Source organism: Bacillus sp. FSL W8-0102, assembly GCF_038007225.1.
Classification (GTDB): Bacteria; Bacillota; Bacilli; order Bacillales; family DSM-4216; genus Bacillus_O; species Bacillus_O smithii.
In genome coordinates, this window is record NZ_JBBOWT010000001.1 from 3452672 (window position 1) to 3510342 (window position 57671).

Here is a 57671-nt window from a genome sequence, read left to right on the forward strand (position 1 = left end):
GGGTTGAAGTTGTAAAACCAGAAGATGAACCATTTGTCAGCATCGAAAAATCAGATAAAAAATGGAGTCTGATTGACCAATACAAAATTGTTCCTCATCCGTTTTTTATTAAAGTAACGGTTAACCGAAATCATTCTCTTTTATACATTGACAACAAAAAAATGGGTTACATCGAAAAAGATAAAGAACGAACTTTCGGCCCCTTCCTGCCTTCGGAACATACGGTCAAAGCTTTTTATGAGGGAAAATACGCCAATGTTTCCGACAAAAAAGAGCTCGATCCGAAAACGGATGCAACCGATCATAATTTATACGCTGATCTGGATCTGACAGGGAATCACGTCACGATATATTCTGACTATGATGATGCTGTTGTTTATGTGAATGGAAAAAGCACCGGCAAGCGAGTGGGAGATATAGATGAGTTCGGCCCCGTGGAAACGGATGGTTCAACGAAAATTTCCGCAAAATTAAAATTGCCTGCCGGAACGTTCAAAAGCAATGAAGTGGCCATTCATGAACCTGATCAAGAAGTAGATCTCCATTTCGACAATCTTCCTCTCGCCGAAGATGGAGACGATATGGATAGCTTTACGGATAGTACAAATACTGCTAATGAGCTGGAAGACGTTTTAACGTCTTTCCGAAAGAAGTCTCCCATCCTCTAGGAATGTGAAGGTGCGAATAGCACCAATGAGTAGGTGGGAGATGAATTTCGGTTGGCTTTAGCCAAAGTTATTTTTCCAATCCCTTTCTCAACAATTCTAAGATTGCGGCTGTTCTAGTTGGAATCCCATTTTCTTTTTGATATTGCTCCAATTTTTCTAATATCGTCTTAGGCATACGAATTTCTACACGTTCTTTCTCTTCTCTCATGATTATCACCTCATATTGATTGTACGGATTTTTTACGGTATAATCAATATATACGAAATTTTTCCGCACAAAGTGAGGTGAATTGATATGGCCAAGCAAAACAAAGCTTTCAAGTTTCGTTTGTTACCAAACAAAGAACAATCCGCATTATTAGCTAAGACATTTGGTTGTGTTCGCTTTGTCTACAATAAGATGTTAGCTGAACGCAAAGAAACGTATGAAAAGTTCAAGGATGATAAAGAATTGCTTAAAAAGCAAAAGTTTCCGACCCCTGCAAAATATAAAAGTGAATTTCCATTCCTAAAAGAAGTGGATTCTTTAGCTTTGGCAAATGCACAAATGAACTTACAGACTGCTTATAAGAATTTCTTTGAAGGAAATGCGGATTTTCCAAAGTTCAAAAATCGTAAAGCAAAACAATCCTATACAACTAATATGGTCAACGGCAATATTAAGCTAGAAAATGGTCATATCAAACTACCAAAAATCAAAAAGCCAATGAAAATGAACCGACATAGAGAAATACCTGCTGATTATAAAATCAAATCTTGTACTATTTCTAAAACAAAGACAGGTAAATATTATATTTCGATTTTGACAGAATACGAGAAAGATATTCAGTCAGTAAAGATTCAAAAAGTAGTTGGCTTAGATTTTGCTATGGACGGTCTATATGTCGAGAGTGAACAGGGTGAGAAAGCCAATTACCCACGGTACTATCGACAAGCATTAGACAAACTGGCAAAAGCACAACGAATTCTTTCTCGCAGAAAAAAAGGTTCTGCACGTTGGGAAAAACAACGTTTGAAAGTAGCAAAGTTACAAGAGAAAATTGCCAATCAACGCAAGAATTTTCTTCACCATAAATCAAAAGAATTAGCATCAACCTATGACGCAGTTATCATTGAGGACTTAGACATGAAAGGAATGTCTCAAGCCCTCAATTTTGGAAAAAGTGTTCATGATAATGGCTGGGGTATGTTCACTACTTTCTTAGAATACAAGCTAAAAGAACAAGGGAAACAACTTGTAAAAATCGATAAGTGGTTCCCTTCTACTAAGAAATGTTCTTGTTGTGGCAAGGAAAAAGAAATGCCATTATCTAAACGTGTATATGAATGTTCTTGCGGTTTTGTATTAGATCGTGATCACAATTCAGCAATCAATATCAAAAATGAAGGATTACGCATATTAGCATAAAGAATAATAACTTTCGGAACGAGAGGGTTAGCTCGGTCAATTTTCTGTCATTAGACGGGATTACCCGAGAAGCCCCCACTTCAATCAAACCGTAAGGTTGATAAGTGGAGGGTAGTTCACTTGCTGCGGGTTTTGGAATTTAAGTTGATCGGCCTGAAAACTCTTAATCAGGTTATCGATCTTGATGTTGCAAGCGGTCCCCACGTTGACAGGGACCGCTTTGTTATTTTCCATATCATCCAATTCTAAAGGGCTTTTAAATACACCGATTCATATTTTTTCGCTGCGGAGATATGGGAGTATTCCGATTCGATTTTTTGACGGGCTTTGGCTGCGAATTCCTCTCCTTTTTCAGGATGTTGGAATAAGTAAACAATAGACTCGACTAGTTCTTTGATGTTTTTCTCCTCCACGAGCAAGCCGTCTTCTTGGTGGTTGACAATTTCTTTTAAACCGCCCACCGCGCTGGCGATAAGAGGAGAGCCGGATCCCATCGCCTCTAAAGCAGAAATGGAAGTAGCCTCTTCTACCCCTGCAGAGTGGACGCTAGGGACTAATACGACATCAGAAAGGGCATAAAACTCCTTAATTTGCTCGTGCGGAATGGCTCCCAAAAAGACAACATGATCGTTGAGACGGTTTTCTTCCACAATCTCTTTCAATTCATCCAACGCTTCTCCGCTGCCGGCATAAATCAGCTTGGTTTGAGGAAATTCTTTCAATACTTCTGGAAGCGCCAGAGCCGGGTAGATCACTCCATTTTTTCTGGTCAACCGGCGAGGCACAAATAAAACACGGTCATCCGCCGACAAACCATATTTCTTTCTATATTCTTGTTTTTTCTCTTTATTCGGCTTAAATTGATGGATATCGATGAAATTCCGCACCGCCGTGGCATCGATCCCGGAAACTTCTTTCACATACTCCTTCAAGCGCTGATCAACCGTGATGACTTTTCTCGCACCTCGATAGGCTTGTACTTCAATATCTTTCATGTATTCTTCTTCCGCGCTGTTTTCCAGCAACGATCCTTTACTGATGGACTCAAACGTCATATAACCGTGAACAGTAGCCACTGTCGGGATTCCGGTCGCCAATGCGGCTAATACAGTGAAAGGATCTTGGGCATTGATGAGGTCATATCCTTTCTGTTTGTTGGCTTCGATCAGCCCATAAAGAAACTTTCTCCTCATCTTGTGAGACCATACAATGCCTTTTCCTTTTTTAAACTTATTTAATATGAAGCTTGGTCCTTGTGCCAGCGCTTTCCGCTTCCATGCAGGCACGTCCGAAAAAGAAAGGATATCCACTTGATGGCCGAGCTCCTCAAGTCCCGCTTTCAATGTCGTCACATGAGTGGACAACCCTCCCGCATGAGGATAATCATAAGCCGTGGCGAGTAAAATTTTCATGATTTGCCTCCTCTTATTTATCAATAAAATGAATCTTTCATTCCATCGTTTCTCAGCTATCGCACGGGTGACCCTTTATGACTGTGCTTTCATGCTTTTTCCTTCTTCTTGCTTGCACAACAAAGAAAGATCATTCATCCGTGTCTACGTGATACATCATTAGGGCAGCACTTTCTTTATCCACGTTTCCCCTATATCACCTTTCTCTCTTGTAGGCGGATATAAACAAACGAGTGCACGTCTGAAAGAAAAACCGAATACGCAAAAAGCGCCGGCCATTCGCTTATCCACCTTACATATAAGAGTTTAGCAGAAAATAGTATCGCAAGCGATACAGAAAAAGAGAAAAGTTGTCCCTCTGCACCGGAAGAAAACGAAAGAACAGATCGAATTCCGCCAAAACCAAGAACGGATATAAACAAAAAAGGAGAGCAGGCCGCCAGCCATATACTCTCCTTTTTTTACAAAAATTGTTGCTGATGCGTTTCTCATCTAAATCTTAAGGGACGCCCAAACGTTTCTGCCGCCATAGAAGCCACTCCTCCAAGGATCATATAGAAATAGGCGGTGAACGTTTTGTCTTCCCAAATATTATAAAGCAGTCCGCAAACATAAACGGCAATTAATATCGAAATAAGCGCATCGGCGTACGGGGAAGCCGTATGTCTGTTTTTCCAGAGAAAAGCCAGCATTCCCAGCAGGAAAACGGCAAAGCCAACAACGCCAAGCACCCCTGTTTCGGCAATTACTTGAATATATTGATTATCCGAATAAATATTCAAGTTGATCCCATAATGTTTATAAATCGGCGATGAATACGATTTTGACGCTGAATCGCCAAATGTCGAAAATCCGGAACCAATAACAGGATGGTCTTTAAATATTTGCAGACCCTTTCTGACAATGAACAAGCGGCCGGTATTTTTACTTTGCTCGATCGTACTGCCTTCAAACGTCTCTTTCAGCCGTTTTTCCGCGTGTGATTCATCTCCTTGCTGATCAGGCGCCGCAATCGGCTTTTCTTTCAACACGTTCATATTCTGGACGAATTCCGTCGCTTTTGTCACCGGAATACTGATCACTATTACACTCAGCACGATGATCAGCAAAGCTTTCACAACGATTTTCCAATTTCTCGACAAAGCCAAATAGGTGATCAAGCCGACGGCAAGGCCAATAGCCGTTCCTCTTGAATACGTCAAAATCCAAACACCCATCATCACAACTGAACCAATAAGGAGAAACAGCTTCGTTCTTTTGGAAACAAGGGTTGATAAATATAGCGTGCAAATAAAGGCGAGCGTTAAGTAAACAGCCAAAACATTTGGATTGTTAATCAACCCGTAAATGCGCTGCCGGTTTGTCGGTGAAATATAACGCTCCACCCATGTTTCCGGCATCAACAAAGTCCGCAATGATACTTTTTCGACAATTCCTTGAACGGAGAGAATCATAGACATAGTAAAAGTAATCCATAAAAAGCGGTGAATATCTTCTTTTTCAATCGACAGCCGCTTCACTGTATAGAAAATCAAGTATGTAATCACAAAAGCCCGAACTTGAAAAATAATAGCCCCTACGGAAACCCCCGTGATAAGCGCGGACACACAACCTATAAGAATGAACAAAAAGAATCCCCATTCAAACAGCGAAAATTGGAACATCTTTTTCCAATCGTTTCGTTGATCCCAAACCGCTCTTAAAAAGGCAGCAATGGCGATTAAATCACCGGCTATTTTCAAAGAGGGATTTATCTCTATTAAAAACGCCCTTGTTGGAAAGTAGATGAGCAAAAACAACAGACCGTCTTTCGGCCGAATAAACGCCAGCGCAGCTACTATGAGCGAAACGGCCAAACCGATCATACTGTTTGGAAAAAAGAGTGCCACTAAAACAAATAAAACCATAACAAGGATGTATTGATACTTCTCTCGAAAACCAGCCATCTATTTGAACCTTCCTTTTACTCTATTTTTTCGACACGCAATGTTTGTCGAAATATTAAGGAAAAACGCAATTTTTCGCAAACACTACTTTTCCGATTATAAATGATTCCTAAGATGGTCGTCAACGGCACAAGCGACTGGAATGAATGATGATTTACGCTCCGTTTAAGGAAACGAGAACCCCTTTTACGATCATTCTTTCCTGCTAAACTTTTGAATCTAAAAGGAGCGCTTCTTCAATTGGAAAGGGCCGGATCCACCATGCTAAAACAGGATAACAACATCATTTATCCCCTGATCGATTCACAAAGCATGGAGGGATCAGACCCTCACACCATATGCCCTATCAGCATGCAACTTTCGACTGTTAAGACAGCAAACGTTCATATGTATTTCGAATCATTTCATACAAATTCGTCAAGGAAAAATGTCGAGAGGCATGTTGGTAAAGGTCATCCCCCATCTTCGCCAACTCCCCTCTTTGCTTGCGGAAAATCGCTTCCTCCATTGCTTGCCTGTAAAGATCGGCATCACCCGTCGGCACAATCCATCCGGTTTTTTCGTTCGTGATTAATTCATTTACTCCTCCCACATCGGTGGTGATGACGGGCAAATGTTGATTGGCCGCTTCCAGCAGTGCCAAAGGAAAACTTTCGCTATAGGACGCCAACAGAGCCACATCCGACGCCGCATAAATTTCTTCAACATCTTTTCGAAAGCCGAGAAAGTGAACTTGACCGGAGAGGCCGCGTCGGTCGACGGCTTGTTCCAACTCGCTTCGAATCGGACCGTCGCCGACAAAGAGCACTTTTACCTGTGAATTCCCCAACTTTTGAAGAGCTTCCAATACGATTTCATGGCCTTTAATCGGATGCAGACGCGCCACCATGACAAACAAGACGTCATCCTTGTCCGCCCCAAGTTCGGCTCTGGGCACCGGAACTGCTTTTTCTTCTGTAAAATGAATGCCATTGTAAATAGTGGTAATGTTATCTCCACGAATGCCGGCGGCCATTAAATTTTTCTTAAACCGCTCAGACACCGCAAAATAGTGATCCATCTTTTTCACGGCATAAAGATGCAGCGCCGTGAAAATTTTTCCTTTCACTCCTGCTTTCATAAAATCGAGGGATGGATCGCTGTGAATCGTCGTCACCCAGCAAATATTGGTTTTTTTCTTTAAATAAAGACCGAATAGATTGGCGCGAGGGCCGTGAGTGTGCAGCAAATCAAACCGTTCTTGCCGAATATATCGGGCCAGTTTTTTTAAAACAGAAAGGTCATAGCGGGAAGTTTGCTGAAACACTTCGACATGAATGCCGTTTTCCCGAGCTTCTTTCGACAAAGCTCCTTCTTGAAAGACGGCCAAGACGACTTCATTCTTTGCAAATTGTTTTAAAAGGGTAATCACATGCTTGCGCGATCCCCCGGTTTCTCCTCCGCTGATAACATGGAGTACTTTCATCCGAACTTCCCCTCCAAGTGGCGCTTTCTGCTTTTTAAAAGGCCAGCCATTTTCCTCTTTAACGACTGGCCAATACTTTCAGGACAAATTTCGGCAACGCCATTTGACGCTTAATTCGCTTTGGTTCTTTTATTAACCGATACAGCCATTCCAAGCCTGCTTTTCGGAAAAAGGCAGGGGCCCGTTTGACCATCCCGGAATAGACATCAAAGCTGCCGCCCACTCCTTGAAACACTTTCACATGCTTCAGCTCATTCATATGTTCTCTTATCCACAATTCCTGTTTCGGGCTTCCTAAAGCGACGAACAAAAGGACAGCTTTGGAATCGTTGATTTTTTGAATAAGAGCTGATTGGTCTTGAACATAGCCGTTTTCATAGCCGGAAATGATCAGACCGGGAATTTGCCGTTCCAAATTTTCTTTTGCTTTTGAGACGACTTCTTCTTTGGCACCGTACAAAAATACACCGTGCCCTTCCTCTGCGGCAAAACGAAGAAGCCGCCCCATCATATCGACACCTGTCACCCGTTCGCGAATTTTTCCGCCTTTTAACTTGGAAGCAATAATCATGCCAACTCCGTCGGGTATTTGGTAAGTGGATTCATTGATTAATTCTTTTACAAGCGGGTCGCGGTTCGCCGCCATCACTTTTTCCGGATTGACAGCAATGACGGTCGATTTTTTTCCCGCGGCAATCCGCTTTTTAATGTCGGCAATGATTTCCTCATAAGTCAATGGTGAAACGGAGACGCCTAAATATTGTTCCTTTTCCATTTTTGACATCCCTTGCTTTATTCCTGAATTGCTTTTAATTTGGTCAAATCGCCGATTCGATGAAGGGTGATTCCCTCAGCGTCTTTTAAATTCGTGCAATTTTTCGTATCAAACACTACCGGCGTTTTCATACGTTGTTTCAATACGGCAGGATCCAGCTGTTTGAATTCATTGTGATCCGCTAAAATCACAACAAGATGAGCATCTTGAATCGCTTCTTCAAACGGAAGCAGCGTAAATGGCACTTGATCCGGTTGAACGTGCGGATCGTGAATCCGGATTTCATAGCGCGGATTTTGCATCAGTTTTTCTACTACTTCAAGAGCCGGACTTTCGCGGATATCGTCAATGTTGCCTTTGTAAGTCAGTCCACAAAGAGCAATCGTCGGTTTCGCCAATTCCGCCGTCAATTTCTCTACTTGCTCTACAACAAAATCAGGCATGGAGTTATTGATATCTCGAGACAACTTGATTAAGTTCGCTTCTTCCGGAGCCTTTTCGACGATAAAATAAGGGTCTACTGCCAAGCAATGGCCGCCTACGCCCGGACCGGGATGATGCAAGTTGACACGCGGATGCTTATTGGCCAGTTCAATTACTTTATGAGCATCCACTCCAAGTCGGTTGGAGATTTTGGCCAACTCATTGGCAAGGGCGATATTGACATCACGGAATGTATTTTCCATCAGTTTCGACATTTCCGCCGTCAATGCTTCGGTTTCAATGACTTCGCCTTTTGTCACGACTTTCCGATATACATCCGCCGCTTTTTTCGCTGCTTCCGGCGTCAGCCCTCCGACAATACGAGTATTTTCCACCAACTCGATTAAAATTCGGCCAGGAAGCACCCGTTCCGGACAGTGGGCAACATACACGTCTTTTCTTGGATCCAATCCTGCCTGTTCGATCAAAGGAGCGACAATATCATCCATCGTTCTAGGCGGAATGGTCGATTCCACAATGACGATATTGCCTTTGCGCAAATAAGGGAGGATCATCTTCGTCGCACTGATCACATAACTTACATCCGCGGTTTCATCTTGATGAATAGGAGTCGGGACGGAAATGATAAACACATCCGCTTCTTCCGGTTGTGTAGATGCGCGCAATTTCCCTTTTTTCACCACTTCTTTGACGACATCTTCCAAACCGTTTTCTTCTATATGGATCCCGCCGCTATTTAACGTTTCCACCACTTTTTCGTTTACGTCTACACCTACGACATCAAAGCCTGCCTGCGCAAAAACTGCAGAAGTAGGAAGTCCGATGTATCCTAATCCCATTACGCATATTTTTTGCATGTGAAAGACCTCTCTTTATGATGATATTGAAAAACAAAAAATTTGTTTTTAATCGCAAAATTAATAAGCATAGTACTCAACTCAAATAGTATAGCAAATTCACTGATACTTTGCACTATTTACATTGAATGTTCATAAGGCCAATGGTAAAATATAAACCATCTTGAGTGGATTCCAAATTATCCATTATTTGACTCTATCATTATAAATCATTTATAGAATTTAAAATTTGTATACCTTGTGAAATTGTTGGGGTTCCATCCACCTTGCAGGAAAATTTTCCTCGTCATAAAGGATGAAGACTGTTCTCCATCATAACCAAAATCAACCGTTCCCCGCCGCGTTGCAAAAACACGAGATCGTGTTTACTGCGAGGCGGCTTTTCTAGGTGGATTGATTGGATCGAAAAGAGGGCAGGACCGACGTTCCATCATTTATTGGACATCGATTGCGCTGTTCCCATTATATGACACATGAACATATGAACTCTTCCAACAGTCGTTACTTATAGAACGGCTGCCGTTTCGGAAGGCTGTTGCATTTTATTTTGAAGAGGTGTCTCGTTATGTCCTTGAAAAAAACAGCCATTTGGCTGACTATTTTAGCTTTCATTGTTAAACTGTCGGGATTCCTGAGAGAAAGCATTATTGCACGGGAATTTGGAGTCAGTCATCTGACGGACGGTTATATTCTTGCTTTCTCTTTTATCAGCCTGGCAATGGACATGATTTCCGGCGGTTTTAACAATGTTTTTTTGCCGCTGTACGTCAGCCATTCCAAAATGAACGCTAAACAAACGGAACGAAATGCGAATGGCGTCATGAATTTTACGGTTCTGCTTTTCCTCGTGATTACAGTGATCGGCTATTTCTTTGTTCCTGACATCGTGCCGTTCATTTATGGCCACATGGCACCACAGACAGAAAAAGTCGCTGTGGCTATCACTCAATTTTTCTTTTTATTTATGAGCTTAGTGGCATTAAGTGGTATTTTAGATTCCTATTTACAGGCGCATCGGGTGTTCGTCCCTTCACAATTCGCCAAGCTTGTCCAGCCGTTGACCAGTGCGCTTTTCGCTCTGGTGTTTTCCAGCTATTGGGGAATTAACAGCTTAGCTTACGGTTTTATCATCGGAACTTTCATCGGCGTGGTCATCCAATTCAGCTATCTGTATCGAACGGGATTCCGTTGGCAGCCTACTCTTCATGTAGATGCGACATTTCGGAAAACGTTTCTGGTGCTTTTGATCCCTTCGCTGTTAAACTCGGTTGTCAGCCAAACCAATCTGTTTGTCGATAAGGCGTTTGCTTCCAGCATTCCGGGGGCGGCTACTTATTTAAATTACGCATCGCTTATGACATCCGTCCCGCATAATATTTACGCCACTTCGATTGCGGCGATTATCTTTACGCTTTTATCCGAACAATTGGATGATCCGGAAAAGTTTCAAGATATTTTTTATACAGGAATGCAAATTTCTCTGGTTACCCTATTGCCCATTACGGCAGGAATTTATTTAGTCGGACAAGAAGCAATCGCTTTTTTATTCCAAAGAGGAAAGTTTACAGCGGTGGACACGCACTACACTTATATGGCGCTTGTTTGCTTTCTGCCCATTATTGTCACGCAAGGCATGCAATATATCGTTTCTAAAGCCATGTACGCCTTGGGGAAAACAAAAATCATTTTCAGAGTGACCGTTACGACGATCCTGCTGAACGCACTGTTGGACTGGATTTTAATCAAACCATTAGGATATAAAGGGCTTGCTTTATCCAGTTCCATCGTTTCCTTCTATTACTTGATCGTCACGGCCATTGTGATTTATAAGGATTTTCATCCGTCCCAAAAAGTGCGGCTATTTCGATTGATCGTAAAAGCTTTACCGCCGACTATTGTGATGTCGGTCGTACTGATCGCCATAAAGGAAACGCTGCCGCTTTATCATCTTTATCCTTTATGGCAGATCCTGATTTTGGTGCCGCTCGGAGTCGTCTTTTACGTCGCAGGGCTGTATCTGTTTTATCGGGAAGGTTTCTACCAAATGCTGAATTTCTTAAAAAGAAAAAAACGTGCCGTTTAAACGGAAACGGGACAAGCATAAGCGGTGTGATCCGTTGCTTTTCAGAACTCTATTAAGATTCATCCAAAAGACAAAAAGACGAAGGAGCTGCTCCCTCGTCTTTTTCTTTAGACATATAAATGGTTATCTTCCGCTATGAACGCTAATCATGGCTACGCCTGCCACAATGAGCAGCACGCCTGCTATTTTCCAACTTGTCAACGTTTCTCCGAAGAAGAAATCATTTGCTTGTCTGCAAGAATAAAGCCAAACTTCCATCCATATAGTGATCGATTAAGTCGATTGAGAAATTTCCCTCATTTTGAGAAAACGAACAATGAAAGTGATTACGAACAGTTTTCTGTCCCAATATTGTGAAAGAAAAAAAGCATGTGTTATAAAAATAAAGAAAGCGCTTTCGATTGTTATAAGATGCATCTTCGAATGGTGGCCATCCTTGTTTTTGCTCTTTTTAGATTATGAAAATAGGAAAAAGGAGTGAATGGGTATGATGCAAAAAATCCAGCGTTTTGGCGGGGCTATGTTTGTTCCGGTGCTGCTTTTTCCATTTGCCGGAATACTTGTAGGGTTGGCGACATTGTTTAAAAATCCCGACATCATGGGATCCATCGCCGATCCGCATAGCATGTGGTCTAAAATCTGGACTGTCGTGGAAGAAGGAGGTTGGACCGTTTTTCGGCAAATGCCGTTATTATTTGTCATAGGAATCCCAATTGGCTTGGCCAAAAAAGCCCATGCAAGAGCATGTATGGAAGCTCTTGTTACCTATTTAACCTTTAACTATTTTATTAGCGCAATCTTAACTATTTGGGGAGATCAGTTTGGGGTGGATTTTCACCAAGAAATCAATGGCTTCAACGGTTTGACAATGATTGCCGGGATTAAAACCCTAGATACAAACATCATTGGGGCTATCGCTATCTCTTCAATCGTGGTTTTCCTGCATAATCGTTTTTTTGATACGAAATTGCCTGACTTTCTCGGGATTTTCCAAGGATCCTCTTTTGTTGTCATTGTTGCCTTTTTTCTCATGCTTCCCGTTTCTTTAATTACTTGCTATGCTTGGCCCATGGTTCAACATGGCGTTGCCTCTTTACAAGGATTTTTATCAAGTTCCGGAGTATTTGGGGTGTGGTTATATACCTTCTTAGAGCGCATTCTGATCCCAACCGGTTTGCATCATTTTATTTATGGTCCTTTTATTTTTGGCCCTGCCGTGACGGAAGGAGGAATCGCCAAACATTGGATCGAGCATCTGCAAGATTACGCAACATCTGCCCACTCGCTGAAAGAGATGTTCCCACAAGGAGGATTCTCTCTACATGGCATGTCTAAAATCTTTGGCATCCCTGGTATCGCAGCCGCTATGTATGTGACTGCAAAACCCGAAAAAAGAAAACAAGTTTTTGGACTTTTACTACCTGCCACTTTAACTGCTGTCGTTGCAGGCGTTACTGAGCCCATCGAGTTTACATTTTTATTTATTGCTCCTTGGTTATTTGCCGTACATGCTGTGCTCGCGGCTACTATGTCCGCCACTATGTATGCATTTGGTGTTGTCGGAAATATGGGGGGAGGACTGCTTGAGATAGCTAGTTCAAACTGGATTCCATTATTTAAATATCATAGTACAACGTATTTAACACAATGGGGAATTGGTTTAGCTTTTACAGCTATTTATTTCTTTGTTTTCCGATATTTAATTCTGAAATTTAATATTCCGACTCCAGGACGCGAAAAAGATAATGTAACAGAAACTAGATTGTATACAAAAGCTGATTACAAGGCGAAAAAGCAAAGCGGTGATCTAGTAGCCAACGAATATGCGGCTCAAGCAGCCCAATATTTAGAAGCACTAGGCGGCCCGGAAAACATTGTGGAGGTCACAAATTGTGCCACACGTCTTCGCGTAAATGTGAAAGACGAATCAAAAATCACAACAGATAGTGTATTCAAATCCGCTGGAGCACATGGTATCGTTCGTAACGGAAAAGCCATTCAAGTCATTGTGGGTTTATCCGTTCCTCAAGTACGAGAACAATTTGAAAAAATATTAGCTGAAGAAAGCAGCAAAACTGGATGATCTTCATTACGAAAACGATCGTTTCTTAAAGGGGCGTAGCCTTTCCAGCTCAACAAAAATTCAAAAATAAAAAATATTAAAAATTATCTGTTTGAGAAAATGTTTACCTCATGTGAAAAAGAACAAAAAGTGTGATAAGGGACAGAATGATCGATTGGTATTGTTTGGCAATTTTTTATTTGATATAAGAAGAATGTAAGCGTTCACTACGAGAAGGAGGAAGAAAAATGAAAAAATTTTCTATTGTTATTGCTGGTGGAGGAAGCACTTTTACAGCCGGGATTGTATTAATGCTATTAGATCATTTAGACCAATTTCCGATCCGTAAATTAAAATTTTACGACAATGATAAAGAACGCCAAGATATCATAGCCGGAGCCTGTGAAGTTATTTTAAGAGAAAAGGCCCCAGATATTCAATTTATTGCTACTACAGATCCAGAAGAAGCATTTACAGATGTCGATTTTGTCATGGCTCATATTCGAGTAGGAAAATATGCCATGAGGGAATTAGATGAAAAAATTCCATTGAAATATGGAGTGGTGGGGCAAGAAACATGCGGACCAGGTGGAATTGCATATGGCATGCGTTCAATCGGCGGAGTGTTAGAGTTAATTGATTATATGGAAAAATACTCTCCCAATGCATGGATGCTCAATTACTCCAACCCGGCAGCCATTGTAGCAGAAGCCACTCGACGTTTACGTCCCAACTCAAAAGTGTTAAATATATGCGATATGCCTGTAGGTATCGAAAATCGAATGGCACAAATTTTGGGGTTATCTTCTCGTAAGGAAATGACCGTTCGATATTATGGTTTAAACCATTTTGGATGGTGGACGGATATTCGCGATAAAGATGGATATGATTTAATGCCTAAGTTAAAAGAACATGTCGCAAAATACGGATATGTTGTAAAAAATGATGATGCGGAGACCAGCTGGAATGATACGTTCTTAAAAGCGCGTGATGTTTTCGCTGTGGATCCGGACACTTTGCCAAACACATACTTAAAATATTATCTATACCCAGATTACGTAGTAGAACATTCTAATCCGAATTATACAAGAGCCAATGAAGTGATGGATGGCCGTGAAAAATTCGTATTTTCAGAGTGCCAAAAAGTCATTGAAAATCAATCAACTGAAGGATGCGCCCTTCATGTGGATGAACATGCCTCCTATATTGTGGATTTAGCCCGTGCCATTGCTTATAACACACATGAAAGAATGTTATTAATTGTTGAAAACAAAGGAGCTATTTCCAATTTCGATCCAACCGCCATGGTTGAAATTCCTTGTATCGTAGGCAGCAACGGTCCTGAACCTTTGTCCATCGGCGAAATACCACAATTTCAAAAAGGATTAATGGAACAACAAGTCTCTGTTGAAAAATTAGTAGTGGAAGCGTGGATCACAAAATCTTATCAAAAATTATGGCAGGCCTTAACTTTATCCAAAACTGTTCCTAGCGCTAAGGTGGCGAAGGAAATATTGGATGAATTAATGGAAGCGAATAAAGAGTATTGGCCTGAACTGCATAAAGAAGAAGTCACGGTGTAACATTAGATCAAATAAACGAAACAAAAAGTACAGACATCCATTTGTACTTTTTGTTTCACCCCTCTTTTTGAAATTTTTGGTAAACTATTTCAAGAGGAGGGATTAAAAAATGAAAATTGAAGAGTTAATCAATAAGCATTATAACCAACTCCATGATAATGACCTTCATATTTTAAAATATATTTTAAACAACAAAAGCTCCTGCTATGAATTAGGAATCAATAGTTTAGCAGAGAAATGTAATGTTTCTCGCTCATCCATTTTACGATTAGCACAAAAACTAGGCTTTAGCGGGTATAGCGAGTTTCGAGTATTTTTGAAATGGCAAGACCAAAAAGATCCGAATATCCATAAAAGTGGAGTGGAAATTTTAAGGAACGATATTCTTGAAACATTAAAATATGTGAAGAATACAGATTTTTCCGAAATATGCCGTTTGATCTATCATACTGAAAAAATATTTGTTTACGGAACAGGAACCGCTCAATTAAATTGTGCTTTCGATTTACAACGAATGTTTCTTCCCGTGCGGAAATATTTCCATGTGATCCAAGCGCAAACTGAGTTTGAAATGATCATCAAAGATTTAACATTGAACGATTTGATCATCATCATTTCGTTTTCTGGTGACACTCCATCCATTTTTCCAGCCGTTCAATCTTTAGTCGCAAAAGGAATCCCGTTTATTTCCGTCACGAATTTAAAAAACAATCGATTGGCAAGAATGACTCCATACAATTTATATGCCTATAGTTCATGCAACGAACTAAAGGATGGAACAAAACTGAATACGTTTTCTTCTTTCTTTATTGTTGGTGAAATGCTTTTTCACCATTATGTAGATTTTATGAAACAAAAAGAAAGTGATCAAAACGATGAACAAGGATCCATTCATTGAAAAGCACTCAAACTCAAAGGCATTCTTCTAAGACTTTTTGGAATACGGTAATCTCTCCTTTTCAAGTTATGTTATTCTATCATACTCAAACTATTCACGAAAGATGGGATGAGACATGTTAAAAAATGTATTTCGTAAAAGAGCCAAAAAAGTGATTGAAGAATTATATTCTCCACTAAGCGGAGAAGTGATACCATTAGAGCACGTCCCTGATCCTGTGTTTGCTCAAAAAATGATGGGTGACGGTTTAGCCATTATCCCAAGTAGCGGAAAAGTGGTTTCTCCAACCAATGGGAAAATCGTGAAAATCTTCCCTACAAAACACGCCATAGGTCTCCTCTCAGATAAAGGATTGGAAATCCTTATACATATTGGCTTAGATACAGTAGAATTAAATGGAGAAGGATTTGAAGTATTCGTTCAAAATGGACAAATCGTAAAAACCGGAGAGCCTTTATTAAAGGTGGATTTGGAGTATTTAGAAAGAAAGAATAAAGAAATAGTAACTCCTGTGATCATTACAAATATACTTGAAAAAGTGGAAAGTTTGGAATACGCCGCTCATCACGTCGTAACAAAAGGAGAAATTTTGCTGACATGTCATGTGAAAATGTGGGAAAAAGAATCTCTTTAATACGATACAATATGGCGACTTACCCATACGGCTATCACAACGAAAACCAAATAAACGCATGGCAGAATGGACCAATGGCGAATATCAAAATGTTTAGTACAACAAAGAAAAGCCCGGCGGAGAAATCTCTGCTGGGCTTCGATATGTTTCTTGACCGGTCTTAATCGTCCCTTCCCCAATACCGAGGATTTGAAGAATATTGATAAATAAGTTAATGAAATCCAAAGACAGTGATAATGTTAATAACGGAACCATTTCTTCCGTAATGTGACGGTGTTTCATTTGGTTGAAATCAAAAAGTATATAAAGAGAGAAAACGATGGACCCGATGACCGACTTGCGAGCATTCCACCGGAAGTTAACGGGCTAAAAATATTAAAAAATGCTAATGAACACAAACGCTAATAAGGCGACAAATAAAATGATGCCCAAAAACTCACTTACTTTTCACCCGAGTTCGACAGTTTTGAGGCCATTTTAGGCAAATGAAAATGGCCAAAATGCTGTTATATCAAAGATTTCGCGATGCGGATCCTAGAAAAAAACACTGAATTTCATAGGCACACGACTTGTTTATTTTAACTTTTAAAACAGCTGAATATCGGTTATAATATAGGCATGTACATACGGCGAGTAACACGCAAAAACAAAGATGGAACGACCGTGGCGTATCTCCAGCTTGCTCACAACGAATGGGATCCGAAGGCCAAATATGCGAAAGCGAAGGTGATTTATTCGTTTGGGCGCGAAGACGAGGTGGATCGCGCTGTCTTGGAGCGTCTGGCCAAAAGCATTTCGCGATTCCTTTCTCCTGAGCAGGCTTGGGAAATCGAGACGTTGACAGGAGAAGTGTCGGATGACTTTCAGTTTCAATCAAGCAAACGCCTTGGTGGCGCTTGGCTTTTGGATCAGCTCTGGAGACAACTGGGATTGGGAGAGATTCTCCACTCCTTGTTTGCCTCCCGACATCATCAGATTCCGTTGGAACGGCTGATTTTTGCCATGGTGGCGAATCGTGCCCTTCATCCGTCAAGCAAGTTGGCGATGGAGGAGTGGGTGGAGAAAGACGTGCATATCCCTCATCTTCCCCAAGTCGCCGGCCACCAGTTGTACCGGGCGATGGATGAGCTGCTGGCTGTGCAGCCGGAATTGGAACGCCAAGTGTTCCATGCCGTGGCCGATTTATTGAACCTGGAAGTCGATTTGATTTACTTTGATACGACTTCGTCGTACTTCGAAGTGGATCCATCCGAAACACCAGAAGGAGAATCGCTTCGAAAGCAGGGGTTTTCCAAAGATAAGCGTCCCGATTTGGTCCAAATCGTCATTGGACTGGCCGTTACCCGGGAAGGAGTCCCCATTCGCGCTTGGGTATGGCCTGGCAATACGATGGATATGACGGTCATCAAACAGGTGAAACAAGACTTGATTGGCTGGAAGCTTGGGCGTGTGATCAGCGTGATGGACCGCGGATTTTCGTCTGAAGAGAATTTGCGAATCTTGCAACAGGCCGGGGGACACTACATTGTCGGCGAAAAAATGCGGTCCGGCAAGGCCGCCGTCGAAGAGGCCCTAAACCGTCGCGGGCGCTACCAACAAGTTCGCGAGAACTTGCATATTAAAGAAATCATCGTGGGCGACGGAGAAGCGCGTCAGCGCTATGTTCTCGTGTACAATCCCAGCGAAGCCGAACGCCAACGCAAGGAACGGGAAAAGCTGCTCGAATCGCTGAAAGAGGAGTTGGAGGGGCTTCGCCAACTCCCCAATGAAGCTCATCATAAGGCCACCTGCCGGCTGCGTTCCCATCCGTCCTACGGAAAATACTTGCGTCAATTGAAGGATGGAACGCTTCGCATCGACAAGCAAGCGGTTCGTGAAGCGGAAAAGTACGATGGCAAATATCTCATCCGAACCTCCGATGACACCTTGTCTGCCGAGGATGTCGCGCTTGGGTATAAGCAACTGGTGGATATCGAGCAGGCCTTTCGGACGTTGAAATCAACACTCGAGCTGCGCCCCATGTATCATCGCTTGGAAGACCGTATCCGGGCGCATGTGCTGCTCAGTTGGCTGGCTCTCTTGCTGGTTCGGATCGTGGAGATCCGAACTCATGAATCGTGGCCGAAAGTAAGAGACGAATGCGAGCGTCTCATGCTTGGACATTTTTCTTGAAAAAACGGCGACCTTTATCAACGAACCGAACTGACGGCCAAACAAGCGCTATTCCTTGCGGCTCTAGGGCTGGAACCTCCTCCAAAGATTCTAGGCATCCACCCTCGCACCTAGATACACGCCCGAAGTGTGCCCAAATGCCTCCGATCCCTTTTGTATCAAGGGGCGAGAGGCATTTTGTTTGCCTAGTGACTGTCGAACTCGGGTTTCAGAACTCTATTAAGATTCATCCAAAAGACAAAAGACGAGGAGCTGCTCCCTCGTCTTTTTCTTTAGACATATAAATGGTTATCTTCCGCTATGAACGCTAATCATGGCTACGCCTGCCACAATGAGCAGCACGCCTGCTATTTTCCAACTCGTCAACGTTTCTCCGAATAAGAAATAGGCCCCAAACAATGCAAACACGTAGGCAAGCGATTGGATCGGGTACGCCACGCTTAACGAAACTTTCGATAAAATAAACAGCCACAACACCGTAGCAGCCCCGTACAAAATCAAACCGGTCAATATATACGGCGATAGCAGCAGCTTCAAAATCCCCAAAAGAGAGGAAAAACTTTGGCCGCTTTTCATCATCCCGTATTTCCATAAAAATTGTCCGCTCACCAATATGAGAGTGTTGACCAATATCAGCACAAAATTAATCGGCGTCATGGCGTTCCTCCTTTTCCGCTCTGAGCGAATGTTTCAGATCTTCCAGTTCTTTTTCTACATAGGCCAGTTCTTGAATGACTTTGGTCAACTTTGCCTGCTGTTTGGATAAAACAATCGTATGATACATCAGCAAAGTCAGCACGACGAAAAAAGCCGCCACAAAAATAAAAGACGGCATATACGAAATGCCAACGGCCCGTGCCAATCGATTTAAAACCGGAAGCAAACATGCAATCAAGATCGCCGCAACAGACAAAACCAGCCAAAGGAACGCCTGCTGATCCTGCAGTTTATTTTTGGAAGTCAGCCACACGACTTGCACGAAAAACAACACGGCCATGACAATCGAAATGATTTGCACAAACCCCATATACATAACGCTCCTTTAAAAAACCGATCGAATTAAAGAAAAAAACGTGACTTTTAACATATAGTAAATGGATCGAAACGGTGTAATGGAAGATTGTCCGCCTTGCCGTTCATTCATTTCCACTTTAATCTCTTTTATTTTGAAATGCTGGTGCGCCAATTTCACCAATACTTCCACTTCCGGATAGTCAACCGGATAGTGGCGGACAAACTCTTTCATTACTTTGCGGTTGACAATGCGGTAGCCCGATGTCGGATCGGTTACTTTAATGTGAGCAATCCATTTTAACATATAATAAAAATAATAAATGCCCAATCTCCTGATCCAACTGCCTTTATACCCGGTTTTTTCCACAAATCGAGACCCGATGACCATATCGTAATCGGAGCCGGTGATGGCCTGCACTAATTTTTCCAAGTCTTTCGGATCATGTTGGCCGTCGGCATCCAATTGGATCGCATAATCGTATCCGTTCCTGTACGCATAAATATAGCCGGTTTGCATCGCTCCGCCGATTCCAAGATTCGCCGCCAGACTGATATGGGGAATTTGATGTTCGTTTAAAATTTCTTCCGTCCGATCGGTGGACCCATCATTCACGACAATAAAATCATAGCTGCAGGAGTTTCGAAGCCGGTTTACAGTATGGTGTATCGTGTCCTCTTCGTTGTAGGCAGGGATGATGATCAAGATTTTTTCCATAAGACAAAATCCTCCGGCTCTGTAAATTCAAAGCAGAATTTTCATGATATAATGCAAATGAAAAATGACAATAGAAAGGATCTCCATATGCCAACGATTCATAAACGAAACATAATCGGTTATGTATTCTTGTTTCTTCTTATGGAAGCAATACTACTTTTTTATTTATATCAAACCGGAAAACAATTCTTTCGCATTACTCCGGATGGTCAGCTTTATTTTAATATAGCCGAAAATTTCGTCAAGGGAAACGGGATGATCAACACCGTCCGCAAAGAGGACATTATTGTGCCCCCGCTGTTTTCCATTTTTTTAGTGCCGTTTGCGTTTTTCCACAGCGCTAAACTGTTTATTCTTTTTCAGTATGTCGTTTACGGATTCAACGGCGTCCTTCTTGCCTTTTTGGGAGAACAATTGTTTCACCGTTTCAAATCAGGCATGGCGGCCGGGCTTCTGTATGCTGTTCATCCTGTCCTGTTGTTGAACGGTCCGCAATATTTGCTGACAGAAACGCTTTTTATTACGTTTATTCTCTTGATCCTATACAGCATCTTGCGCTTTATTCGCGACGAAAAGAAAACAAAATGGCTGATAACGTCCGTAGCGCTTTTGTCGGCTAGCTTATTATTCCGGCCTCATCTTATGTATGTGTTTTTGCTGCTCGGCCTGTTATGGCTCCTATATTGGCGGACAAAAAAATTGCGAGCCGCGACGATTCTTGCCTTTTTGATTCCCGTTGTTTGTTTAGCCGCCAATGGGCTTCACAACTGGTCTCTTCACGGGAAATTTGTGCTTTTGGAAAACTATAGCGGGCAAAATCTATATATCGCCAATAATCCTCATACGAAAGTGGCGTTCTTTGCAACGACCATCGTCGACCAATTTGTAGAGCCTGAGTATTTTTCATACAGCCGATTGAGCTTATCAGAAAAAAGCGAGTTGTTAAAAGAAAAAGCCGTTCATTACATGCTCTCTTACCCCGGCGAAACGATCAAACGGCTTGTGCTGAAAACCGGTCTGTTCTTCCAAGGGATTGACGCCCTCGATTGGATGACTCTCTTCATCAGCATAGCCGGAATCGTCTGGAGTTTATGGAAAGAAAAGAAAATGCGGCTGGAAATTTTATTTCTGATCTTATTTATACTGGGATTTGCCGTTTTGACTTCCCTCGGTCTACTCGTCGGCGGACAACGCTACCGCGTTCCGATTATTCCGGTCTATCTGCTCTTTGGCGGCTACTTTCTCTCTTCTCTTTTGCCAAGACAGTTATTCCGCGGGAAATAATGAGAATGCCGATCAACACCTGGCCCCCACTCCATCCATATAGCGATGAGAGGAACCGGAGCGGCCAGGTATATACGATCCGGTTTCTAAACATCATAATTTTTCGAATAATCTAAATTTGTGAAGTCCATTAGATGCCCGCAATGTGATTGGTTCACGGGCATATCATCGCGATAAATCCTTGTTGGTTTCTTGAAGTGTGGGCAACATTTTAAGAAAACGAATATATAAAATAGTCACGATAAGATACCCCACTAAATAATAGAAAGAAAACAGATCGATTTGTCGGACGATCATGGTGCGGACCGCAAAGAGAACAAAAGGCAGCACAAACATCCAAGGGATGAATCTCATCGTTTTTTGAAAATGAGAGAGAAGGGTTCTATTCCACGTGAACTTTCCGAATAGGAGATAGATATTCCCTATAATAAATCCGATCACAAAAGGCAAAATGGCAGAAACATTGATGAACCCTAACAAAATGGGCACCGAAAGAGCCCCAAAAGAACCTGTGGCTAACACGGTAGAGTAGCTGAGCTTTATGACATGATGATTCAAATCTTCCCTATCATACTCTTTTAAAAGATCAGCCGCCAATTCATTCGGAGACAAAAATTCCATTAACACACTCTGAGGAATTTCTTCCGGACTAACCCCTTTCTTTTCTTTTTCCAATGCCTTTTCATATAAATCAGAACGAACCTTTTGAATAAAGGGGTGTTTTACATCTGGAGGCAAATCATGCAGCCTTTTGCTAAAATCTTCAAGATACGATTGAACCAGCTGATGGGAGAAAAAACGATCTTTTCTCATTTCCGCACCCTTCCTTATAAGGAATTTCAGGATCTCTTTAATATGACCATACTTCCTTTTGAACCTTGCGTTATATCAGCGAACGCGAATAAAGGAAAAGCCCCACAGAGATTTCTCTGTAGAGCTTTTGACATATTGCAGGCCGCGACAGCCGCCTAATCTTTGCTTTGCCAAATACCGAGGATTTGAAGAATATTGATAAATAAGTTAATGAAATCCAAATACAGAGATAATGTTAATAACGGAACCATTTCTTCCGTAATGTGATGGTGTTTCATTTGGTTGAAATCAAAAAGTATATAAAGAGAAAAAACGATGGACCCGATGACCGAGTATGCGAGCATTCCACTGGAAGTTAACGGGCTAAAAATATTAAAGATGCTAATGAACACTAACGCTAATAAGGCGACAAACAAAATGGTGCTCAAGAACGATAAATCTTTTTTAGTGACGGCCCCGATCAAGCCCATGACGGCAAATATCCCGAATGTCGAACCAAAAGCCATCAAAACCACTTGCGCACCAGCTGCGGAAATATAATGGCTCACGATCGGATAAGTGGTGATTCCGGAAAGGAAGGTAAAAACATAAACAAACGTATAGCCGACACTTTTGCTTCTTCTTAACAAAAACGCTGCGAAAATCATGACAAATTCCGCTATGGCCAACGGAAACATCAATACCGGAGGAACAAATTTCCCTGCATACATACCGACCGTTGCGAATAATAAAGAAATGACAAACGTCACAAGAACTTTTTGAAACATCGATCTTCGGTTTACTTGAACAACATCTATCATCAAACATCCCTCCTTTCTTATATTATACTTTTGTTCCTATATTATTTCCATTCTTTGTATAAAAGATGAATCTCTACTATCTACACTTTATTAGAAGGAAAAGGTCTTTTTATTTCCATTATAATCATCTTTTAAGAATTCATCCCCCATTGGAATAACTCATCTCGTCCAATTAAATAAAATGAATCCTCCTTTTTCCATAAACCTAGACGCTGTAACTTAAAGCGTATTAATTCTTTATTATCAAAAGATACCAACAATATCGAATAATTGAGGCCTGCAGTATTTAACTCATTTGCTAGTAACTGTAAATATTTAATGTCTTTCGTATGGAAGGCTTCCGGGCTGAATTTAACCTCTGCAAACTCTCCCACTTTTCCATCCCAAAATCCAGCATCGACCGTTTGCCGATAAACATCGCTGTCATCTTCTTTTTTATAAGAAAACGACGGAATATATTTTACCGGTTTGCCATCAACCACTACCATTACCCCATATCCAAAAACACCTTTTTTACCACTGTGCCTTAAACTAAAGACTTTTTCAAATAACTTTTCCGGAACTAGCCCGCGCATTTTTTTTCGATCTTCTTCATTTTGGCACACTGAAAAGAATTCATGAGTTAAATTAATCAATTGTAAAGTATCTGGAGCTGCTTTTTTGCGATTAGGAGCTATGGCTTGAGACCATCTTTGGAGTTTTGTTTTATAATTATCAAGCGTCCATGTACTGCTGATCCTCATAAACTCACAAAAAGGCCTAAATTGACTTCTATAAGTAAATAAAAATTCGGCAATCTTTTTTGCCGTTGGTTCAAGATTAGGGTATGGATAATCTGAATGGCAGAATTGTATTCGCATCAAAGCATTCAATTTACTCACCGACCGATTGATTTTCATGATTCAGTTTCATTGATTCCAAGATATCCATCGTTGGTAACACAATTGGTGCGATTAGCATATGAGAAGTTAAAGAAGTTATTAAACTACGAGTATATGGCAATAACTGTGGAACCGTTTGTATATCTGTCCAGTATTCTAATTTTTCTGTTGAAGCAGAAGTATTAGCCTTAAAACGTCCTTTGTATACAATTTCGATTTTTAATACTATATCATCACTACCCTCTTCCCTACTATTCACGACGGTTTTTAAAAAAGTGTTAACTTCTTTTTCACTAATTGGTTCTAAGCGCTTTCCTAAAACAATTTCATTTACATATTTCCCCTTTTTAAACGGTTTCATCTTGTCTATATGTACAGATTCAAGACTTGCTTCTATTAACTGAATTTTTGTTTTAGCCAATGTATACAACTCGTAAGCCTGTTGATTATCCAATAATATCCACTCCTTTTTTTGTATAATTATAACAAAAGCCCTGCTGATTTACAGCAGAGCTTAATATAAATTCCCATTCTATATGATCCGAATCAGATTTCAGCCTATTATTAAAAAAAACGGTTTCTTCAAAAACATCTACTAAATCAGTGGCAGACGATTCCATACAACCCGTTATAAATTCATTTAGTGCTGTAAGTAATTCAGAAATAGACAATAACAGATTAGAATGGATTTCATTTTCAATGTCCATCTCTAAAAGCATCTGTCTATATGTTAAAAAGTTTAATATTTCCTCTGTATCCGGTAACGTCGTTTTTCCAATGTTTTTTACATAGCCTATACCGTACTCATTCATCCAGTCCCAAAAATACGAATTTTCATCGTCAAGATCAATTCCGTATTTTACCATTTGGGGGAACGAAACAAAATTAGCAGGTGACCATTTCATACAATGAAATAAACTGCTGATCATACTATTCATAATGAAAGTCAACAATCGATCAGATTCAGTTTGATCCGTCCTTTGAATTCCCATGAACTCCCAAACATTGACGTTCATAGTCCTTCCTCCTTCCGAACGTGCTGTTTAACTTTATTATATAGAATATACGTCCAAAACGATACTAAAAATATCGTAAAAATTTTTCGACAAATACTCGATAAAGAAATGCTAAATTTGAGATCCTTTTTCGCTCTACCCTACGCATGCATAATAATAACGATGAATAAATAGGATCTTTTTTATCATTGTGACCTCTATACATATCTTCTATACAGGATACTGCCATAAAACCGCTCCTTTTCCATTTGGTTCTTATTCCTATTCTATTTAAAATCAGTGAATAAGTTGTCTTTTCGCCATATACAGAATCTTTTATTTATAAAAACAAAAACCCTGCAGAGACTTCTCTCTGCAGAGTTTTCCGTCAGACTTAAGCACAAATTTTAATTTTTAATAAAAATCGGGTTAAAAAACCCAATTTCTGAATCATCTGTCGGGTTAGGTACTTCTACATATATTCTTAAAACTTTCTTTCCCGTCACATCAATTGAAACATCTTGTGTAAGCATGCCCGCAGACCATGTCATGGTTTTTAAAGGTTGTTGGTCGGCTGAAAAAATAAGAGTCATATCATTTTTTGTATTTTGATACATCTTGGTTAATCCAACTGTCGCCTTAAAGGTTTTGTATTTTCCATTTAAAGGATACTCAACATATGCCCAGCCTTGTCCGGCATCTGCAAAGGAACTTATATGCATAGTTAAATAATTTTTATATTTTTCACCCGTATTGCTTTTTACAGTGTAATATGGATCAGCATAAGCAGAACTATATGAATTTTGCGAAGACCCTGACTGAAAATTCATTATTTTAATCCCATTTTCATTATAGATAACGGTTTTGGACGGACGCGGCGCACTGATTAATGGAGCAGGTTCATTGTTTAAGGTAAAAACAGGATTAAACAAACCTATTTCGGAAGTGTCTTTTGGATCTTCCACTTCCATATAAATTCTTAAAATCTTCTTTCCTTTAACATTTACAGTAACATTTTCCGTCAGCATTCCTGCAGTCCAAGTCATATTCTTTAAAGGCTGTCCATCTGCTGTAAATTTTAAATGAATTTCATTGGTTGTATTTTGGTATTGTTTGGTTAAACCGACGATGGCACTGAAAGTTTCATATCTTCCATTTAACGGAAATTCTACATATTCCCAGCCTTATCCGGCATCTGCAAAGGAACTTATATGCATAGTCAAATAATTTTTGTATTTTTCACCCGTATTGCTTTCTACAGTGTAATATGGATCAGCATAAGCAGAACTATATGAATTTTGCGAAGACCCTGACTGAAAATTCATCACTTCAATCCCATTATCCAAATAGACTGTTCGATTGCCGACACTTCTGAACTTACTGTCCATGATCCGTGATAAAAACACTGAAAATTCGGCTCTTGTTAAAGGTTGATTGGGTCTGAAAGTCTTATCGCTAAAACCAGTTGTAATATGGTTTGCGGCCAATGATTGAATGTATTCATACGACCAATAGTAATCTGGAACATCGATGTATTTTTCGGTGGATGTTCCGCCCAATCCATAAGATTTTGCCAAAATAGCCGCCATCTCTCCTCTCGTCAGCAGCTGACCAGGATAGTAATAACCATCTTTAATAAGATCGTCGATAATATTTTCATCTGCTAGAGCACTTACCGATTGGAAATAAGGGCTACGTGTGCTGACATCCTTTAAATTAGGGTTCGGACGATTTTTGGTACTTAGGCTCAAAGCTTTCGTCAACATGATGGCAGCTTGTCCTCTGGTTATGTATTGACCGGGCTTGAAGGATCCATCATTAAACCCGCTAATAATACCTTTTGAGCTTAAATAGTCAATTTCATCCGCCGCCCAATAATTCGTCGGTACATCTTTAAAAGAATTCTTTGCCTCAGCCTTTCCATAGTTAAAAATCAAATTACTAAATAATAAAAATATTACAACGATAAAGGATATGTATGGATTCTTTTTCACTACTATTTCCTTTCTCATATTATCGAATTATGTAGTGGTATTTCCATACTAGTTAAATTATACCATATTTTATGGGCGCAATGTCCTAAATCACATTTTTTTATTGAACTTATAGAAAATAATTCAAGACTCCGACGCCTAATTCCCATCGAAGGAAATTCAAAAATGAACTTCTTTACTTTTGTCCTTACAAAATAAAGTTTCAAATACAAGAAAAAAAACCTGTAGAAGCTTCTACAGGACTTTTTGTATCGGAAGGGTAACAGACTTAATCATTTTTCATAGCACCATTGTCCGGATCAATAATGACATACCAGTAGCCATAAGCAAAATTTTTGTATCCAACTCGAGCACGATATACATCTCTTTCTTTCTCGTAATAAATCATTTTAACTTCTGTGTCCGGATGAGGAAAGCTTTGAAGAATTAACTGCTTTGCTTCGTTGATTGTAAGTCTGCTTGTAAATCGAAAAAAACTTGTGGCTACATATGCGGTTTTTCCATTGTAGCGGATTTCCGACCAACCGCCATCTTTGACCGCATATACGTAAATCACCGCTCCTTTTTTAAGAGTTCCAATCACTCTGGCATTTGGGCTTGGTTTCTCTCTAACTTTCAAGGATGGGGATGCGGTTATCACTGCTTTTTTGCTAAATACCGTTTTCGCTGTCCCTTGCTGTACGAGATATATTGATGCAACGTACCCATCTTTATTATTGTACTTGATTTTTGACCATCCACCGGGCGCCGTGTTGTATACATAAACAACTGTCCCATTTTTTAGAGAACCGATTACTTTGGCTTTCGGACTTGGCTTTTCTCGAACATTTAATGTCGTGCTTACCTTGACTACATGATAGCCTGTACTCGCTTCTGCCTGCTGTAAGGGGACAATAACAGCGAATAAAAGAATAAACGTAATAAAAACAAAAACTTTTTTCATATCGATTGTACCTATCCTCCTAGTTCTAAAGATTCATTCTTTCAACAATATAACATTTATTTTGAAAGAGTAAATGCTTTTTCGTATAAAAAAGGGGGCTATGTCAAAGGCCTAAACAAAGCTTTTCAACACATTTAAGGACGAACAGACACTTATACTAAGGCGTTTCATATAGAACATATCCTTGCAACGCTTTGACATAAAGATTATTTCCTACTTGGTACATTCCTCCGTTGTCTTTGCTGTAGCTGTACACTCGATAGGTCTCATATGGGTAAAGCATTCGGACGAACTTGAGCTGACCTGCTTCATTCTTGCTTTGGAGCTGTATCGGTTTTAAAATCGTCACTTTCCCTATCTGTCCATTTTTCAACTCTTTCTTCCAATTCGGTTTTGGCAGATAACTGATCGCTTGTCTGCCCATTTGTATCCAGGCCGCTTCGAAGCCTTTCCTGTTGACCGCACGATTTTTCCGATGGTACAGAGGATCATTGATATAGATATAACGATCATCATACCCCGTTATAAGAACGGAATGTTCCCGATAAGTAATGGCAACTTTGCCTTTTCTGGTATTCCAAATACGAAACTCAGAAGAAGGCAGCTTTTTAAATTTCGAATTGACAATGACCCAAACCGGGGCACCGCGATCGATAAATTGATAAATCGTCTTCAGATCTTTATTCGACAAATTGACAGCCCGATCGTGTATATATTTTTGAGCCAATTCATAAATGGGGGGATAATAGACCCCGTAGCCGCTTTGTGTGAACGTGTACATATTTCCGACAAATCCTTCGTACGGATTGCCGTAGAGGCCGTTTTGACGAAAAGGAACTTTTTTCACTTGCTCGGCCAATGTCATTTTGTCCACTTTCACTCCTGCGTGCTGCAAAAGCATCGCCAGAGATGTGACCTCACAGCCGCGGGGCAATTGGGGCATTTGCTGAATATAGGGCGCATTTAAAATGGTTTTCGCATTCGTTTGATCCGCCCACCCAGAAAAAACGAGAAATAAAGCACCGAATAAAATGATTTTTTTCAAAAACAATTCTCTCCTTATCCAACTCTTCCTCTTTATTGTCTGCCATTGTTCAAGAAACTACTCCATTCTTTTCAGCGGTCAGTACCATGAATGGCGAACCGTCGAGCGAGAGTCAAATGCAATAAAGTTAGCGGAAGCAGCATCCATCAATAGATAGTCTCAAATATTAAGAGCACATACGCAGAAAAATTCCGGCGGGTGATAAGGTCGCATCACAATTGTTCGAATTTCCGCAGCTGATCCTCTCTGCCAAAGACAATCAATAAATCATTGGCCAACAGTTGTTCATCCGGTTTCGGGTTGCTGATGATCGTATTTCCCCGCTTGATGGCCACAATGGTGACCCCGCACACTTGACGGAGTTTCGACTGCTTTAACGTTTGATTGACCAGCTTGGAATCTTCTCTCAGCACGATTTCTTCCACATTATAGGCTCCTTCCGAATCTTGCAAAAGGGTATCCACTAATTCCATGCTGACTGGTTTCAATACGGACATCGCCATTCGTTTTCCGCCGATGCTGGAGGTGTTAATCACTTTATCCGCACCGGCACTGTATAACTTTTTTTCCGCCTCTTCTTTCTCCGCCCTCGTTACAATGAGGATATTCGGATTGATTCCTCGTGCCGTGAGCGTAATAAACACGTTATCGGTATCGCTTGGCAGCGTGATGACAATACAAGAAGCCCGTTCAATGCCGGCCGCGATGAGAACATCATCATCGGTGGCATCTCCGTTCACATAAAGAAGATCTTCTGTTTTTTCTAATATTTGCTCGTTTTTTTCCACCGCTACAATCGGCTGATGTTCCCGTTTTAATTGAGCAACCACTTGTTTGCCGACTCTTCCCAAACCGCATACAATAATATGATGTTCCAGTTGATCAATCTTATGGTTCATTTTTCTTCGTTTCACCTCATCCGCCCATTTCCCGTCAATCACCGCACTGGCAAATCGGGCCAAAATATACGTCACAATCCCAATCGCAATCGGAATAATAATAAGGGTAAAAATCTTCCCTTGAATCGTCGCCGGTGTCATATCCCCGTAGCCGATCGTCAGCACAGAAACGACCGTCAGCCATACCGCATCAAAAAAAGACAGGTGCTCTGTCCACATATAGCCGAATGTACCAATAATAAGTGTAAGTGCAAGACAAGAAACAGGAATAATCAGCTTGCGAATATTCATTTTTCCTCCTATCGCAAAAATCACGTCTTATATTGCTTCAATTCTCAGCTCTTCTTCGTTGTATCGCCTCTTTTTCATTACAAACAGCTTAGCGAGAAAAAGTGTTGCAGCGGACTGATTCTCTTGCGGCTTCGCGCTGTAAGAAATGAATTAATATGCCCTGCTTATGTATCCAACTCCGAAATCACCACCGGTTCAATCCTTGCCGCAAACAGCAAAAGATTTCCATTTATCCACTCTTGCATTTCCTTGAGGATGTCGGATTTTGTAAATTTTTCTTAAAATACGTAATCTTTCATACATATTATAAATCACTTCTATCAAAATGAATGAAGTTTTATCATCTTTCTTGCCGATTAGCCAAGCGGCAGCCGGAACGACGCTTCAAACAAAAAACAAAGAACGATCCATTCCGCTAAGAAACTAAAAAAAGAAAAGCCACGTGAGAGACCTTTCAGTAGAGCTTTTCTTCGACATGTTTTGTTCAATCACGATCGGGTGCAGACGCCCGGCACCCAACCTGCTATTCTTTCAGTTTAAATTGAGACATCGTTGCATTTAAGGATTCGGTCAGTTCTCTTAACGAAGACACTTTTTCTACCATTTTACTAATGGAATTTTTCTGTTCCTGAGTGGAGGCAGAGATTTCTTCGCTTCCTGCCGCTGTTTCTTCCACAACAGCACTGATGCTCTCTACATTTTGCAGAACATATTCGTTGGATTTTTTAGAACGATCAACCCCACTGACCAACTCTTCCAGCACCGAAGTGATTCCTTTTACTTTTTCTTCGATTTGTTCGAAGACTTCCAAGGTGCGGTTCATGTTTCTATTTTGCTGATCCGCGATTTTAACGTCTTTCCGAAAGAAGTCTCCCATCCTCTAGGAATGTGAAGGTGCGAATAGCACCAATGAGTAGGTGGGAGATGAATTTCGGTTGGCTTTAGCCAAAGTTATTTTTCCAATCCCTTTCTCAACAATTCTAAGATTGCGGCTGTTCTAGTTGGAATCCCATTTTCTTTTTGATATTGCTCCAATTTTTCTAATATCGTCTTAGGCATACGAATTTCTACACGTTCTTTCTCTTCTCTCATGATTATCACCTCATATTGATTGTACGGATTTTTTACGGTATAATCAATATATACGAAATTTTTCCGCACAAAGTGAGGTGAATTGATATGGCCAAGCAAAACAAAGCTTTCAAGTTTCGTTTGTTACCAAACAAAGAACAATCCGCATTATTAGCTAAGACATTTGGTTGTGTTCGCTTTGTCTACAATAAGATGTTAGCTGAACGCAAAGAAACGTATGAAAAGTTCAAGGATGATAAAGAATTGCTTAAAAAGCAAAAGTTTCCGACCCCTGCAAAATATAAAAGTGAATTTCCATTCCTAAAAGAAGTGGATTCTTTAGCTTTGGCAAATGCACAAATGAACTTACAGACTGCTTATAAGAATTTCTTTGAAGGAAATGCGGATTTTCCAAAGTTCAAAAATCGTAAAGCAAAACAATCCTATACAACTAATATGGTCAACGGAAATATTAAGCTAGAAAATGGTCATATCAAACTGCCAAAAATCAAAAAGCCAATAAAAATGAAACAGCATAGAGAGATACCTGCTGATTATAAAATCAAATCTTGCACTATTTCTAAAACAAAGACAGGCAAATACTACATTTCAATTTTGACAGAATATGAGAAAGATATTCGTCCAGTTAAAATACAGAAAGTTGTTGGTTTGGATTTTGCTATGGATGGTCTATATGTCGAGAGTGAACAGGGTAAGAAAGCCAATTACCCACGTTACTATCGGCAAGCCTTAGATAAATTAGCAAAAGCACAACGAATTCTTTCTCGAAGAAAGAAAGGTTCTGCAAGATGGGAAAAACAACACCTGAAAGTGGCTAAGCTACATGAAAAGACAGCGAATCAGCGCAGAAACTTTCTTCATCATAAGTCAAAAGAATTAGCAACAAACTATGACGCTGTGATTATTGAGGACTTAGACATGAAAGGCATGTCTCAAGCCCTCAACTTTGGAAAAAGCGTTCATGATAACGGCTGGGGGATGTTCACTACTTTCTTAGCGTATAAGCTAAAAGAACAGGGGAAACAACTTGTGAAAATTGATAAGTGGTTTCCCTCCACTAAGAAGTGTTCATGTTGCGGCAAGGAAAAAGAAATGCCATTATCTGAACGTGTATATAAATGTTCTTGCGGCTTTGTATTAGATCGCGATCACAATTCAGCAATCAATATCAAAAATGAGGGATTACGCTTATTAGCATAAAGAATAATAACTTTCGGAACGAGAGGGTTAGCTCGGTCAATTTTCTGTCATTAGACAGGATTACCCGAGAAGCCCCCACTTCAAGCAACCCGAAAGGGTGGTAAGTGGAGGGTAGTTCACATGTATACTCTAAAAATAGGTGTATTTTTTCCTGATCTTATAATTTAACATACAAATTTGGATTATTATCCAACGTGCCATCGATAATAAAAGGTGTGTTTAGTGCCTTAGATATTTGTAATAAAGTATCCACTTTTGGGCTTGTTAAACCTGCTTCTATTCTCCCAATTGTAGACTTAGGGATTCCAGCTAAATCCGCAAGATCTTGCTGTGACATTTTTAGACTCTTGCGTCTCGTCTTAATTTGAGCAGCAATACGCCCTTCTAGTTGAAGATTTTGCACATAATCTTCTCCACGGATTTCAGAATATTTTTTAAAAAAATCACTCATATGGAACCCTCCTTTTCATTTAGTAAAGACTCGGATCCAAAGCACAATAAGTTTCATAATTTAATTCAGCAGGAATCAAATCATCTCGCTTAATTAGGCCATTATATTGTTTGTCAAAATAATAAAGGAATATCACCTTATGGAAGTTATGAATTGCATAAATAATACGATGATTGCCAGTTCTTCCTCCGTGTATACCCCACCGATAGAAATTTTCATATTCCGTATTCTTATTAATATGCTTTATTGATGGAGGTGTTTCATCAATACTTATATCATCAGGTTCTTCAGGAAATGGATTGTAACGTATGATCGTAAGTTGACGAACATAAATATCTGCTATCTTACACCACAGTCCCGGTCGTCCCTTTCTCACTTCTTGCTCAGATTTATACAACAACTGTTCTTCAAATTCACTTACGTTTCCTTCATATATGATTTCAAATTCTTCTGACTCAATCATTAATTATTCCCTTTTTCTATATTATTACCCTCATGATAGCATTTATGCTATCGTTATTCAATATTTAATAATTTTTTTAAACTCTTTAATCCAATTTTAGTGGTACTGACAAAAAATTTATCGTGTCCATTTTTTAGTTTGATTACGTAGATCATAACTTACACGTTATTTGTTTACTTATACTTATCCTCCACCTTTGTTTGTAGCAATTAAAAAATGCATGATTTGGCAGTATATTTTTTGAATATCGTCTCGATTTACAAGGAGCGTGGCGGCCATGCCGGGCTTACTGCCATGAAAAGCCTGTGGCTGTTGCTTTTTCAAAGTAATATGTCCGCAGAGGCTTCATGTCAAACGAGTGTTTTTGAATATATAGATTTTAAATACGAATAAACTCATTCCAATAATGAGATTTCAATCTCCAATGATGTACAAAAAGATGTACCAGTCTTTTGCTTCCTCTCAAGAGTAAATATTAGAAAAATCTCTATTTTCTTGATATTATACCAATAATACTATAATTTAGTTGTTGAAGGCATAAGGAGGTTTATTAAAATGAAAAGAACAAATAATTATCGAGATAATGAATGGGATGACAAATGGAACAGTGAAGAAGTTCAAAATGATGTACTGACAACTGGAATTTCTCGTGATGAATGGGAACACAACGAAGAAATTGATAAATACGGTCAAGATGATTATGATGATGAGTTTTGAATTTCATATGCATAACTACTATATTTAACGGTTCAATTTGAACCGTTTTTTATACATCATCGTAACATCCCATTTATAGCCTAATCCGTATAATGTTTTAATATAGGAGTTTTCCTTATCCATAGACCGGATTTTCTTCCGAATGTTTTTAATGCTTTCCGTCACCGTTTCTAATTGACTTTCCGAATCCAATCCCCATACCCGTTCAAAAATTCTTTCCTTAGAAAAGACCATATTTTTATTCAACATTAACAATTTAATAATCTCATATTCTTTTTTTGTTAAATGCAATTGAACCCCTTTACAAAAGACTTCATTGGCCAAAAGATCGATGGTAATATTTTTAGAACTTAACAAATGCCTGTCATTCGAACGGATCCGCTCTTCCCGTCTTAAATGGGAATCAATTCTTGCTTTCAACTCTTTTAAACTGAAAGGTTTGGTCATGTAGTCGTCCCCGCCGATGGATAGAGCTTGAACTTTGTCTTCCTCCAGCGTTTTTGCGCTGACAAAAATAATCGGACAATTCACTTTGTCACGGATAATCCCACACAATTCCATTCCATCAAGGCCTTCCATCATAATGTCCAAGATAATCAAATCAAAATCATTGTTAATGATTTGCAATGCCTCGGTGCCGTTATGTACATATTCCACCGTGTAATTATAAAGTTCCAAATATTGCTTGATTGTAAGACAAATATCTTCATTATCATCTACAACTAAAATTTTCTTCAAATGCATGCTTCCAGATCCCACCTTATCGTTCATTGAAATTTGAACATTTTTCAAGTAATTCCGTATTCATGCAGATAGGGTACCCTCTTAAAATATCAGAGAATACCCTGCCTTTTTCTTTTATCCATATTTTAAACTTTGGATAATAAAAACGCGCTGTCCCAAGGCGTTTTTTTACCGTTTTGGATCGCTAACAACGTCAACAAAATTCCTGCCATTGCACCAAACAATTAATAAAGCAGGTATGCCGTGAGAGAGCCCGATGTTAATGAAACCGGACGGCCAATTTTTCGGAATGTACGAACATTCAGAAAATATCGCATCCTAAAGAAAATTATACCAAATTTTTTGCCGTCCAAGCTTAAATCGTACAAGAAACGTATCGGATTGGGGTTGTTCGTGTATTCAGAATATTATTGATCGTAATGAGCAATTGTTTATTGAGCGTTTTGCTTTTCGCATAAAAAAGATCGTTTTCGATGCCGATCAAAATATCATTTAAACTTAACCGTTGCTCTTCTTGTCTGTTGTTGTTGGTGGTAAATAAAGACAGTTAATGCTGGATCTGAAAACTTCTTTTCGATATTTAAGTTAAATAGAAAATCTAATATTTTTCTAATGTTTTTGTTCTTTATTTTTATATTTTTGTATATTTGTATTAAGAAAATATTAATTACTAGTCCCTTGCAAAAAATATGTCATATCGGAAATCGTCTAAAACTGGATTATTTACAGAACTTTTGTCGTTTCTGAAAATAAAAAAGGACATTCTTACCTTGGGAAGGACGTGAAAAAACATGGATGATCGCAAAGAAGATTGTCCTTTTTGCGGAGCCAATCTACAGGGAAACCCAATTCCGAAAGAACTGCAGCACCACTACGGCAATGCCACCCACTTTAGCAGAAAAATCGGCATATCAAATCTGGAAGCAGACCGGGTGATTAAATGGCAATGTCCAGATTGTAAGGAAGAATGGGAGCGGGAATGAGGAAGGAGAAGTACGTAAAGCTTCTCCTTTTTATCTTTTAAAAATAAAAAAGAAAAGCCCCGCTGAGATTTCTCTCCTCACAGAGCTTTTCGACATATTTTGATAATCTTCGGGTGGTGACAGGCACGCATCCCATGGTTGACATTTACAATAAAAGGTATTATGATTAATAAAAAATTAACCGTCAATGTCCCTGACGGATTAGGAGGTTGAGATGAGCCTATTTCAAATGAAAACGAAACCCCACGGAATTGAAAGAGGCGGTGAATTCTTACGGGAAAACTACATCTGTATTGGCTGGCCGGGCATAGGAGACTTAACACACGCTACGAAAGACACTATTCGTGAACGACTGGCAAAAGTGTATAAGTACGAAGGTCAACAACTGTCCACTTATTTGGGATTCGTAAACACTTTTGTTCGAACTATGCAGAAAGGCGATTATGTCCTAATTTCTGAAAACGAATACGTTCATCTGGGAATCATCGGACCTTACAAGTATGTAAAGGAATTTGACAATGACACTGACGGTAAATGCCACCAAAGAGATGTAAATTGGTTGGTGACGGTCCAAAAGAGCGAGTTAAACGCAGAGGTTCAAGAACTGTTGAGAAATCGCGGAACAGTTACTCAGTTCAAACATCCTATTGCTAAAGCAGAACTTGATAAGCTGCTCAACAAAAAGAATAAAATTCAAAGCAGCGTTTCCATTCCAAAAGAAAAACTTTCAAAAGCATTAGACATTGTGTATAAAGCAATGGAATCCGAGAATGAAGAATTACGACTCAAAGCAGCTGCCATATTATTAAACTATATAAAATAAGAAGAAGGGAAGGAATACAAATGGCCAACTATTGGGTTATGAAAACATTTAAGGAATGGGCTGACTCATTTATCGAAAACAGTGAGATTGGTGTAGATGAGAAAGGAGTGGACCAAAATTATAATCAATATCCGCACAACCAGCCACCGCTTGACAATGTACGTATATTACGCAGGTTTAATCAGTTTTGCAAATGGGCGCAACAAGGTGACTATGTGGTTGTGGGAGTAGGTCCAACAACTACATTTAAAATGAAATTAATCGCTCGTATAACCGGTGATTATAATTTTGATCCGAATCATCCCTTATACAGACACATTCGCAAAGTAGAGATCATGAAAGTTTTTGATGAACCCATTGATATAGAAAAATGGTCGCAAACTCAAAGAATAGAACTAATCGATGACAACGACTTTATCGATTCCCTTGTAAGCGTATTATAACAAAAAGGAAGGAGCTTGGCTAATCAATGATTAAATTGCAGCTGAGCTTCTTCCATTTTACGTTTCATGTTTAACAAAATCAAAACCTTGTAAAAAAAGACCTCAGAGTCTTCCTCCTTTGTCAAAACATCTGTTCGACAAATATTGAGAGGACTGAGGCGCCCTGCTCAAAAAGAAGGAGATGAGAGACTATGGCTATTTATAAATTTTATTCTATTATTGAGAAAGTCGACGGAGTCTTTACTGTAACATTTCCTGATATTGAAAATTGTTTTACAGATGGAGAGACTTTGCATCAGGCTGTAGAGATGGCTCAGGATGCTCTAGGCAGTCTGTTATCTGTATTAGAGGATGAAGGATACGATATCCCAGTTCCAAGCAAAGCAGAGGATATAGAGCTGCCTGACGAGGCAAGTTTAGTCCTGGTAGAAGTTGATACAGATGATTTCAGGTAGGCCATCTAAAGACTCTCTTTCAGGCAGACTTTCAACTGTCACGTAATATCAATTCTCTCTAATTACAGATCTGTTTATATCATTACGGACAGGAGAGGAGACGGAAAACGGTACAGAAGGAATACAAGAGAAGTTAATACTATACAAATGTTTCGAACCCGATCATTATGGTCCTGAGAAAGTTTCATTCTGGCAGCAGTGAGTGGCATTTTTGGAATTTTACAGGTCAATAAATACGGACTTCAACGCGAGTGATAATGATTTCAACAAAGCAGTTTGTGATAAGATGAGAATGCATTTACGAAATCTGCCTTTCGATGTAGTCGGCCAACTATCATTTTAAAGGGAGATCTTCGTAAGTGCTTTTATTTTGCCTGAAAAGTCTCTTAACCCCAACATTTAGTATAGAACCAAAAAGAAAAGCCCCGCAGAGATTTCTCTCTACAGAGCTTTTCGACATTTTCGAAGTAATAGCTTTTAAATTATTTATCAGCTTTACCAGTATTATCAGCATTATCAGCTTTACCAGCATTATCAGCTTTACCAGCATTATCAGCTTTACCAGCATTATCAGCTTTACCAGCATTATCAGCTTTATCAGCTTTATCAGCTTTATCAGCAACAACGGTAAACTTAACAGTCGCTGTTTTACCGTCTAACAGGTAAGTTACAGTAAATGTATCTCCAGCCTCTGCATTTTGAATATCAATTGTATTAGATCCATTTCCTCCAACCTTGAATCGATTATTAGGATTTGCATCTACAGTTTTCTCTTTTACATTTGTAACAGTAATAATTGGTTGTGGAGAATTGATATTAACACCATATTGGTCAGTAACTTTAAGAACTGCGTCTAAACCGGAAGCATCATTGTTGCCAGTTAAAGCACTTGCAGAAATAGAAGCTACACCGTTAGAAACTGCATCTGTAAATTCAATTTTATCTGCTTTTGGAGCTTCTTTTGAAATTACAACATCTTTTGTAATAGTGCTCGGTGTATCAAATCCATCTACGATTACTGTAACTTTAGAAGTGATTTCATCTTTTGTTCCAAATTTATCCGCTGTCGCACCTAAACGAGCATTTAATGTGCCTGTATCTTTATCATAAGCGACATTGTCGTCAGTAATTACTGTGTAATCAGAAGATGGAAGTTCAACTTTAGTACCATCAGCCTTCACACCGTAAACTTTAAGATCACGTTTGTGAGTTTTAGCAGTACCATCAGCATACAACGGTGCAATATCCCCAACTTCAAAGGAAGTAAATGCAGATTTATCGACTGTATTAAATGTTACTTTTAATGGGCTTGTTGCTACATCTTCAAAAGAATAATTGTTATCATTATTCTTTACAGATTGCTGAAGTTTAAATGTTACATCTTCCGAACCTTTTTCAAGACCTGTAATTGTAATAGTACCATCGTCAGCCGTGATTTCAGCTGAAGTATCTGTATTGCCAACCTTTACAGCACCATTTTTAGAGTCAGTTGCAACAATTCGGTATTTACCCGCACCTGCTGAATTGGATAACTTACCTTTAAGATCAAAAGTACGACCATATTGGTCTTTTACTACAAGGTTAGAAAGACCAATTTTTACACTACCATTTTTCGATACAGTAGTTGTTACATCTTTAAGAGATTCGATAGTTGCAGGATATGCAGCATCTTTAACATTAATAGTTAATTGAGAAACTTTTCCGCTTCCAGCAACTGTAGCTACTAATACTTGTAAACCTTTAGTATCAGGTGCTTTGTATTCAAGATAAGCATTTCCTGATGCATCTTTCTTCAACTTAGCATTATCAGGGGAGAAAGTAACTTTATTTTCAAGATCATCATATTTTGTAATCGCATTTCCATATTGATCAACAGCTGTAAATGGAATCTTTACAGTTTCTCCAGCAGCCACTACATCAGTAGGTGCACTTAAAGTGAAGGTATCAAGTTTTGGAGCTGCTTTAACATTCACTTCAAATTGAGATACCTTACCACTTGATTTAGAAATTGCTGTGATAATTACTTTACCACCATTAGCATAGTTTGAACCAGCTTTAAATTTCAAACCAACTTGGTTCTTATCTTTTCCTTGTTCATCATATGCTTTATCAACTGTCAAAACGGATGGGTTTGAAGAGATGAATACAACATCATCATTCACTTGATCCGCCTTAACGGTTTTGCCATATTGATCTTTCGCAGTTAACAATAAAGCAAAATCAGAAACGTCTAGATCACCAGAGAATTCTTTACCATCTTTATTATAAACGCCATCGAATTCTACCGTATCCGTAGCGGAAGCATCACTTACTGTTACAACACCAGAAACTACTGTATTTGTAGATGTATTGATGCCAGTTAAAGCAACTTTATCTCCTGTTTTAAAGTCATCAGATTTAGTTAAAGTTAAAAGTCCTTTATCATCATCAGCTGCTGTTACACCACTAGATGCATGCCATTCAATAGAAGTAGCAATTGGAGATTTTGTAATATCTTCACCGTATTGGTTTAAAACACGATAAGCAACTGTTGCCTGTTTTTTGTTTTGTGCATTAATTGGAGCAACTTCACCAAGGAGTTCGATTTTAGCTACTTTCTCATTTTCAACTTTAACAGAACCTGTAAGAGCTTGATCAGCAAGACCAGTTACGTTAACAGTGTACTCGCCTTCAAATAATTTGCTAGCAAGTTCAAGTTCAACAGATTTTTTATCCGCAGAGAAAGTAGTTTTTGCTACGTTTACAGTAACAGAACCTTTTTTCACTTCAAACTTAGCTTTAGTGTCATCAACAGCTTTGTTGAAAGTTACTTTTAAAGTTTTAGCGTTAATCGCACTTACACTTTCAACTTTTGGAGCTACTGCTTTAACTACAACGTTAACAGAAGCTTTCAGATTAGTACCGTCAACTGTTCCTTCAACTTTGTAAGTACCTGGTTTAGAAGTATCCACTTTAGAAGTATCCCATTTTACGGATGCTTCTTTTTCGGATTTGTCAGTGTAAACAACCGTTACTTTTTCTGGAAGTTTAACGTCTTCTAATTTTGTTCCTTCGTCAACGGTAATATCATCGATAGGTTTGATGCTTTCTGCTTTTGCCACTGCTTTAACTACAACGTTAACAGAAGCTTTCAGATCAGTACCGTCAACTGTTCCTTCAACTTTGTAAGTACCTGGTTTAGAAGTATCCACTTTAGAAGTATCCCATTTTACGGATGCTTCTTTTTCAGATTTGTCAGAGTAAACAACCGTTACTTTTTCTGGAAGTTTAACGTCTTCTAATTTTGTTCCTTCGTCAACGGTGATGTCATCGATAGGTTTGATGCTTTCTGCCACCACTGGCTTAACGCCCATTGCTTTATAAAGCAAGTTTGCGAAATCGCCTCGGGTAATGTTTTCGTTTGTTCCGTATGTAGTACCTTTACCACTTGTAACTCCAGCACCGTAAAGAGCTTCTACATAAGGTTTGAAAGTAGAATTTAAATCTGTGAACGGTGTTTTTTTCGCATATTTGCTCAAATCAAAGGCGTTTACCAAAATTTTCGCCATTTGACCGCGAGTAAGTGGAGCATCCGGATTGAATTTATCTTTGGAAACTCCGCTGATGATTCCTTTAGCCACAAGAGCATTTACAGCACCTTTGATGCTGCTGTTCACATCTTTGAAGCCTGCATCCGGAGCATTTTTCGTGTCAAGATTCAATGCTCTGGCAATGATGACAGCTGCATCGCCGCGTTTCAAAGTTTTGTACGTACCGAATTCAGTTTTGCTGACTCCTTTAACGATGCCTTTGCTGTACAATTCGCTGACAGCTTTTTCATAATTTTTGTTTACATCGTTAAATGGAAGATTTTCAGCAGCAAATGCCGGCGTTACAGCCGTTGCTACCAATGTTGCTGTTGCAGCCGTAGCCACAAATTTGCGATAAGACTTTGGTTGGTAAGCCATTCACTATTTCCTCCCCGTTTTGTAATAGTACATATGAAAACGACTGAAAAAAACACAATCGTTTTTACCAAATCCATCTAAACCTTCCATAAGCCAATTGTTCCATAAAAATGAACAATATAGGCAAATTGGCAGATTTAAACTCTTCTTTTATTCTATCAAACCAAGTCTTTTTTTCAAGTGTTTTTTATGAACTTGAGGATTTTTTTGTGATTTTTTACTTATTTGTAAATAGTTTCTTAAACACTATCGTATAGACTATTGGATAGATAAAATTGTCATTACCAAATTATAGTCTTTTTTGGTTGAAAAAGAAAGTTTTTTTTGGTTAATTATGTCACCCGAGGAGATGTATAGCACTATTGGTGTGTTCCCTTACTAAGTATTCTTTATAAACGAACCAATCTCTCTATCTATCTCACTCCCTCATTTTCGTTCCATTTTATACTAGTCCTTATGTATCCATTGAATGTGTTTATGGCAAATGATACAATGAAGGGCAGTGTGGGAAGGGTGGAGAAGGCGGTTTTTCGTCATTCTCTCTTTTATTTTTTTCTACTTATTCCTCTTTAAAGATGATGAATAATAGACAGGACGTCTCATTCTCCACAACAAAAAAGGTTCGAGAAAATCAAGCCTTGCATGAAGGAGGAAATGAGAAGGAGGAAACCAATTGAAAGTAGTTATTTCCGGCTTTTACGGCCTTGGCAATACCGGGGACGAAGCGATATTGGAAGCGATTCTCGATAACTTGCGCAACGAGATTGACGAGGTGGATATCACCGTTTTTTCCTTTTCCCCGGAGAAAACGGCAAAACGCCACAATGTCCGGTCCGTGTACCGCGGGTGGCGCCGTGAAAATAAACAAAAAGTACAAGCTTTAAAGAAGGCGGATTTATTGATTTCCGGAGGCGGCGGTCTCCTTCAGGACACGTATCCGACGAAATTTTTGTTCGGACCGCTTCCTTATTATTTATTGATCGTGTTTTTAGCCAAGTTGTGCGGAGCAAAAGTCATGTTTTTCTCCCAGGGCATTGGTCCCGTCAATACGACATGGGGAAAAATTCTCATGAAAGTCTTTGCCAATATGGCCGATTTCATCACAGTAAGAGATCCATTTTCAAAGGAGCTTCTCCACAAACTCGGTGTTAATAGGCCGGAATCAGTGGTAACGGCAGATATCGTCTTTGCCTTTCACCAAAAGGAGGACAGCGCCTGTTTGGACAGCTTGCCGTTAAAAGGCGGGGAGCGATTGGTCGCGGTCAGTGTCCGCCCTTGGTTCGGAGATACGTCTTATTACGGGCATATCGCCCAAGCGCTGGACAGCCTGATCGAATCTGAAGGCATCACTCCTGTCTTCGTCCCGATGGAAGGGCATTATGACGTCAGGGCCTCTGAAAAAGTCCGGCAGCAGATGAAACATCGTGATCAAAGCCTTCTGCTTGGACCCGACTTTACCCCTAATCAGTATTTGAATTTTATCTCAGCTTGCGAAATGACGATCGGACTGCGTCTGCATTGCTTGATTTTTTCCTGTTTGGCAGGTGTTCCCCATATCGGGATCAGCTATGACAAAAAGGTCGAAAGTTTACTGAAGCGTTCCGGGATGTGGGACTATTCCTTCACCCTTGAAAACTTGGATCCGGAAAAACTGGCGGATAATGCCCGGGAAGTATTGCAACGCCAGGAAGAACTGAAAGAGATGATCCGTGAGAATGCTGCAGAAATGCGCAGCGAAGCAATGAAAAATATCGATTTGCTGAAGGAACGTTTTGGCCAGTAGCAGTCTCTTTTTCAAGACCGTATCGGACAGAAAAAAGTCCTGCGGGATCACCGTTCCTGATGTCCAGTTGGTCCAACAAGCGATCATTGTGGATGAGAAAAATCGCCACTGACTGAAGTTTTAGTTTACCAGTCCACTCCGAAACGTGCAGATGCAAGCTCTTCTGCACGTTTCCTTACTTAAGAGGGCTTAAACAGTTTTAAATAACTTATAAAAAGTTATAAAATTTTTATTGACTTTATAATTTTTTCATGCTATATTTAATTTAAGGAGGAATATAGCATGAGATATTATAGCATTCATGAATTTTCCAAATTAATCAATCGAACGCCACAAACTTTAAGAAATTGGGACAAAAGTGGAAAATTAAAACCACATCATACTGGCTCAAACGGCTATAGATATTATTCTCACGATCAACTTAAAGAGGTACTTGGTATTAAAGAAACCAGTCAAAAAGTGGTTGGTTATTGCAGAGTTTCTTCTAATAAACAAAAAGATGATTTGCAAAGACAAGTTGAAAATATGAAAAAATATTTAGAATCGTTAAATGTTGAATATGAAATCATTCAAGACATTGGTAGTGGGATTAATTACAAGAAAAAAGGTTTGCGTCAACTAATCAAAATGATAAATAACAAAGAAGTAGATAAAATAGTAGTATTCCATAAAGATAGGCTTCTTAGATTTGGTTTTGAATTGGTTGAGTATATGGCAAACCTTAATGGGTGTGAGATTGAAGTTTTAGATAGCACTGAAAAAACAGATGAACAAGAACTTGTAGAAGATTTAATACAGATTGTTACAGTATTTAGTTGTAGATTACAAGGAAAACGTGCTAATAAAACTAGAAAGTTAGTAGATGAATTAATTGAGGAAAATGAGGAGTTGCTAAATGATAAAGTCAATAAAAGTGATGTTGAAACCAAATAATAAGCAAAAAACTAAATTATTTCTATATGCGAATACAGCTAGATTTGCTTATAATTGGACAATTGCAAAGCAACAAGAAAATTATCAAAATGGTGGTAAATTCATCAATGATTCAACTTTGAGAAAACAGTTTACTCAAATGAAAAATCTTGATGAATTTAATTGGCTGAATAATGTAAGTAATAATGTAACGAAACAAGCTATTAAAGATGCTTGTGATGCTTACAAACGATTTTTTAAAGGACTATCAAAATATCCAAAATTTAAAAGGAAAAAGAAATCTATACCTAGTTTTTATCAGGATAATGTGAAAATCAAATTCACAAAAACACATGTTAAAGTAGAGGGATTTGCTTCAAGTAAAAAGTCGAATAAACAAAAGATAAATTGGATTCGATTAGCAGAAAAAGGACGTATTCCATTTGGTGAAAATGTTAAGTATATGAATCCTCGATTTACATTTGATGGTTTGAATTGGTGGGTATCTGTTGGAATAGAAACAGATAGTGATTATTCTCCTTCAAAAACAGAAGGGATAGGTATTGACTTAGGAATAAAAGATTTAGCTGTTTGTTCTGATGGTAAAGTTTATGGAAATATTAATAAAACAAAAAGAATTAGGCAATTAGAAAAGAAAAAGCGCAGGTTGCAACGTAAAATTTCAAGAAAATATGAAAAAGGAAGGGAGGGAAACCGTTACAGGAAAACCAACAACATTATAAAAAGTGAAAAGCAACTTTTAAAAGTTTCACGAAGACTAACGAATATTCGTCATAACTACATACATCAAATCACTTCTGAAATCGTAAACAGAAAACCAATGTTTATTGTTTTAGAAGATTTGAATGTAAAAGGTATGATGAAAAATAAACATTTAGCTGAATCTGTTCAACAACAGTGTTTTCATGAATTTAGAAGACAAATTGAATACAAGTCAAATTGGAATAATATTCGCTTCATTTTGGCTGATAGATGGTTTCCAAGTTCTAAGTTGTGTTCTTGCTGTGGAAAAGTTAAAAAAGACTTGAAGTTATCTGATAGAATTTTTGAGTGCGAATGTGGAAATATTATTGATCGAGATTATCAAGCGTCTATTAATCTTAAAATATATGGTGAAAATGTTTTAGAATCTGCATCTTAACAATGCAAGTTAATACAGATATGTACCGATTCGTTAGTCGGGAATTTACGACTTTGGAGTGTTACACCAAATGTAAGTAGCGATCTGTTTAATAGATAGACGTGAAAGCAGACACGATGAAGAAGTAAGGAAACATAAAAGTTGTAGGAAATTATAACTTTTTATAAGTTTTCTGTAACGGTGTCATTCATGTCATTGAAAAAAACAGCCATTTGGCTGACGATCTTGGCTGTGGTGGTGAAGCTGTCCGGTTTTGTCCGGGAGAGCATCATCGCCCACCAGTTTGGGGTCAGCCAATATACAGACGGGTATTTGCTTGCGTTTTCGTTTATTACGTTGGCGCTCGCCATGATTTCGGGCGGATTCAATAATGTGTTCCTTCCTATGTACGTCCAGCAGCTGAAAGAACAGCCAAAGCAGGCAGAACAAAACGCGAACGGAGTGATGAACTGGACGGTGCTCATTTTCCTTGTGGTCACCGTGACCGGCTATTTCTTCGTTCCCGACTTTGTCCCTTGGATTTACGGGGACATGAAGCCGCAAACGAAAGAAACGGCGATTGCCGTTACCCAATTTTTCTTCCTGTTTATGAGCTTTATTGCGCTGAGCGGAATATTGGATTCCTATTTGCAGGGCCGAAGGGTGTTCGTTCCGTCACAAATCGCCAAACTGCTGCAAACGATCATGGGCGTCGCCTTTGCCTTTTTGTTTTCAGAAAAATGGGGAATTAACAGTCTTGCCTACGGGTTTATTTTCGGAACGATTTTAGGAACGATTATTCAGCTGGCCTATTTGTTTCGGACAGGGCACCGCTGGAGGCCGGTTTGGAAAGTCGAACATGAATTTCGCAAGACTTTTCTCGTGCTGCTCGTTCCTTCCTTGTTGAATTCGGTTGTGGGGCAAATTAACGTGTTCGTCAATAAGGCGTTTGCGTCTGACATTAAGGGAGCCGTCACCTATTTAAACGACGCTTCGCTCATTACCTCCATCCCCCAAACCGTCTATGCGACATCGATTGCGGTGATTATTTTTACGCTGTTATCTGAACAGCTGGATAATCAAAAAAAATTCCAAGACACGTTTTTCTTAGGAATGCAGCTGTCCCTTTTAACTTTAATGCCTATCACCGCATGGCTGATCGTGGCAGGACGGGAAACGATTGCGTTTATTTTTGAACGCGGCAAATTTACGGCTGCGGACACGTATCAAACCTATCTGGCGCTCGTGTACTATTTGCCAACCATCGTGACGCAAGGTCTGCAATATATTGTATCGAAGTCAATGTACGCTCGGGGAAAAACTGCGATCGTATTCCGAATCAGCGTGACGACTATCGCATTAAATGCGATTTTAAACTGGCTGTTTATTAAGCCATTCGGCTATCCGGGCTTAGCATTGACCAATTCGATTGTGTCCGTTTATTACTTGGTTGCTACCGCCGCTTTCATGTACAAAGATTTTGAACCCGGCGAAAAGCGGAGGCTCTTTGTCCTGTTCGGAAACGTATTGCTGCCAACAGTCGTCATGATCGTGCCGCTGTACTTGTTCAAGCTCTATGTACCGATCGATCATCTCTACTCGCTTTGGCAGCTGGCCATCCTTGGCATACTTGGAGCCGTTCTTTACATAGTCGGGTTGTATGTATTCTACCGAGAAGGCTATCACCAGCTCGTAGGCATCGTGAAAAGAAAAATGCGGTCGTAGCTGGCGAAAATCGGCATCGAACTGTTTGTTTAGTAGAACTTCCGCCCTAAGAAAGAAGGCTGTCCCCATCCGTTCATCGGCTTTTGGGGACAGCCTTTTTCTGCTTTTTAAGATTTTATTCTTCAGCACCATAGCTTTCGATCATATTGGCGATATGAGTATAAGCGCCGCCTGCCGCTACAGCAGCCGCAACAAGGATGGCTTCGGAAAGCTGTTCTTTCGTTGCGCCTGCTTTTTCAGCATTTTTGGAATGCACATCGATGCAATAAGGGCACTCCGTAATATGAGCAACCGCTACAGCAATCAATTCTTTCAATTGCGCAGACAGTTTACCAGCTTTTAAAGCGGCGGCGCCAAACTGTTGATACGCTTTAAAGCCTTTGCCTGCCCATTTGCTCAAGTTTCCTACTTTATTTCTGTTTGATCTCTTATACAAAATATCATCTTGTTCTTCTTCTAAAGCGGCTTGCATGTGAGAACTGTGCGCCACGGCTCCGCCGGCTTCCAATGCAGCAGAAACAAAGCCCGCTTCAGCCAATTCTTGAAGCGTAGCCCCTGCTTCTTTTGCTTTTTTCGTATGAATGTCTAAGCAGTAAGGACATTTTGTCGCATATGCTACTCCTACAGCAATAATTTCTTTTTCCTTCTGGGACAGCGCCCCTTCTTCAAAGACTGCGCTGTTAAATTGATCAAATGCTTGCGCCTGTTCCGGCGTCCATTCATTTAATTTGGCAAGATGACGCAATGTTCCTTTTTCATAAAGCGACATCCTTAATCCCCCCTTGTTTTCCATTACTAGCCTTTATTATAGTTTACATATTCTAAAAAGAATATGAATATGCCTGTAGATCTCATTTCTCTCCGCTGCCCGAAGCGTAAATTTATTGCAGAGCCGCTGACTCCAAGCTTTCCGTCCGCACTCACTAAAAGCGCACAAAAAAGCTGACCCTTCAATGTCGGGTCAGCTTCAAGATGAGGCATTATTTACCGGCAATCGGTAGAATATCGACGTAATCGCCGGAAACATAGACGCCGTCTTTATATTGATCGGCAAATTTTAATACATCGGAATAGATTTTATACCAAGAGCCGGATGTTCCGATAATTGTTACCGGTATTCCTAGTTTATTGTATTCAAACAACAGCGTGTCGGAAGAAACTTTCGGTTGGGATCGGACATTTAATCCATCATTCGGATCATATCCATTCGTCAAACCGATTGAATATTTCCCGAAGTCCTTGCCGCCGAGCATTTTATCGATGCTATACATATGGCGGGCCAGTTTCTCGCCCCAGAACATATCGGAAGCATATTTGACATTAAAGCCCGTTCCCTTGTTGCCCGGAACAGCACCGTTTGCTCGAAAATCTCCGAAAGAAAGATAGCTGTCATTGAATTTTTTCGCCAATGCATCCACACTGGCTGCCGGCGATGGAAAAGGATTGGCCTGATTCGGATTGCTGTCGACGGCACCATAGCCGAATAAATTATTTTTTTGTTGGGCTATGTCGCTTAATCCATACTGACTTTCATTAAATGCCAATCCTAGAATTAACAACGCATTAATATGTTTCTCGGATTCTACTTTTTTCAAATGGCTGCCGAGGCCGATCAGCTTGCTTCTTTTCGTTGCATCTTTATAGATGGCATTTTGAGGGGTTGGATTTTGTTGATACAGTTTTTCCAGTTCCGCCAATTTGGTCATAATCGCTTGATCCAGCTGTGCAGCGGTATAGCTTGTCGGAGTTCTCGCCGATAAAAATTGGAAGTATTGGCAGGCTGTTCCGACTTTTTGATGATTGGCATTATAAAACGTATAGCCGTCCCAGCTGTAATAAGGCTGTCCTTCCTTTAAAAAGCTAGGCGCTTTTCCGACTGTATAAGATGTGTAGTAGCCGCCTGTGGCCGTGTCAACGTACAAATAATGAATCAGCTCTCCGTTTTGTGCTTGATAGTAGTTTTGCCCCGGCGCCACGCCGTCCGGCTCCAAAAGAACGTCTTGCGGGGAGGCGTATAACTGCTTGCCGCCCACTTCTACTTTTACATAATTCTCTGTAGATGTTATATATTTCATTTCAGAAGAATAGGTAGCGGCTGTTGATACATAAGTATAGCCCGTTTTTAAATTGGAATCTGAATATAAGTTGATGGTGCTCTTCAGTGTCGCCCGGTCAGGTACGACAATCCCGCTTTTCATATACACGACTCGGCCGTTATAAGTGACAGCGTCCGATTGACCGGCATCCACGGTGTTTTTCGCATCGTTAAACGTTTTGTAAGAATTTCCGGTCGGCTTGACTTCATGATTGGAGACGACAGCCGTTTCATAAGGATTTTTGACAGGAGCCGGTTTGTTATTATACTGTTCTACAAAGGCCAGCACCCGACTGATAAAAGCTGCCGCTTCCGCTCTTGTGGCTTCATTATTAGGTTGAAATTTCAATTGTCCATTTATTTGATAGCCGTGGATAATATTGGCTTGAGCTATTTCGGCAATCGCTGTTTTGTATTCATCATTCAAAGTGGAAATGTCCGTGAATTTCGTGCTTCCCGTTTCCAAAGGGACATTCAAATATTGAATGGCTCTTTTAATCATGAGCGCCATATCTTTCCGCGTAATGGTATCGTCCGGATGAAAGGTTCCGTCAGTTCTTCCTTTGATAATGTTCACTTTGGCAGCCGCATTAATGCCCGGCGCCAATGCCGAATTAGTAGATACGTCTTTAAAGACGTTAGACGTATTGGTCATATCGAGATTCAGCGCACTCGCTATAAACTTGGCAAATTCTCCCCTTGTCACCTTTTGGCCCGGCTTGTAGCTGCCGTTTCCATAACCGGAAATGATCCCTCTGGCAATTAAATCTCTCATTTCCTTTTCCAGCGTAATCCCCGAAATGTCATCGCTTGCCGCTCTGGACGGCTGAGGCGGGACCGCAGCCGAAAAAATAAGGAGAAACATCATTATAAGCAGCATGCGTCTTCGCATTTTCATCTAGTTTCCTCCTACACTAGTAATCTTTTTATATGTAAAACTGTGCGAAATCAAATTCTCACAGCCGGTGTCTCTATGTATGACCGCTTTTCCATGATTTCAGATTCGCCCGAAATCTGCCACACAAAGCAAGCGGGTCAAGATCGAAAGCGATCCTGCCCGTACGGTTTCCCGTCTGATGTCTCCTCACCGATAAACAGGTAAAAAGAAATCGAAACCATTCATAGTGGCCTCGATTGTCTATTTCCTTATTTGGCATTGTAAATCGCAGCGGCAAAGTCTGCTCTGGTCGTTTCGTCGCCGGCGCGGTATTTGCTCGTTTGATAGACCGTTGTTTTATCAATATTGTGGATGGTGTTAATTTCGGCAAAAGCCCAATAGCTGGATGGAACATCCTGATAAGCAGGTTTGGATGATGACACGGATGCCACATTCTTTTTAAAGGCTTTTGTCACAATCACAGCCATCTGCGCTCTTGTCATCGGATCATAAGGTCTGAAAGTACCGTCGCTGTAGCCGTTAATAATGCCGGCCTTTTCAATGGCGGCAATATCTTTTGCAAACGGATTAGAAGAAGATACATCTGTGAACTACCCACCACCTACGCTTCGCTTAGAGGCGGGGGCTTCAAGCGACTTGTGCGTGTTCGCTGAACGGTAAGCCACACACAAGAACCCTTTACGCTTCCCTTCGTTCCGAAGGTGTCCGTTCTAGCTATATTCTATCCTATTAGTTGGCTAACGCCAACCGAAATTCATCTCCCACTTATCGTTGGGCTATCGCCCTTCACACGCTTGAAGTGGGAGACTTCTTTCGGAAATAATGTTAAAACTTGCGGATGACGGCGCCGCTAAATGAAGCGCTCGATTGATGATAGCAGCTGCTTGTCCGCGTGTAACTTCATCGTCTGGATGGTAAAGTCCATTGGAATATCCTTTGATAATCCCTTCACTGTTCAATTCTTTAATGGCGACCAACGCCGGATGGGTATCTCCAAGATCCTTTGAAAAGGGTTCCTACCGGCTGAAACAGCATCCGCTTGGCCCCCGCATATTTGCTGCTCCAATAAGAATTGCTGAGAGAGTCTATTTCCACGCCGGATGATGCCGCGTTAATGAACTTGTTATCGCCGACATAGATTCCGACATGGGAAATGCCTGATTGATATGTATTTTTGAAAAACACTAAGTCTCCCGGCAGCAAAGAAGATTTAGATACGCTTTTTCCGGTCGAAAATTGGCCTCCCGATGTACGTGGAAGCGAAATGCCAAAATGTTTATATACATACGATGTATATCCTGAGCAATCGAAGCCGTTAGGAGTCGTTCCCCCGTAGACATATCGTACTCCTAAAAAATTTTTTGCATAATCTACTACTTGATATCCTGTGAAAGAAGCGGCAAATGCTTGCTTAAACGGAAATGCAAGCAATAAAACAAAAGCAAAAAAGACTATTTTGATCAGTTTCCTTCCTGTTTTCATGGTCACTCCTCATTATTCTTATTTTTCCAAATAATAGTCTATCAGAATAATAAGACAGTTTTTTTTCTGCAATATTACATTTATGTAACAAATTTAGTCATTTTCCAGCATGATTTCCGTTAAAATAGCAAAAATCATCAAAGTCTCTCTTTTTTTGCAAACAAAAAGCCCGCCCTCTTCGAAAACGCTCGAAAAGAGGCGGGCTTTCCAGCTTTCTATTTATGAGAAGTAGGATTATCGGAAAAGCGGGTTTTCCGCTTTGGCTAAAAAGACGGAAAACTCGGCTCTGGAAATCGGTTTATACGGTGCAAAAGTATGGTTAGAATAGCCGCTGGTAATGCCGGCATCCGCCAGAGCATTGATCTCTTTGTAACCTGTCATGCCTGTTGTAACATCTTGAAAATGATTGGTTCCGTTATCCGCCAGATGATAAGCATGGCTGATCAAAACCGCCATTTCGGCCCTTGTTACAGGTTCCGTTGGATGAAAAGTGCCGTTGCGGTAGCCTTTAATGATTCCTTGTTCTAAAGCACTTTGAATATATCCTGAAGCATAATAATTTTTCGGAACGTCTTTAAAAGCGGTATTTCTTTTCGTTCCGTCCAATCCAAGCGCCCGGCCGACAAGCGCCACTGCCTCGCCTCTTGAAATGTTCTTCGTCGGCCATAGATATTGGCCGCTGTGATCGCCCTTTAAAATGGAGCGATGATAGAGATAAAGCATTTTTTCACTGAACCAGTCGTAGGCAGAGACATCTTCGATCTGCGGTTTGCTCATCGTCACTTTCACTTGTGTCTGGTACTCGCGGCCTTGGGAGTCCGTCAATGCAAAGAAATAATAATAAGTTCCTGCCGGCACATAATCATCCCAAATGCTGCCGGTTATTTGTTTTGTAATGTCGCCCTCCATTCCTCCTCTTCTTTTCACGTAGACTTTTTGAATGGAATCAGGCTTATCGATCCGGAACTCCACAAGACCGTTGTCGGCCTTCACTGCCTTGACGGCCATATCGTTTGACAGCGTAGGTTGGAACGTTTTAATTTGCACCAATCCGTAGCCGTAAAGCGAATCCTTTCCGGATGTCCCCAAATCTTTGGCGTTTTGATCGAGTATTTTGCGGATTTCCGCTGCCGATTTGTCTTTATACTGCTGTTTCAGCTCTGCCAGCACCCCTGTGACAAATGGGGTAGCCATCGATGTTCCTGACAAGGCCGTATAACCGTCCTTTTTGCCGTCGGTTGTATCCAGATTGATCGGAAAGGTGCTGAACACATACTGTCCGGGAGCGACAATTTCAAGCTCCGGCCCCGTCGCCGAGAAAGGCAAACGCTGCAAGCGGCTATCGACGCTGCCGACTGCAATGACACTGCTGTATTTGGCGGGATAGAGAATGGTATTTTTCGATCCGACCGAATCCCCGTCATTTCCGGCTGCCGCCGTAATCAGAATACCGGCGTTATACGCTTTATCCAAAGCACTCTTTAACACCGGGTCGTCGGATACGGTCGTCACGCTTAAATTGATAATGTCCATATGATGCTGAATGGCCCAATCCACCCCTGCCGTAATCGAACTGGTCGACCCTTCTCCAAATTCGTCGAAAGCTTTGACCGCGTAAAGATCCGCATCCGGTGCGACTCCAACAATACCGACGCCGTTGTCTAAAGCACCGATGATTCCCGCTACATGGGTTCCGTGGCCGTTGTCGTCGTTATATCCTTTGCCGCAATCGGAGCGGATGACGCATGTTCCCCCTTTCACCTTTATATCAGGGTGGTTCACCGCAATGCCGGTATCAATAACGGCAATCTTCACTCCTTTTCCGGTAAATGGAGATCGGTATTGGTCATTCTCGTAAATTTTTTTATAGCCCCATGTTTCTATTTGGCTCTGAACCTTATATGTCTTATTGGCTTGAACTTTGGCGATCTCCGGTTCATTGCGCAATTTGTCGACTTGGCTCTTATCCAGTTCGGCTAAAACAGTGGGGATGGTCTCATATTTTTTCTGTGCATGAATATCGTATTTTTTCAAAATTCCATCATCTATGTGGTGGCGAAAGAGAATCATATATTCATCCGATTCCGCACCATAAGCTTTGAAAGGCAAAATGACCAACAAAAATAAGAAAAAAAATAGCCATTTCGTGTTTTTCATCCAGCAGCCTACCCTTTCTCTTAAACTTTTTCTTTATTATACTGGATTGTTCCCAGTTGTTAAATGAATATTTTTTTCCCCCATTCGCCGATATGTTCTTGTTTCAGCCAAAAATCAACAGCCACGGTTTGCCCTGTCATCGGTTTTGTCCTATGTTCATTAGTCTATCAGTTCATGAAAAAGAAGAACATATGAAAAAAGTATATATGAAAAAATTCCCTTTTCGCTAAAAAATTTCAATAAAATCCTTAAATTTGCTAGTCGAGTTTGGTAATCTGATAGAAAGGGCTCATTCCAAAAGTCGCAAAAAGAAAGGAGAATCCTATTTGTGTACAAAAAAATAGCCCCCGTCGCTATGGCGCTTGCTTGCCTGTTTCCGTCCCATTCTTTCGCTGCTTATACAGATGTGCCTATTACATATTGGGCCTACCATTCGATTGAGCAGTTGAGCGGAAAACAGATCATTTCGGGATATTCCGATGGAAGATTTAAACCAGGAGCCGTTATTACAAGAAAACAGGCTGCCATGATGCTAGTCCGCACCTTTTCTTTATCCTCCGATCAAACGATCGCGATCAAAGATGTGACCGAAAACACCTATGGCTACCAGGAGATAGAGGCCGCGGTATCAGCAGGTTTATTTAGCCTGAAAGACGGTCTGTTTCAACCTGATGAACCCCTGACAAGAGAAGACATGGCTAAAGCTCTCGCCATTGGCTTTCGGTTAAAAGGGGACCAAATGAGCGCATTCACCGATGTTCCTCAAACCAGCCCTTATTATCGCTGCATTGATGCTTTGGCTGCTAATGACATCACGACCGGTTATACTGACCATTCCTTTCAGCCGAAAAGAGCAGTCAATCGTGCCCAATTTGCCGCTTTTATCGCTCGAACGCTGTTCAATCCCCGCAAATATGAAGTGTTGATTGACGGAAAGAAAAGAACAACCTTTCGTTCCAAGCAAGAAGCCATTCTATTTGCAGAGCCTTACGACAATGCCGTCATCCGACCTGTCAGCAACCAATATCAAACCTTTTCCAATGAATTTTTGTCACCGGAGAAATCAGGCGTGAAAAACGGCGTTTTAATGTACAACGGATACGAGATTGAGAAAAATCCTTTATACAATAGCCTTCAAAATAAAGAATTTTTCAAGCCGTATTTGGCCTACAAAGAAAATGGACAATATGTAGATTCCATGTTCGATTCTCTTATTCTGGCAGGAAGAGAATATCCGGGAGGCGAATTCACCGAGTCCAGCCGAAATGAAGCGGGTTATAACGAATGGCTTTGGTATTTGAATAAATTGTTCGGCGAAAACGGAACGATTTCCATCATCGACCAAAGCATGAAAGAGATTCCGGTCGTTGATCATGTGAACATTTTTATCGCCATTCCTTATCCACAGCGGAAAGATCCGATTGTCGATCTAAACGGTCAAACACACCCCAACACATTGGACGAACGATTCCAACTCGTCAAATGGTACATCGATCAAGTGTATGACCAATGGGAGAACACTCAACACAACGGGTTAATCTTAAAAGGCTTTTATTGGTTAAATGAAACGGTCACGAACCCGGAAGATGAACAGCTTCTTCTCATGGTCAGCGATTATATTCACCAACAGAAAGGAAAATTCATCTATTCGCCGCATGCGCAGTCCACTAATTTTGAATACTGGCAATCATACGGATTTGATGGGGCTTATTTGCAAAGCAACGCTCATTTTACGAATTTGAGCGAAGAAGAAACAAAAGCCAAATTACATAACAGTTTGATTGAAGCGCAAACGAGAAACAGCGGTGTGAATTTAGAAATTGAAAATCACGGATACGCGACGGTAGACATTGGATTGGAAAAGTTTCGCCAATATTTGCACTTTGCCGATCTATACGGGGCAAGATCTCAAAGCTTGATCATCTATCAAGGCGCCTCCATGGTGAACCGTTTGGCCACCTATACCGACCCGCGTTATCAAGAAATGTATACAGAGCTCTATCATTTTTTAAAAAATAAATAGCTACATACTAAAACAGGGTTCAGACGAAATGTCTGAACCCTTGTTTTTATAGTATGAGAGGAACGGTGATCCCGTTCCTCTCATTCTGCCAACCTATTGATTCACAAGATTATACAAGCTCGAAACATTGTATCCTTTAGCTTGGTAATAATCAAGCAAGCCTAGATAAATAGCATTGGCTGCCTTTTGACGCCAAGTGGCCGAAGCCAGCTTCGCGTTATCAGACGGGTTATCGATAAACCCTAGCTCTGCCAGCATGGCAGGCATGTTATTTTCTCTTAATACATGCAAATCTCCATAGGGATTATTTTGGGGGTCAACACCACGATCCGGTATACCCATTGCGCTGTGGAGACGGTTTTCTATTTTCGTCGCTAACAATTGGCTGTCAGCCTTATACGGGTTTTTTCCGGAACCTCTCCAATAATAGGTTTCCGAACCCGTTCCGCCTCCGGCATTGGCGTGGATGCTCAAAAATACATTTCCTTTATTCCTGATCGCGAAATTAACGCGGCCTTGCAGACTAATAAAGGTATCCGTGCTTCTCGTCATTTTTACTTGGAACGGACTTTTGGCCAAAATATTTTTCAGCCTTAATCCCGTATCCAAAACAACATCTTTTTCTTTCAATCCATAGCCGATTGCCCCCGAATCCGTTCCGCCGTGTCCCGGATCGATAATAATCACTTGGCTACTCAGACGGCTGTCGTACTGTCCGGTAGAGGACGGCGGTGTGGATTGAAGATAAGCACCATTGACATATCCGATCAAGCTGCCGGATTTTATGTAATACCAGCCGTTCACTTTATTTGCCGCATACACTTTCGTACCGCGGGTCAACGTGCCGATGACCGCATAATTTGTCGACGGTCCTTTGCGGACATTCAACTTATCGTTGCTCGCCACATTGACATAGAACGGTTGGGTGAATTGGGCGGTATTTGTATTGGACGGATCTACCCGAAAATCAGGATTCATCGCTCTTGCTAAAAAAACAGCGAAATCCGCACGGATGATAGGGTCATCGAGACCGAACGTGCCGTCTCCTTTTCCTTGGGCTATGCCGAGCTTTATTAATGTTTCGGCTGCTCCTCCCGTCGTCGTTTCGCTGGAGAAATGGAACGCTTTATTGATCATAAGCGCCATTTCGCCGCGCTTCAACGTCTTCTCAGGATGGAACGTGCCATCGCTGTAACCGGACAAATATCCTTTTTCCACAGCCGATTGAATATACCCCGATGCAAATGAGCTTGCCGGTACATCGCGGAACGAAGTCGAACGCTGTGTACCATTTAGTTTTAAAGCCCGTCCGATCATGGCGGCAGCCTCTGCGCGAGTCACTGTCTTTTCAGGCAGAAAACGATGGTCGGCTGTTCCTGTCACAATCCCTTTTTCGGCTAAATAATTAATTTCTTCAGCGGCTCTGTGGGTCGTTCCCACATCTGTAAAATATGTAGCGGCCGCTGCCTGCTTCACGCCAAATAAAGGGATGAAAAGCAAAAAGGCAATTGCCAGTAGAAAATGGGCCTTTTTCACTAATATTCCCTCCTTTCCACAGTTTTCTACATTTTAACATATTCGTTGACAAGTCTAAACCATTCTCACTGACTATTTTTCTGCTAATTTATGATTTTTCAACTAATTAATGGAACATTTCGCGATTATCCGCATATTTTCATTTTTTTTCAAAGCATAATTATGAGGTGATTTGGAATATGACAAACATTTTTCGACACTTATCAGCGTTTTTTGTGCTCTTGCTGCTATTGGCCAATGGAAGTTCGCCGACTAAGGCTTACGATTCTCGCCCAAAAGCCAAAAACGTCATTTTTATGATCATGGACGGCACCAATTCTGATGTCCTCGCCTTGGCGCGTTGGTATAAAGGTTCAGCACTTGCCCTTGATGGAATGATGACCGGGGGAGTACGCACCTATTCGCTGCGGTCTGCCATTACCGATTCGGCCGCCGCCGGAACCGCTCTGGCCACCGGCAGAAAAACGTTGGTGGATCATATAGGAATGATTCCGATTTTTCCTGAAGAAGGAAAGCCTTA

General features: G+C 40.4%; 52 protein-coding genes and 3 pseudogenes (2 of these 55 running past the window's edge). 21 read left to right on the forward strand and 34 right to left on the reverse strand.

Annotation, left to right across the window (positions count from 1 at the left end):
- Window positions 1-668, forward strand: partial view of a zinc ribbon domain-containing protein gene (locus tag N1I87_RS16365; RefSeq protein ID WP_341102924.1) — the 3' portion only. Its footprint begins 448 nt before the window's first position; 668 of the gene's 1116 nt are visible here — the last part of the coding sequence; its start codon lies beyond the left edge, outside the window; its stop codon occupies window positions 666-668.
- A gap of 67 nt (window positions 669-735) precedes the next feature.
- Here N1I87_RS16365 and N1I87_RS16370 read toward each other — a convergent pair whose 3' ends face one another.
- A complete protein-coding gene (locus tag N1I87_RS16370; protein ID WP_003352379.1) occupies window positions 736-876 on the reverse strand; it encodes a ribbon-helix-helix protein, CopG family in 141 nt (46 codons plus the stop codon).
- Window positions 877-963: 87 nt separating this feature from the next.
- On the opposite strand from N1I87_RS16370, the gene N1I87_RS16375 reads away from it, so the two are divergent.
- On the forward strand, window positions 964-2076 hold the full coding sequence (locus tag N1I87_RS16375) for an RNA-guided endonuclease InsQ/TnpB family protein (RefSeq protein WP_341102926.1): 1113 nt from the start codon (window positions 964-966) through the stop codon (window positions 2074-2076).
- 245 nt (window positions 2077-2321) lie between these two features.
- On the opposite strand, the gene N1I87_RS16380 is transcribed toward N1I87_RS16375, so the two are convergent.
- The 5 genes from N1I87_RS16380 to N1I87_RS16400 all read right to left on the reverse strand — a co-directional run bounded on the left by N1I87_RS16380 (window position 2322) and on the right by N1I87_RS16400 (window position 8975).
- Window positions 2322-3488 (reverse strand): glycosyltransferase family 4 protein, encoded by a 1167-nt coding sequence (locus N1I87_RS16380; protein WP_341102929.1) that lies wholly within the window; start codon window positions 3486-3488, stop codon window positions 2322-2324.
- A gap of 488 nt (window positions 3489-3976) precedes the next feature.
- Entirely contained in the window at window positions 3977-5434 is a 1458-nt protein-coding gene (locus tag N1I87_RS16385; RefSeq protein ID WP_341102931.1) for an O-antigen ligase family protein, read from the reverse strand.
- Window positions 5435-5801: 367 nt separating this feature from the next.
- Entirely contained in the window at window positions 5802-6899 is a 1098-nt protein-coding gene (locus tag N1I87_RS16390) for a glycosyltransferase family 4 protein (protein ID WP_341102933.1), read from the reverse strand.
- 58 nt (window positions 6900-6957) lie between these two features.
- A complete protein-coding gene (locus N1I87_RS16395; protein ID WP_270584013.1) occupies window positions 6958-7674 on the reverse strand; it encodes a WecB/TagA/CpsF family glycosyltransferase in 717 nt (238 codons plus the stop codon).
- Window positions 7675-7691: 17 nt separating this feature from the next.
- Entirely contained in the window at window positions 7692-8975 is a 1284-nt protein-coding gene (locus N1I87_RS16400) for a nucleotide sugar dehydrogenase (protein WP_003352990.1), read from the reverse strand.
- A 565-nt stretch (window positions 8976-9540) separates the two neighbouring features.
- On the opposite strand from N1I87_RS16400, the gene murJ (N1I87_RS16405) reads away from it, so the two are divergent.
- The 5 genes from murJ (N1I87_RS16405) to N1I87_RS16425 all read left to right on the forward strand — a co-directional run bounded on the left by murJ (N1I87_RS16405) (window position 9541) and on the right by N1I87_RS16425 (window position 16235).
- Window positions 9541-11058 (forward strand): murein biosynthesis integral membrane protein MurJ, encoded by a 1518-nt coding sequence (gene murJ, locus N1I87_RS16405; protein ID WP_327797478.1) that lies wholly within the window; start codon window positions 9541-9543, stop codon window positions 11056-11058.
- A 487-nt stretch (window positions 11059-11545) separates the two neighbouring features.
- The gene (locus N1I87_RS16410) at window positions 11546-13141 is read left to right on the forward strand and encodes an alpha-glucoside-specific PTS transporter subunit IIBC (RefSeq protein WP_341102936.1); all 1596 of its coding nucleotides are present in this window, start codon (window positions 11546-11548) and stop codon (window positions 13139-13141) included.
- Between the two features lie 227 nt (window positions 13142-13368).
- Window positions 13369-14703, forward strand: coding sequence for a 6-phospho-alpha-glucosidase (locus N1I87_RS16415; RefSeq protein WP_003352995.1), 1335 nt, complete (start codon window positions 13369-13371; stop codon window positions 14701-14703).
- A 109-nt stretch (window positions 14704-14812) separates the two neighbouring features.
- On the forward strand, window positions 14813-15601 hold the full coding sequence (locus N1I87_RS16420) for a MurR/RpiR family transcriptional regulator (protein WP_341102938.1): 789 nt from the start codon (window positions 14813-14815) through the stop codon (window positions 15599-15601).
- A 115-nt stretch (window positions 15602-15716) separates the two neighbouring features.
- Complete coding sequence (locus N1I87_RS16425; protein WP_048624186.1) at window positions 15717-16235, forward strand: PTS sugar transporter subunit IIA; 519 nt, start codon at window positions 15717-15719, stop codon at window positions 16233-16235.
- A gap of 160 nt (window positions 16236-16395) precedes the next feature.
- Here N1I87_RS16425 and N1I87_RS18155 read toward each other — a convergent pair.
- A pseudogene (locus N1I87_RS18155) lies at window positions 16396-16670 on the reverse strand (Bax inhibitor-1 family protein); the annotation flags it as partial.
- Between the two features lie 183 nt (window positions 16671-16853).
- Between N1I87_RS18155 and N1I87_RS16435 the strand changes: the two are divergent.
- Window positions 16854-18521: pseudogene (locus N1I87_RS16435) on the forward strand (IS1634 family transposase).
- Between the two features lie 174 nt (window positions 18522-18695).
- On the opposite strand, the gene N1I87_RS16440 reads toward N1I87_RS16435, so the two are convergent.
- The 3 genes from N1I87_RS16440 to N1I87_RS16450 are packed head-to-tail and all read right to left on the reverse strand — an operon-like array spanning window position 18696 to window position 20136.
- On the reverse strand, window positions 18696-19064 hold the full coding sequence (locus tag N1I87_RS16440) for an EamA family transporter (protein ID WP_341102941.1): 369 nt from the start codon (window positions 19062-19064) through the stop codon (window positions 18696-18698).
- Window positions 19051-19434, reverse strand: coding sequence for a DUF2304 domain-containing protein (locus N1I87_RS16445; RefSeq protein WP_048624189.1), 384 nt, complete (start codon window positions 19432-19434; stop codon window positions 19051-19053). Before N1I87_RS16445 ends, N1I87_RS16440 begins: the two co-directional genes overlap by 14 nt.
- A gap of 15 nt (window positions 19435-19449) precedes the next feature.
- Entirely contained in the window at window positions 19450-20136 is a 687-nt protein-coding gene (locus N1I87_RS16450; RefSeq protein WP_003353000.1) for a glycosyltransferase family 2 protein, read from the reverse strand.
- Window positions 20137-20223: 87 nt separating this feature from the next.
- On the opposite strand from N1I87_RS16450, the gene N1I87_RS16455 reads away from it, so the two are divergent.
- Window positions 20224-21420: a hypothetical protein gene (locus N1I87_RS16455; protein ID WP_341102943.1), complete on the forward strand. Its 1197-nt coding sequence runs from the start codon at window positions 20224-20226 to the stop codon at window positions 21418-21420.
- Window positions 21421-21585: 165 nt separating this feature from the next.
- Here the strand turns inward: N1I87_RS16455 and N1I87_RS16460 are convergent, their stop codons facing one another.
- From N1I87_RS16460 to N1I87_RS16520, 13 genes and pseudogenes are all read right to left on the reverse strand, one after another.
- Window positions 21586-22233 carry a hypothetical protein gene (locus N1I87_RS16460; protein ID WP_341102944.1) on the reverse strand — a complete coding sequence of 216 codons (648 nt, stop codon included), beginning with the start codon at window positions 22231-22233 and terminating at the stop codon, window positions 21586-21588.
- 155 nt (window positions 22234-22388) lie between these two features.
- The gene (locus tag N1I87_RS16465) at window positions 22389-23033 is read right to left on the reverse strand and encodes a Bax inhibitor-1/YccA family protein (protein WP_341102946.1); all 645 of its coding nucleotides are present in this window, start codon (window positions 23031-23033) and stop codon (window positions 22389-22391) included.
- A gap of 131 nt (window positions 23034-23164) precedes the next feature.
- On the reverse strand, window positions 23165-23932 hold the full coding sequence (locus N1I87_RS16470; protein WP_341102948.1) for a hypothetical protein: 768 nt from the start codon (window positions 23930-23932) through the stop codon (window positions 23165-23167).
- Entirely contained in the window at window positions 23907-24368 is a 462-nt protein-coding gene (locus N1I87_RS16475) for a hypothetical protein (RefSeq protein ID WP_341102950.1), read from the reverse strand. Before N1I87_RS16475 ends, N1I87_RS16470 begins: the two co-directional genes overlap by 26 nt.
- Complete coding sequence (locus N1I87_RS16480; RefSeq protein ID WP_003353007.1) at window positions 24361-24930, reverse strand: hypothetical protein; 570 nt, start codon at window positions 24928-24930, stop codon at window positions 24361-24363. The genes N1I87_RS16475 and N1I87_RS16480 overlap by 8 nt, the downstream gene beginning before the upstream one ends.
- A gap of 386 nt (window positions 24931-25316) precedes the next feature.
- Entirely contained in the window at window positions 25317-25880 is a 564-nt protein-coding gene (locus tag N1I87_RS16485) for an NPCBM/NEW2 domain-containing protein (protein ID WP_341103456.1), read from the reverse strand.
- Window positions 25878-26069: pseudogene (locus N1I87_RS16490) on the reverse strand (NPCBM/NEW2 domain-containing protein); the annotation flags it as partial. The gene N1I87_RS16485 and the pseudogene N1I87_RS16490, both read right to left, overlap by 3 nt.
- 24 nt (window positions 26070-26093) lie before the next feature.
- Window positions 26094-26903, reverse strand: coding sequence for an S-layer homology domain-containing protein (locus N1I87_RS16495; protein WP_341102952.1), 810 nt, complete (start codon window positions 26901-26903; stop codon window positions 26094-26096).
- 268 nt (window positions 26904-27171) lie between these two features.
- Window positions 27172-27846 (reverse strand): SH3 domain-containing protein, encoded by a 675-nt coding sequence (locus N1I87_RS16500; RefSeq protein WP_341102954.1) that lies wholly within the window; start codon window positions 27844-27846, stop codon window positions 27172-27174.
- A gap of 157 nt (window positions 27847-28003) precedes the next feature.
- Window positions 28004-28891: a C39 family peptidase gene (locus tag N1I87_RS16505; RefSeq protein ID WP_341102956.1), complete on the reverse strand. Its 888-nt coding sequence runs from the start codon at window positions 28889-28891 to the stop codon at window positions 28004-28006.
- A gap of 212 nt (window positions 28892-29103) precedes the next feature.
- Entirely contained in the window at window positions 29104-30081 is a 978-nt protein-coding gene (locus tag N1I87_RS16510; RefSeq protein WP_341102960.1) for a potassium channel family protein, read from the reverse strand.
- Between the two features lie 523 nt (window positions 30082-30604).
- Window positions 30605-30958, reverse strand: a complete 354-nt coding sequence (locus N1I87_RS16515; RefSeq protein ID WP_341102963.1) for a hypothetical protein — start codon at window positions 30956-30958, stop codon at window positions 30605-30607.
- Window positions 30959-31032: 74 nt separating this feature from the next.
- Window positions 31033-31173 (reverse strand): ribbon-helix-helix protein, CopG family, encoded by a 141-nt coding sequence (locus tag N1I87_RS16520; RefSeq protein ID WP_003352379.1) that lies wholly within the window; start codon window positions 31171-31173, stop codon window positions 31033-31035.
- A gap of 87 nt (window positions 31174-31260) precedes the next feature.
- Here N1I87_RS16520 and N1I87_RS16525 point away from each other — a divergent pair, with 87 nt between their 5' ends.
- Window positions 31261-32373 (forward strand): RNA-guided endonuclease TnpB family protein, encoded by a 1113-nt coding sequence (locus tag N1I87_RS16525; protein WP_003353982.1) that lies wholly within the window; start codon window positions 31261-31263, stop codon window positions 32371-32373.
- A 157-nt stretch (window positions 32374-32530) separates the two neighbouring features.
- Here the strand turns inward: N1I87_RS16525 and N1I87_RS16530 are convergent, their stop codons facing one another.
- Both N1I87_RS16530 and N1I87_RS16535 read right to left on the reverse strand, forming a co-directional pair.
- A complete protein-coding gene (locus N1I87_RS16530) occupies window positions 32531-32824 on the reverse strand; it encodes a helix-turn-helix domain-containing protein (protein ID WP_341102966.1) in 294 nt (97 codons plus the stop codon).
- A gap of 19 nt (window positions 32825-32843) precedes the next feature.
- Window positions 32844-33287: a hypothetical protein gene (locus N1I87_RS16535; RefSeq protein WP_341102969.1), complete on the reverse strand. Its 444-nt coding sequence runs from the start codon at window positions 33285-33287 to the stop codon at window positions 32844-32846.
- 555 nt (window positions 33288-33842) lie between these two features.
- Between N1I87_RS16535 and N1I87_RS16540 the strand changes: the two genes are divergently transcribed.
- Complete coding sequence (locus N1I87_RS16540) at window positions 33843-34004, forward strand: hypothetical protein (protein WP_341102970.1); 162 nt, start codon at window positions 33843-33845, stop codon at window positions 34002-34004.
- 24 nt (window positions 34005-34028) lie between these two features.
- Here N1I87_RS16540 and N1I87_RS16545 read toward each other — a convergent pair whose 3' ends face one another.
- Window positions 34029-34748, reverse strand: coding sequence for a response regulator transcription factor (locus tag N1I87_RS16545; protein WP_341102972.1), 720 nt, complete (start codon window positions 34746-34748; stop codon window positions 34029-34031).
- A gap of 791 nt (window positions 34749-35539) precedes the next feature.
- On the opposite strand from N1I87_RS16545, the gene N1I87_RS16550 reads away from it, so the two are divergent.
- The 4 genes from N1I87_RS16550 to N1I87_RS16565 all read left to right on the forward strand — a co-directional run bounded on the left by N1I87_RS16550 (window position 35540) and on the right by N1I87_RS16565 (window position 37452).
- Window positions 35540-35731 carry a hypothetical protein gene (locus tag N1I87_RS16550; RefSeq protein WP_341102974.1) on the forward strand — a complete coding sequence of 64 codons (192 nt, stop codon included), beginning with the start codon at window positions 35540-35542 and terminating at the stop codon, window positions 35729-35731.
- A gap of 214 nt (window positions 35732-35945) precedes the next feature.
- Complete coding sequence (locus tag N1I87_RS16555) at window positions 35946-36554, forward strand: hypothetical protein (protein ID WP_270584281.1); 609 nt, start codon at window positions 35946-35948, stop codon at window positions 36552-36554.
- 20 nt (window positions 36555-36574) lie between these two features.
- Complete coding sequence (locus tag N1I87_RS16560; RefSeq protein WP_003353022.1) at window positions 36575-36997, forward strand: hypothetical protein; 423 nt, start codon at window positions 36575-36577, stop codon at window positions 36995-36997.
- A gap of 191 nt (window positions 36998-37188) precedes the next feature.
- Window positions 37189-37452, forward strand: a complete 264-nt coding sequence (locus tag N1I87_RS16565; RefSeq protein ID WP_340397439.1) for a type II toxin-antitoxin system HicB family antitoxin — start codon at window positions 37189-37191, stop codon at window positions 37450-37452.
- Window positions 37453-37934: 482 nt separating this feature from the next.
- Here N1I87_RS16565 and N1I87_RS16570 read toward each other — a convergent pair whose 3' ends face one another.
- Window positions 37935-41399 (reverse strand): Ig-like domain-containing protein, encoded by a 3465-nt coding sequence (locus N1I87_RS16570; protein ID WP_341102977.1) that lies wholly within the window; start codon window positions 41397-41399, stop codon window positions 37935-37937.
- 673 nt (window positions 41400-42072) lie between these two features.
- On the opposite strand from N1I87_RS16570, the gene csaB reads away from it, so the two are divergent.
- The 4 genes from csaB to murJ (N1I87_RS16590) all read left to right on the forward strand — a co-directional run bounded on the left by csaB (window position 42073) and on the right by murJ (N1I87_RS16590) (window position 46960).
- A complete protein-coding gene (gene csaB / locus N1I87_RS16575; protein ID WP_341102979.1) occupies window positions 42073-43182 on the forward strand; it encodes a polysaccharide pyruvyl transferase CsaB in 1110 nt (369 codons plus the stop codon).
- Between the two features lie 282 nt (window positions 43183-43464).
- Window positions 43465-44115, forward strand: a complete 651-nt coding sequence (locus tag N1I87_RS16580) for an IS607 family transposase (protein ID WP_270584269.1) — start codon at window positions 43465-43467, stop codon at window positions 44113-44115.
- The gene (locus tag N1I87_RS16585; protein WP_341102981.1) at window positions 44078-45256 is read left to right on the forward strand and encodes an RNA-guided endonuclease InsQ/TnpB family protein; all 1179 of its coding nucleotides are present in this window, start codon (window positions 44078-44080) and stop codon (window positions 45254-45256) included. The genes N1I87_RS16580 and N1I87_RS16585 overlap by 38 nt, the downstream gene beginning before the upstream one ends.
- A gap of 189 nt (window positions 45257-45445) precedes the next feature.
- Window positions 45446-46960: a murein biosynthesis integral membrane protein MurJ gene (murJ, locus tag N1I87_RS16590; RefSeq protein WP_341102983.1), complete on the forward strand. Its 1515-nt coding sequence runs from the start codon at window positions 45446-45448 to the stop codon at window positions 46958-46960.
- A gap of 115 nt (window positions 46961-47075) precedes the next feature.
- Here the strand turns inward: murJ (N1I87_RS16590) and N1I87_RS16595 are convergent, their stop codons facing one another.
- The 6 genes from N1I87_RS16595 to N1I87_RS16620 all read right to left on the reverse strand — a co-directional run bounded on the left by N1I87_RS16595 (window position 47076) and on the right by N1I87_RS16620 (window position 53592).
- Window positions 47076-47729, reverse strand: a complete 654-nt coding sequence (locus tag N1I87_RS16595) for a carboxymuconolactone decarboxylase family protein (RefSeq protein ID WP_327805527.1) — start codon at window positions 47727-47729, stop codon at window positions 47076-47078.
- A gap of 211 nt (window positions 47730-47940) precedes the next feature.
- Window positions 47941-49953: an S-layer homology domain-containing protein gene (locus N1I87_RS16600; RefSeq protein ID WP_341102985.1), complete on the reverse strand. Its 2013-nt coding sequence runs from the start codon at window positions 49951-49953 to the stop codon at window positions 47941-47943.
- 248 nt (window positions 49954-50201) lie between these two features.
- Window positions 50202-50408: a hypothetical protein gene (locus tag N1I87_RS16605; protein ID WP_341102987.1), complete on the reverse strand. Its 207-nt coding sequence runs from the start codon at window positions 50406-50408 to the stop codon at window positions 50202-50204.
- Window positions 50409-50729: 321 nt separating this feature from the next.
- On the reverse strand, window positions 50730-50930 hold the full coding sequence (locus N1I87_RS16610) for an S-layer homology domain-containing protein (protein ID WP_341102989.1): 201 nt from the start codon (window positions 50928-50930) through the stop codon (window positions 50730-50732).
- On the reverse strand, window positions 50917-51435 hold the full coding sequence (locus N1I87_RS16615; RefSeq protein WP_341102991.1) for a C40 family peptidase: 519 nt from the start codon (window positions 51433-51435) through the stop codon (window positions 50917-50919). The genes N1I87_RS16610 and N1I87_RS16615 overlap by 14 nt, the downstream gene beginning before the upstream one ends.
- Window positions 51436-51669: 234 nt before the next feature.
- Window positions 51670-53592, reverse strand: a complete 1923-nt coding sequence (locus N1I87_RS16620; RefSeq protein ID WP_341102993.1) for a S8 family peptidase — start codon at window positions 53590-53592, stop codon at window positions 51670-51672.
- Window positions 53593-53920: 328 nt separating this feature from the next.
- On the opposite strand from N1I87_RS16620, the gene N1I87_RS16625 reads away from it, so the two are divergent.
- A complete protein-coding gene (locus N1I87_RS16625; protein WP_341102995.1) occupies window positions 53921-55615 on the forward strand; it encodes a DUF4855 domain-containing protein in 1695 nt (564 codons plus the stop codon).
- A 93-nt stretch (window positions 55616-55708) separates the two neighbouring features.
- Here N1I87_RS16625 and N1I87_RS16630 read toward each other — a convergent pair whose 3' ends face one another.
- Window positions 55709-57151 carry an N-acetylmuramoyl-L-alanine amidase gene (locus tag N1I87_RS16630; protein ID WP_341102997.1) on the reverse strand — a complete coding sequence of 481 codons (1443 nt, stop codon included), beginning with the start codon at window positions 57149-57151 and terminating at the stop codon, window positions 55709-55711.
- A 179-nt stretch (window positions 57152-57330) separates the two neighbouring features.
- Between N1I87_RS16630 and N1I87_RS16635 the strand changes: the two genes are divergently transcribed.
- On the forward strand, window positions 57331-57671 hold the 5' portion of the coding sequence (locus N1I87_RS16635) for an alkaline phosphatase (protein ID WP_341102999.1). The gene runs 1240 nt beyond the window's last position; 341 of the gene's 1581 nt are visible here — the first part of the coding sequence; it begins with the start codon at window positions 57331-57333; the stop codon falls past the right edge of the window.

Coding starts and splice junctions, on each gene's coding strand:
- N1I87_RS16370 (WP_003352379.1), bottom strand. CDS start 876: ATGAGAGAAGAGAAAGAACGTGTAGAAATTCGTATGCCTAAGACGATA.
- N1I87_RS16375 (WP_341102926.1), top strand. CDS start 964: ATGGCCAAGCAAAACAAAGCTTTCAAGTTTCGTTTGTTACCAAACAAA.
- N1I87_RS16380 (WP_341102929.1), bottom strand. CDS start 3,488: ATGAAAATTTTACTCGCCACGGCTTATGATTATCCTCATGCGGGAGGG.
- N1I87_RS16385 (WP_341102931.1), bottom strand. CDS start 5,434: ATGGCTGGTTTTCGAGAGAAGTATCAATACATCCTTGTTATGGTTTTA.
- N1I87_RS16390 (WP_341102933.1), bottom strand. CDS start 6,899: ATGAAAGTACTCCATGTTATCAGCGGAGGAGAAACCGGGGGATCGCGC.
- N1I87_RS16395 (WP_270584013.1), bottom strand. CDS start 7,674: ATGGAAAAGGAACAATATTTAGGCGTCTCCGTTTCACCATTGACTTAT.
- N1I87_RS16400 (WP_003352990.1), bottom strand. CDS start 8,975: ATGCAAAAAATATGCGTAATGGGATTAGGATACATCGGACTTCCTACT.
- murJ (WP_327797478.1), top strand. CDS start 9,541: ATGTCCTTGAAAAAAACAGCCATTTGGCTGACTATTTTAGCTTTCATT.
- N1I87_RS16410 (WP_341102936.1), top strand. CDS start 11,546: ATGATGCAAAAAATCCAGCGTTTTGGCGGGGCTATGTTTGTTCCGGTG.
- N1I87_RS16415 (WP_003352995.1), top strand. CDS start 13,369: ATGAAAAAATTTTCTATTGTTATTGCTGGTGGAGGAAGCACTTTTACA.
- N1I87_RS16420 (WP_341102938.1), top strand. CDS start 14,813: ATGAAAATTGAAGAGTTAATCAATAAGCATTATAACCAACTCCATGAT.
- N1I87_RS16425 (WP_048624186.1), top strand. CDS start 15,717: ATGTTAAAAAATGTATTTCGTAAAAGAGCCAAAAAAGTGATTGAAGAA.
- N1I87_RS16440 (WP_341102941.1), bottom strand. CDS start 19,064: ATGACGCCGATTAATTTTGTGCTGATATTGGTCAACACTCTCATATTG.
- N1I87_RS16445 (WP_048624189.1), bottom strand. CDS start 19,434: ATGGGGTTTGTGCAAATCATTTCGATTGTCATGGCCGTGTTGTTTTTC.
- N1I87_RS16450 (WP_003353000.1), bottom strand. CDS start 20,136: ATGGAAAAAATCTTGATCATCATCCCTGCCTACAACGAAGAGGACACG.
- N1I87_RS16455 (WP_341102943.1), top strand. CDS start 20,224: ATGCCAACGATTCATAAACGAAACATAATCGGTTATGTATTCTTGTTT.
- N1I87_RS16460 (WP_341102944.1), bottom strand. CDS start 22,233: ATGAGAAAAGATCGTTTTTTCTCCCATCAGCTGGTTCAATCGTATCTT.
- N1I87_RS16465 (WP_341102946.1), bottom strand. CDS start 23,033: ATGATAGATGTTGTTCAAGTAAACCGAAGATCGATGTTTCAAAAAGTT.
- N1I87_RS16470 (WP_341102948.1), bottom strand. CDS start 23,932: ATGAAAATCAATCGGTCGGTGAGTAAATTGAATGCTTTGATGCGAATA.
- N1I87_RS16480 (WP_003353007.1), bottom strand. CDS start 24,930: ATGAACGTCAATGTTTGGGAGTTCATGGGAATTCAAAGGACGGATCAA.
- N1I87_RS16485 (WP_341103456.1), bottom strand. CDS start 25,880: ATGGAAGTGGAAGATCCAAAAGACACTTCCGAAATAGGTTTGTTTAAT.
- N1I87_RS16500 (WP_341102954.1), bottom strand. CDS start 27,846: ATGAAAAAAGTTTTTGTTTTTATTACGTTTATTCTTTTATTCGCTGTT.
- N1I87_RS16510 (WP_341102960.1), bottom strand. CDS start 30,081: ATGAATATTCGCAAGCTGATTATTCCTGTTTCTTGTCTTGCACTTACA.
- N1I87_RS16515 (WP_341102963.1), bottom strand. CDS start 30,958: ATGGGAGACTTCTTTCGGAAAGACGTTAAAATCGCGGATCAGCAAAAT.
- N1I87_RS16520 (WP_003352379.1), bottom strand. CDS start 31,173: ATGAGAGAAGAGAAAGAACGTGTAGAAATTCGTATGCCTAAGACGATA.
- N1I87_RS16525 (WP_003353982.1), top strand. CDS start 31,261: ATGGCCAAGCAAAACAAAGCTTTCAAGTTTCGTTTGTTACCAAACAAA.
- N1I87_RS16530 (WP_341102966.1), bottom strand. CDS start 32,824: ATGAGTGATTTTTTTAAAAAATATTCTGAAATCCGTGGAGAAGATTAT.
- N1I87_RS16535 (WP_341102969.1), bottom strand. CDS start 33,287: ATGATTGAGTCAGAAGAATTTGAAATCATATATGAAGGAAACGTAAGT.
- N1I87_RS16540 (WP_341102970.1), top strand. CDS start 33,843: ATGAAAAGAACAAATAATTATCGAGATAATGAATGGGATGACAAATGG.
- N1I87_RS16545 (WP_341102972.1), bottom strand. CDS start 34,748: ATGCATTTGAAGAAAATTTTAGTTGTAGATGATAATGAAGATATTTGT.
- N1I87_RS16550 (WP_341102974.1), top strand. CDS start 35,540: ATGGATGATCGCAAAGAAGATTGTCCTTTTTGCGGAGCCAATCTACAG.
- N1I87_RS16555 (WP_270584281.1), top strand. CDS start 35,946: ATGAGCCTATTTCAAATGAAAACGAAACCCCACGGAATTGAAAGAGGC.
- N1I87_RS16560 (WP_003353022.1), top strand. CDS start 36,575: ATGGCCAACTATTGGGTTATGAAAACATTTAAGGAATGGGCTGACTCA.
- N1I87_RS16565 (WP_340397439.1), top strand. CDS start 37,189: ATGGCTATTTATAAATTTTATTCTATTATTGAGAAAGTCGACGGAGTC.
- N1I87_RS16570 (WP_341102977.1), bottom strand. CDS start 41,399: ATGGCTTACCAACCAAAGTCTTATCGCAAATTTGTGGCTACGGCTGCA.
- N1I87_RS16580 (WP_270584269.1), top strand. CDS start 43,465: ATGAGATATTATAGCATTCATGAATTTTCCAAATTAATCAATCGAACG.
- N1I87_RS16585 (WP_341102981.1), top strand. CDS start 44,078: ATGATAAAGTCAATAAAAGTGATGTTGAAACCAAATAATAAGCAAAAA.
- murJ (WP_341102983.1), top strand. CDS start 45,446: ATGTCATTGAAAAAAACAGCCATTTGGCTGACGATCTTGGCTGTGGTG.
- N1I87_RS16595 (WP_327805527.1), bottom strand. CDS start 47,729: ATGTCGCTTTATGAAAAAGGAACATTGCGTCATCTTGCCAAATTAAAT.
- N1I87_RS16600 (WP_341102985.1), bottom strand. CDS start 49,953: ATGAAAATGCGAAGACGCATGCTGCTTATAATGATGTTTCTCCTTATT.
- N1I87_RS16615 (WP_341102991.1), bottom strand. CDS start 51,435: ATGAAAACAGGAAGGAAACTGATCAAAATAGTCTTTTTTGCTTTTGTT.
- N1I87_RS16620 (WP_341102993.1), bottom strand. CDS start 53,592: ATGAAAAACACGAAATGGCTATTTTTTTTCTTATTTTTGTTGGTCATT.